Below are 56,548 nucleotides of genomic sequence, written 5' to 3'. Positions count from 1 at the left end.
TTGAGGATGACGACCTGAAGGGGCCGTTTTATCCCGGGTCGCCGTTTATCATGCGCGAATTGCTGCGCGAGCATGATGAAATGATCCTGATGGAATTGCATCCGCGCGAATATGACCTGCTGGAATACAGTGTCGAACGCGATCCGCGTATTCACCTGCACAAGCGCGACGGTTACGAGGGACTGGTTGGCATGATGCCGCCCGCCATCCGGCGCGGTCTGGTGCTGATGGATCCCAGTTACGACGTCAAACAGGATTATCAGAAGGCGGCAAGTTCGATCAAACGGGCCTGGGAACGGTGGGAAAACGGCATCTTCATGCTGTGGTATCCGATCCTTGAGGCCGGATTTGATTCCGAACTGCGTGAAAACTTTGCCCAGATCAAAGCCAAGGGTGGCGTGCTGTGTGCGGAGCTTTCGACCAATCAGGGCGGGGCAAAGGGGCGGATGCGCGGCACGGGTCTTCTGATCATCAATCCACCTTATGGATTTGATCAGGAGTTTGATGAAATCGGCCAATGGCTTTGCGATGCCGTCAAACTGCCCGGCCCGGCAACGCACCGGACCCATTGGCTGGTGCCGTCGCAATAGGTGCCTTTGGGCACGCAGACGCACGGATCAAATAAATAAAGGCCGCGGACATCGCTATGTCCGCGGCCTTTCTGCGTCGGGACGCAGTTTGACTTATATGCCGATGAAGGGCTGCAGCAGTTTGGGCAGCAGACGGTTGAACTTCATCGGAGCATCGGTCGCGATCAGGCAGATGCATTCCTCGGCGGTGTCGGCAATCGGCTGATGATCGACATCGTTGCCAAGATCGGCGACGTCACCGGCCCGGAACCGACCGATTTCATCGATATACGACCCTTTAAGCAGCAGGGTCATTTCATGGCCGTGATGCCCGTGATCGGGGATCGACACACCCGGTGCGATTTTCATCAGTCGCACGGTGCCTTTGCTTTCGATCGATTTCAGCTGGTAATGCTTCACACCCGGTGCCAGCGACTTCCACGGAATGTCTTCGAGCGAAAGAACATCATCAGGCAAAAGATTTGCCAGGGGCCGCGGGACGGATGGAATGGCGCTTCCGGTAATGCTTTCCCCGACGGCAACCCGACGTATGGACGGTATTTCGCTGAAAACGACATTCTCGTTGGCGGTTTCGCGTTCGATCATGGCCATGACATGGTCAAGCGCATGAGTATTCATGGACATGACGTTTGCCGTTTCCAGCGCCGCACCGCCAAGGGCCTCGAATTCCGCGACCTTTTCACGGCATTTCGGGCAAAGGGTCATGTGCGTTGCCACAAGCAATTCCATCGCCTGAGACATCCTGCCGCTGGCGTATTCCATCAATGTCTGATCTGTCGGGTGGTGTTTGATATTCATGCTACACCCTCCAATCCACCACGAAGTTTGGTTAAGGCCAACCGCAACCGCGATTTGACAGTGCCCAGCGGGATATCAAGCTTTTCGGCAATTTCGCTGTGCGAGAGATCTTCAAAAAACGACAATTCAACAACCACTTTCTGATCGGCGGGCAATTCTTCCATGGCGGATTTGACGAGAACGGCATGTTCATCCCGGTCGACGATTTCGTCGGCAAGCGGGCTATCGTCAATAATCAGCGTCGGATCGGAATCGTCCACTTCGATATGTTTGCGTTGCCGGAAACGATCAATACGAAGGTTTCTGGCGATTGTAAAAATCCATGTACTGGCGGCAGCCTTGTGCGGATCAAACAGATGCGCCTTGCGCCAGACCTGCATCATGGCTTCCTGCGCAAGTTCCTCGGCGTTTTCGGAATTGCCGCCAAACCGGAACATGTAGGCTTTGACGCGGGGGGCAAAGTGGGCAAACAGTTGCGCAAATGCCTCACGGTCCTGCGTCGCCGCAACCGCCACAATCCAGCTGGCACATTTCCTGGCCTCGTCGGGGTCAGCCGGACCGGGCCTTGATCTTGTCGTGCCGCTCATTTTCGTTTCTGGTCCCCTTCGGGGCCGCGCCATGATCGTGTTCATGAACAATCATACGCCAGCCGGAAATTTTTGGATCAAACGAATTTGTACGTTTTCCACCAATTACTTAAAATTATCCGCATTCGTTGTAACGCAGTGATCTGCAAATTGCTGACATTCGTAAATATATGTAACTTAGACATTGTAACTGCAAGCAGGCGCGCCACATATGACGCTTCGATCATCGGGGAAACTCAATATAGCTGTTGTTGGTTCGGGTATTTCCGGCCTGTCGGCAGCCTGGTTGCTCAGCCAGTCTCACAACGTCACGCTTTATGAAAAGGATGACCGTCCCGGCGGGCATTCCAATACCGTCGATGCGGGTCAAACACCGGTCGATACCGGTTTCATTGTTTATAACACCCGTTGTTACCCAAATCTTTGTGCCCTGTTTGATCATCTGAATGTCGAAACGGCTGCGACCGATATGTCCTTTGCCGCCTCGATGGACCGGGGCGGTCTGGAATATGGCGGATCTGATCTGGCATCTTTGATCGCACAGAAACGCAATATTTTCCGCCCGCGTTTCTGGCAGATGGTGCGCGATATCCTGCGTTTCTATCGCGAGGCACCGCTTGCGCTTGAAACCGGGCAGGCCGAAACGCAAAGTCTTGGCGATTATCTGTCGGCCCATCGTTATTCGAAATCCTTTATCAATGATCATCTGTTGCCGATGGGGGCTGCGATCTGGTCAACGCCGGTCGATACCATGATGGAATACCCATTGGCGGCGTTTGTCCGGTTCTGTCAGAATCACGGGCTTTTGCAGATCAAGGATCGGCCGCAATGGCGCACTGTTGTTGGTGGCTCGCGTCAGTATGTCGGCAGGATGATCAAGGAGATTTCCGGTGGTGTTATCCTTGATAGCGCCATTGCCCAGGTCGGGCCGAATGGCAAGGGTGGGGTGTTTGTTGAAAATCGTTATGGCGAACGGACAGACTACGATCACGTTGTTCTGGCCTGCCATGGTGATCAGGCCCTTGCGCTTCAGGCCAATCCGGCACGCGCGGTGCGCGAATTGCTGTCGGCGTTCCAGTATGAGCGCAATCTGGCGATCTTGCATGATGATGAAAGCCTGATGCCGCAAACGCGCAAGGTCTGGTCAAGCTGGAATTACCTTGCCGAAGAGCATGACGGCGAACAGAAAGTCTGTGTGACCTATTGGATGAACCGATTGCAGCATCTGGACGAAGGGCAGCCGCTTTTTGTTACCCTTAACCCGGCGCGCGCGCCGCGTGAGGGCAGCGTCATTCGATCCTTCCTGTATGATCATCCGGTTTTTGATGCGGCGGCAATGGACGCGCAGAAACGGCTCTGGTCGATTCAGGGAATGGATAACATCTGGTATTGCGGCAGCTATTTCGGCTATGGCTTCCACGAAGACGGCATTCAGTCGGGCCTTGCCGTGGCCGAGGCATTGGGTGGTGTGCGTCGCCCGTGGAATGTTGAAAATGAAAGCGGTCGTATTCATCTGGGCCCTGTTGATACAGTGCAAAAAGAAGTTGCCGCATGACAGGCACATGGACATCCGCCCTGTTTGAAGGATCGGTGATGCATCATCGCCTTCGCCCGCGTGATCACAAATTGCGCTATCGGGTGTTTTCCTTTTTGTTTGATCTTGATGAAATCGATGGCTTGGCCGGGTCGCTGAAACTGTTCAGCCGCAACCGGTTCAACCTGTTTTCATTCCATGACCGTGATCATGCCGATCGTGAACACGGAGATATCCGCAAACGTATCGAAGATATCCTGAACAAGCACGATCTTGGCGATTGTGCGCATCGGATCGAATTGCTGTGTTATCCGCGCATTCTGGGCTTCGTTTTCAATCCGCTGTCGGTTTATTTCTGCCATCGGTCGGACGGTTCGGTCGGAGCGGTCCTGTATGAGGTTTCCAATACTTTCGGCGACCGGCACAGCTATCTGATCCCGGTGGGCAGCGATGCGATTGATGAAAAAGGCGTGCTGCGGCAAAGCTGTGCCAAGGGATTTTACGTTTCGCCCTTTATCGATATGCAGGCCGATTATCATTTCCGCATTTGCATGCCGGGTGAAAAAGTCGCGGTTGCCATTCGTGAAACAGACAAGGACGGCGCATTTCTGAATGCGGCATTTGTCGGTGATCGAACCGCACTTTCTGACCGTAAGCTGTTTATGGCCTTTATTCGCTATCCGCTGATGACGCTTAAGGTGGTGGCGGGCATTCATTACGAGGCGCTTCATCTGTGGCGCAAAGGCATGAAGTTCCATAAACGTCCAACGCCGCCAGCACATGATGTGACTTATGTGTTTGCTGCCAATAGCCAGACGGCCGAAGCCGCAAAAAGGTAATCAGGAAATGCCGGAACGCAATCGATCCTCTTCGACAATAGTCCGCCCGTTTCGTGACAGGTTCCTGCCCGTCATCGGGGGCATGACCGGAAGTCGCAATCTGCTGAAAATCATGCTGAAACGCATTCTGGCACATTTGCATTACGGTCGATTGACGATTGTTTTGCCCGATGGGGACACGTTGCAGTTTACCGGGCAGGAGCAGACCGAAATCCGCGCGGTTCTTCATATTCATGACTGGAAGGCGATCCGCAGGCTTGCGACCGGTGGCGATGTTGCCTTTGCCGAGGCCTATATGGATGGGGCATGGACAAGCCCCGATCTGACCAATGTGATGCGGGTGGCGATGTTAAACGAAAATATCGTTCGCGCCCGACTTGCAGGCGGCATGATTTCCCGGCTGGTGGCCCGGATCGGGCATTTGCGAAATGCCAATACGGTCGAAGGATCAAAACGCAACATTGCCTATCACTACGACCTTGGAAACCGGTTCTATCAGGAATGGCTTGATCCGGGCATGACCTATTCATCCGGTCTTTATCGCCGCCAGGACATGACGCTTGAGGCCGCACAGGATGCGAAATACCGCCGGATTTGCGAACTTGCATCGCTGCAACCCGGCGAACGGGTTCTGGAAGTCGGCTGTGGCTGGGGCGGGTTTGCCGAAATGGCGGCAGGGCAGCATCGCTGCCATGTCACGGGGCTGACGCTTTCGCGCGAACAGCATGCGTTTGCGCATCATCGCCTTCTGACACTTGGCCTGTCGGATCGCACCAATATCGAGCTTCGCGATTATCGCCATCAGGACGGGCAGTTCGACAAGATCGTTTCAATCGAGATGTTCGAGGCGGTTGGTGAAGAACATTGGCCGATCTATTTCGATATGATCCGCAAGCGGTTGAAACCGGGCGGCAAGGCGGTTTTGCAAATCATCACCATCGATCATGACCGGTTCGAGGATTACCGCAAGGGTGCGGATTTCATCCAACGCTATATCTTCCCGGGCGGGATGCTGCCCTCGCCGGAGGCGCTTGGTACGGCGATTGCCAATGCCGGTCTTTCGCTTTGTCATTCGGAATTTTTCGGCAAATCCTATGCCCGCACACTGGCCGAATGGCAGCGCCGTTTCCAGCATGGCTGGGACAGCATCGCCGAGCAGGGATTTGATATCCGTTTCAAGCGGATGTGGGAATATTACCTGTCCTATTGCGAAACCGGATTTGATGAAGGATCGATTGATGTCGGGTTCTTTGTGATCGAACATCGCGAAAATGCCGCAACCTGATCGGGCCCGCAAAACGGCGTTTTATTATGCGCTGCCAGCAATGGCGGCGGCGGTGCCGACGATTCCCGCCTATGTCCTGTTACCCAGTTATTATGGCGATGATCTTGGCCTTGGGCTTGCCCTTACGGGGGCGATCCTTCTGGCGGTGCGGATCATTGATATGCTGACCGATCCGCTTGCCGGGTGGCTTTCGGATTATACGGGACGGCGCAAAATCTGGGTCGGGTTTGGTGCGGTGATTGCCGGGATCGGGATCTGGATGCTTTTTGTGCCGCCCGATCAGCCGAGCGGCTGGCATCTTTTTGTTTCGGCAAGCATCCTTTTCCTTGGCTGGACGCTGTTTCAGGTCCCCTATCTGGCATGGGGGGCAGACCTTTCGGGGGATTACCGGGAACGGACATTGATCACGTCCCTTCGAGAAGGGGCGGGGCTGATTGGTATTGTCATTGCCGGGGCGATCCCGGTTGTGATGATGAATGCGTCCCGGGCCGATGAAATCCGAACCCTTGCGATGATGACCATTGTCGCGGGGGCGGTTTTCGTTACGATTCTGATCATCAAGGTCCCAGATAGCGCAGCCCGCCCGGGGCGCGGCCGTACTGCCGATACCCAACAGGGGGGTGTTTCCCTTCGTGCCCGGTTTGCTCAGTCGCTTCGCAGTCTGCGCCAGAACCGGCTTTTTGTCCGGCTTTTGGCCGCATGGATGATCAATGGCCTTGCCGGTGGATTGCCCGCGGTCTGTTTCCCGCTTTTTGTGCGCTATTACCTGAAGCTTGATACGGATACGGAAAACACGCTGATCCTTTTGTATTTTGTTGCGGCCATTGCGGCCATTCCGTTTTGGGTGTTTCTGGCCGGTAAAATCAGCAAACACCGGGTCTGGTGCGTGGCGATGATCATGGCGGTGTCGGCATTTGCGTTCGTGCCGTTTCTGTCAGCCGGGGACTGGGCAGGGTTTGCGGTGATCTGTGTCTTTACCGGTGCGGCCTTGGGGGCGGATCTGGCGCTGCCACCCGCCATTCAGGCCGATGTCGATGACTGGGACCGGTACCGGTTTCATGCCAGCCGGACCGGTGTTCTGTTTGCGCTTTGGAACATGACCAACAAGCTTGCGATGGCGTTGGCGGCGGGAATTGCCCTGCCAATTCTGGGGGCTTTTGGCCTGACGGACGGGGGGGATGAAAATTCCGCGGCTTTGATCGCACTTGTCATGATCTATGCGGTGCTGCCCATCGTACTGAAAGCAGGAGCAATCGGGATGATGTGGCGTTTTCCATTGGATCGCGTGCATCAGGTTGCAATTCGTCGGCGTCTGGCTCGCCGCACCTTCTGATCCTTGTATCCTTTGCGGGAGAAAGCTGATGCTGCGATCTTTTACGGCGCTTGTGATGGTTTTGATACTTACCGGGTGTGGGTCAATGAAACCGCAGGATTTTGCGCAAAAAGAACCCCGCTTCGATGTGTTTGAATACTTCGAAGGCAATAGTCGGGCGTGGGGCATTTTTGAGGACCGGTTCGGCAAGCTGCGGCGCCAGTTCACGGTTGATATCACTGGAACCGTCAATGATGGTGTTCTGACGCTGGAAGAAGATTTTCTGTATGACGATGGTGAACAGGACCGCCGTGTATGGACGATCCGCAAGACCGGTGAGCACAGCCTGAGCGGAGAGGCCGATGACATCATCGGCACGGCCGCGGGCGTGCAGTATGGCAACGCGTTGAACTGGAACTACGACATGGACCTGAAGGTCGGTGACGGTAGCTGGCGGGTGACGTTTGACGACTGGATGTTCTTGCAGGGCGACGGGGTTCTTGTGAACCGGGCGCGTGTGCGTAAATGGGGGTTCGAGATCGGCGAGGTCACCCTGTTCTTTACGAAACAGCCATCCGCGCTGCGAGCCGCCGAATAAACCAGCCCAGCAGCGGAATGCGGGCATAAAAGGCCATGCCGGAATCCCAGTGATCGACATGGGATGAAATGCGCGTGCCGTCATCGGAAAACGTCACCGCCGACATGCCGGTGACATCCCAATTCCCCAGAACCGAAATCCTGGCCGTAAAGCGCCAGCGCAGAAAACCGAGATCATCATCAATCGCGTGATGGGTGACGATGAATTGCGGATTTTCGGTGTCGCGAAACATCTTGTCGAGATAGGCACAGACCCGATCCGGGCCATTGATGGTGTTGAACGGATCGGTAAAACTGTAATCCGGTGTGACGAGATGATGCAGGTTTTCAATGGTTTCCGGGCTTAGTTGCGCAAAATAATCGCCATAGGATTTCAGCGTTTCGAGCCTGGTTGCGTTCTGTTCATCCATTGGATTTTCCCATCACTTTGCGGATCAGTTTGAAGTAAAGCCGATAGGGCAGAATGCGGGCAAGTTTTAGCTGTCGGACAAAGGGCGGCGGGAAGGCGATTTCAAAACCGTTGCCGCCCGTCAGGCCGCGATAAACATAGTCGGCTGCCTGCGCGGGTGTTTGCAGATAGGGCATGTCGAAATCGTTTTTGTCGGTCAGGCGGGTTTTGACAAAGCCCGGGTTGATCACCCGAAGGCAGATACCCGTTTCCCCCAATTCGGCGCGCAGGGTTTCGCACAGATTGATCAGGGCGGCTTTGGTCGGGCCATAGGCCCCGGCCTTTGGCAACCCGCGATAACCGGCGACCGAGGCGACAACCGCGATCTCGCCCGAACCGCGTTTACGCATTTTCGGGATCAGGGTTTCAAGGCAATTGACCGTGCCGAAATAATTGACATCGAAATGGTCGCGGATGGTTTTGGCGGAAAATTCATCGACAGGCATCGGCGAATAAATCCCGGCGGCCAGAACCACGAGATCGGGCAGGCCAAACCGGTCTTCGATCAGGGCAATCGCATCGCGAACCGCATCGGGTTTGGTCACATCAAGCGGCACGGCATGGATGTTTTCCGACGATGCCGCCAGATCGGACAGCGCATCGGCGGAGCGTGCCGATGCGATAATCGTCGTGTTTGCGCCCGCATCGGATTTTGCGAATTTTTCGACAAGTGCCGCCCCGATCCCGGCGGAGGCACCGACGATCCAGATGGTTTTGAAATGTTTGATCATCCGAGGATATCCTTTTGTGCCGTGTCGGTCTGGCAGCTTGTGCAGCGATAGGTGATTTCAGAGCCATCGCGCGCCTTGAAGCGCAATCCAACCCACCGGCCATCGGCATCGTACCATGCATTGGTTTGCAATTGGCCATCATAGGTAAAGTGGGTGGCGTTGATCATCCCGTTACCAACGGCCAGGCGTTCGCGGCCTGTCTGGGATATGGTGACCGCGTTGGGGTTGCCGGTGAGCGTATTAAGAACCTGATCGGTTTGCAGAACACCGCAATGCCAGTGATCGGTCGGAAAAATACCGGACGGCAGGGATTTCTGACCATCGGGGCCATCAACGACAAGCTGATCGTTTTCGCGCCGGGCCGCGATGCTGGTTTGATCGCCATCATCATCGACCTTGACCGACAGGGTGGATAATTGACCCTCCTGCCAGATGCTTTCGGATCGATAGCGGAAGCTATAGGCGTTAAAGCCCAGAAACGAGATATCGATATTGCTTTGGGCGACGACCTGAAGACCGTCCTGACCGCGATTGAAGCGCACGATATGCTGCCCGACCGGGGCATCATTGCGGCGGATCTGAAACACCAGTTCATTGCCGTATCGCGCAATCGGATCGAAGTTGCGACAGGCCGCGTTACGATCAAGGCCGTTGGATTGTGCGGGGGTAAGGGCCGAAATCTCGCCGTTTTGCGCGAAGGCCGAACCGGCATTCTGGACTGCCAGAACGGCAAGCGTCGCAAGCAGATATTTAAGGGGTTTCGGGCGTGGCATGTGGTGGCGTACCCTGCTGTTGGCCCCGGCGATCAGGACGCGATCAAGCCGGATTTCGAAAACGGAATGCTGCTACTGTTACGCATGGAAATGCGGTTCAGATCAGGTTTGCCGTGCCCTGCCCATGTGCCGGGTGATTGCGGTGCGCCCGGCTTTGAGGTAAAGCAGGGCCAACAATGAAAGGCCGACCATGCCCCATCCGATAGCCGAAGACCTGATCGCAAGCGTTCTGCATCGCGATTCCAACGTCATCGTTCTGAACAAGCCGCCGGGATTGGCATCGCATGGCGGGCCGAAAACCTATTTCCATGTCGATGCGTATCTGCCCGACCTTAAATTCGGCATTCAGCCCGAACCGACCCTGGCGCACCGACTGGATCGCGATACGGCCGGGTGCCTGTTGCTGTGTCGGCATCCGAAATCATCGAAAAAGATCACCCGCCTGTTTACCGAAAAACTGATCGGGAAAACCTATTGGGCGGTGGTGCGTGGTGCGGTTGCCGATGATCATGGATTTATCGACGCGCCGATTGGCAAGACCAATGATGAAAGTGGCTGGCAGATGCTGGTTCATGAGGACGGGCAGCCATCAAAGACCGAATATCGGGTGCTGGGGCGTGGCAAGGACGAAGCGGGCGATGATATCACCTGGCTTGCCTTGACGCCCCATACGGGCCGCACGCACCAGCTGCGTGTGCATCTGGATCATATCGGGCATCCGGTGCTGGGCGATCCGTTTTATGGTCGGGGGGATGAACCGCCGATTTTTGGACAGCCGCCGACCCTGATGCTTTTGTCGCGCCAGATCGTGGTGCCGTTCCATGCCGACCGCGACCCGGTGGTGGTCGATGCACCGCCGCCCGAATTGATGCGGCCGGGGCTTTCGGCCTGTGGTTACGTCGGTGACTATGCCCCGCATGCGGCGTCAGTTGATGCTCAGTATGGCGGCGATGGCAGCGATGCTGAAGGCGGACAGGAGGGTTTCGAGGGTGATGATTGAGGCCATGGCCTCGGGATCACCATTCAGCTGCCGGGCGAGGATATAGGCGTTGCCCGCGCACGGCATCCCGGCATAAAGCACCCCCATCGCCAGAACCATGCCCTCCACCCCGGCGAGATGCAGTGCAATGCCGGTGATCAGCGGCAGGAGGGCGAGCTTGATCGTGGTTGAAAGGGCAATCGCGCCCAATGCCTGTTTGCTGAGGATAAATCGCAATCCGGCCCCGACCGACAGCAGGCTGAGCGGCAGGGCCGCGGTTTTGAAAAGGGCGGCGGTATTTTCAATCGGCAGTGGCACGTGAATGTTGCTGATATTCAGAACCGCCCCGGCCCCGGCGGCGATGATGATCGGGTTTTGCGCAAGGCCGAGCATGATGCGTTTGAAGCTGCCCTTGCCACCGGCAAAGGCATTCAGCACCACAACCGCCAGCATGTTGGTGGCAATCACCATCACCGCGATGAATACAATCGCCAGTGCCAAGCCTTCGCTGCCATAAAGCGCATCGGCGACGGCGAGCAGGACATAGCTGTTATAGCGGACCGATCCCTGAAAGATCGAGGTAAACAGCGGTGTGTTGCGGGTGATGAGCGGGCGCAGAAGCAGCAAAACCGCCGCAAGGAAAAGGGTCGCGCCCAAGGTGACCATGACGGCAGTGCCCGCATGCCCGGAACTGAAATCGGCACGGTAAATTTCAACGATCAGAAGAGATGGCAACAGCAGGTAATAGGTTAGCCGATCAATCCCGGCCCAGATGTCAGACCCGGTGATCAGATAACGTTTAAGTGCAGCGCCGACCAGAATGGCGGCAAAGATCGGAAAGATGGCAGCGATCAGGTCATAGGCGAGATTCATATAGAGAATGACCTAGAAATTGCTATGGTTGGCTTTGCTGGGTTGCTTGATAATGTAATTGCAAGTTTCGATGTTATGTCATTTTTTGCTGAAGCTCTGGGGGCTAATTTGCCGGACAGATTTATTTTTCGCCAAGTGTATTACAAAGATATTGAAGTATTTTTGGTTGACGGAGAGGTGCGCTCAAAAAATCATGAGCATCCTCAGCTGTGTCATCAAGCTTCCTATCAGAGCATAGTTGACCGAAGAGGGAGTCCGCTGTTCCAGATGCCTGATGGTGGCGTTGTTAATGATTATGTACCATTCTATTTTTCTCCAATTACATCATTCACTTTTACAATTTTTAGGGGGAACGTAGATTTGATGTCCCCCGAAGGCGATAATTTAGGACCTGCTTGCGAAGAAGATAGAGTATTTCTGGTTGCAAAGGTTGAAAATTTCCGTGATAGCGGGCTAGATTTCTGTTTTAGCGACTTCGCCTTAAACTCAAATGCTCCATTGCCAGTTCTATGTGGTGATTTGGATTCTTTGGAAGAACATGTTCATTGGGATATGTTTGACGAATATCCTTACAAGGGTAGAATCGAAGAGCTTGGGTACAATGGTGTTTGCCAATACTTCAAAAGCATGGACGATCCGCCAGAACGTATGACTCGAAGCCAAAAGCGCATGGCTGAATTCCTGGTTCGTTCCGCAGTCCCACTTGGCCTAATAGATTGCTTGATTGTCAAATCAGAGACGATAAGAGATAAGCTCGAGCAGATGATGGATGCCTCAGTTTGGGATATCCCAATATATGTAAAACCCGGATGCTACTACCAATGACCCTCTCATTCAAAAAAGGCGACATGTTTTCCGAGGCGGTGGATGCTCTCGTGAATACGGTCAACTGCGTCGGGGTGATGGGGAAAGGTGTCGCTCTTGAGTTTAAAAAGCGTTGGCCGGACAACTATAAAGAATATAAAAAAATATGTTCTGCAAAGGGCTTAAGGCCTGGCAAAGTTTTTGTTTATGATACAAAGCAACTTTTCCCGACAGATGGCCCCAGGTTTTTGGTCAATTTCCCGACCAAAGATCATTGGAGAGCTAAATCCAAGCTGGATTATGTCGAGAGCGGTTTGGATGCTCTCGTCGAGGCGATTGAGAATTATGGCATCAAATCTATCGCGATTCCGCCGCTGGGATGTGGAAACGGTGGGCTGGATTGGTCTGATGTAAAACCGTTAATCATTGAGAAGCTCGAAAATCTCTCGAATGTTGACGTTCGGGTGTTTTATCCAAAAGAAGCGGTTGATGAACCGGAGTATAGTCACTCCAAGTTTGCGATGACATTTGAGCGGGCAGTGCTTCTTAAAAGTCTGGGTGACTTGGAGCGCTATTTTGACGGATCATTTGATCGAATTTCGCTGCAAAAAATAGTGTATTTTTTGCAGGCTTTTGGTGTGAATTTTAACCTCAGATTTTCACGGGATTTCCACGGACCTTACTCAGAATCTTTGAAGAAGGCTTTTGTCGCGCTTGAGTATCATAAGATGATTGCCGGTTTTCAAACTGGCGATAGACAGGCACATGTAACGCCAAGCGGATATGCTGCTGCAGATGAGTATCTGAATTCCAGCGATGCAGCAGATCGTATTATTGATCGTTTAGGTAAACTGGTGCAGGGCTATGAGAGCCCTTACGGTCTGGAGCTTCTATCTTCGGTTCATTGGTTGGCACATCATGAGAATTGCTATCCGCTTGAGATGGTAATCAAAGAGATGAACAGCTGGAACGAGAACAAAAGAAACATCTTCAGCGATGAAACAATACGTGTGGCGTACGGTCGCTTGCAGGAAGATGGTTTACTGAACTGCGCGTAAATCACTAAACCTTGCGGTTCTGGTATTCGGCAAAAACCTGTTCGGGGGAATGGCCGCGATATTGTTCGCAGATTTCCTCGAATTTCGGGTTGCTGATCAGAAGGTCGGCGGTGCTGCGGTTGCACGCAATCGGCACTTCATACATGTTGGCCAGCCGGATCAGCGCACGCACATCGACATCGTGGGGCTGGGGCGTCATCGGGTCGGTGAAGAAAAACATCGCCTGCAATTCGCCATGCGCAATCATCGAGCCAAGCTGTTGATCACCGCCGAACGGGCCGCTTTTAAGGGCCACGATATCAAGATCGGGAAAGCGTTCCTGAAGCACGCGACCGGTGGTGCCGGTGGCGAAAATCCGGGTGCCGGAAAACTGTGATTTGTGGTTTTCCAGCCAATCGGCCATTTCGCGTTTGCGACGGTCGTGGGCGACAAGTCCGATCGAAAGCGTCATGGGTGGTTTCTCCTGCGTCTTGATCCGGGCGACCCCGGCGGGTGATCTTAGCGGACCGGTCCATCATAGGGCAATATGATGGCATAGTTTATTGAAAATAAACGAGAATTTTTGCCAGAACCGGATAACGAAAATTTTTGCAAAATGTTCTTGATTTGTTCTTTTATTTGTGGCATAAAGATAAAGTCAACAGGACAAATGGGTCCGGAGACATAACCCGCCAAGCGTGATTCGCTTTGGCGGGTTTTTGCGTTTCGGGGTCGGATTGTTTGTCAAAAGCAGGGGATGAAGTGATGAAAAAGCGACGATGTTAAGTGGTTAAGTAGCAGGCGATCACCGCCAAGCGCGGAAGATCCGTGTGGGGTAAAGTCATTACAGCAGGAGTGCGTCCGGGCATTGAAACGGCCCGGGAAACGGCGGCGTAAAGTTTGACAAACCGGAAAGACAGAACGGGAGAGGTGCGCCTGCCGGGAAGGGCGCGGGCCAGATTTGGGCCGATGCGGGGCCGGATGCGGATCGAGCCGACGATTGGGCAGATCAGCTGCGGAGCAGGGGGGGTGGGGCAGCGATGTCATCACGCCCGTGCCGGGATTGGCAGCGTTGGTCAACACGGGTGAGTTCCGTTCAGGCCGCAACATTTGGCGAAACTGGCGAGAGCGGAGCAAGCCGAGGCGAGGCGTTCGAGCCCAGCAGCAGAACCCGCCTTTCGTCACACCCGCGAAAGCGGGTGTCCATGTTTCAGCAGGTTGGGTGTGTCAGGTTGAGGTAGGGGCCGTCTATCGGTGGGTGGTGCGTTGCCGAGCGGTTGTCTGGATTCCCGTTTTCACGGGAATGACGGTTGGGGGAGTTCGCGAGGAACGGTTAGGGGGGGAGAGGGGGCAATCATGGAATGCCATGAGCAGGTCGGCATCAGCCCCCCTTGGTCTTTTTGGTATTGGTTTTTGGTTCGACGTGGCGGCTTGGTTCCATCCGGTCATGCAGGACGCGGATGATGTCGACCCTGCCGGGTTCGGTGGTGCGGTAGAAGATCACATGCACCGGATTGCCGACCGGGGTGGTGTTGCTTTCGGTGCGGCTGTGGCGGATATGGAAGCTGCGCATATCGGGGTGTAGTTCCGGGCGGGCGGCGGTGGCACCGCCTTCGGGGTTTTGGGCGATGCGGCGGAGGGCGGCCAGAAGCAGGGCGGCGTAACGGTTGCGTGCGTCCTGCCCGTGCCGGTGCGTACTTTCATCAAGAAGGGCGTTGATATCGGCTTTGGCCGATGCCGTAAGCCGGTATTGTGCTGCCACGGATCAGGCTCCGGCGGTTTTGCCAGTGGTTTTGTCAGTGGTTTTGTCAGTGGTTTTGTCAGTGGTTTTCTCGGGGGGAGCGAGCCAGCCTTCGAGGCTTGCGTCGTCCATATCCTCGTAATTGCCGTTTTCAAGATCGGCAATGCCGGTATCGATGCTTTTGCGCAGCAGTTCGAGCTTCAGCTCGTCCTCTTTCCAGCGTTGCTGCAAGCCGCGCACGGCGTCGCGCATCGCTTCGCTGGCATTCTGGTATTTTCCGGCCCTGACCATCTTTTCAACGAAAGCGTCCTGATCATCGGTCAGATTGACATTTCGGGTTGGCATGTCGGAGCTCCTTCTGATCGGCGAATTCTATCGCCATTGGCAAAGATTGCCAATGGGTGTTTGCGCTCGTGTCGCGCGGATGATGGACCGGGCCGCAGAAGTTTCCTTTTTCGTCTTTCGGTGGGGTTGGGGGTGCCGGGTTCGCGTAGGGGGCGTCTATCGGCGGGCCGGGCTTGCCGCACGGTTGTCTGGATTTCCGCCTGCGCGGGAATGACGTTGGGGAAGTTGCGGGGGACGGTTAAGAGGGCGGGCTGGCAAAGGGGGGGCGGGTTTAGGCGGTGGGGAGCCTGAAAGCCGCGTAAAACAAAACGGCCGCCCCATTGGAGCGGCCGTTTCACGGATCGGGTTGCCCTGATCTTATTACATATGGATCGCGCGTTTGTCGGCGTCCAGGGCGGCTTCCTTGACGGACTCGCCAAGGGCCGGGTGGGCGTGGCAGGTGCGCGCGATGTCTTCGGCAGAGGCGCCGTATTCCATCGCCAGCACAACCTCGGCAATCAGATCGCCAGCCGCCGGGCCGACAATATGTGCGCCGACGACGCGGTGGGTTTTCTTGTCTTCGAGGATTTTGACAAACCCCTCGGTGCTTTCCATTGCCTTGGCGCGACCGTTTGCCGTGAAGGGGAATTTGCCGACCTTGTAGTCGACGCCTTCTTCCTTGAGCTGCTCTTCGGTTTTGCCAACGGCGGCAACTTCGGGCCAGGTGTAGACAACACCCGGGACCTTGCCGTAATCGACATGGCCTTCTTCGCCTGCGAGCATTTCGGCCAGCGCAACACCGTCTTCCTCGGCCTTGTGGGCCAGCATCGGACCGATGATGGCATCCCCAATGGCAAAGATGCCCTGCACGTTGGTCTGGAAATGTTCGTCGGTTTTGACGCGACCGCGATCATCAAGTTCGACGCCGACCTTATCAAGGCCAAGGCCCTTGACGAACGGACGGCGGCCAATGGCGACCAGAACGACGTCGGCCTTGACTTCCTCGGCATCGCCGCCCTTGGACGGTTCAACCGTGAGCGTCACGCCAGACTTGCCGGTTTTCGCACCGGTGACCTTGTGGCCCAGTTTGAATTCAAGGCCCTGTTTGGCAAAGATGCGCTGGGTCTGTTTGACCAGTTCGCCGTCCATGCCCGGCAGGATGCGGTCGAGATATTCGATCACGGTAACTTCGGAACCAAGCCGACGCCAGACCGAACCGAGTTCGAGACCGATCACGCCCGCCCCGATGACAACCATCTTTTTCGGCACTTTCGGGAGCACCAGACCACCGGTCGAGGAGACGATGTTTTTCTCGTCAATCTCGACACCCGGCAGCGGGGTGACTTCCGAACCCGTGGCGATCACGATGTTCTTGGCGTTCAGGGTTTCTTCGCCGCCGTCCAGAAGGGCAACCTTGACCGAGGTGGGCGAAGTGATTTCGCCAGCACCCTTGACATAGGTGACCTTGTTCTTCTTGAACAGGAATTCAATGCCCTTGACATTGCTGTCAACGACCTTGTCCTTGCGGGCCATCATCTTTTCGAGATTGACCTTCGGCTTGGAGACTTCGATGCCATGGGTATCGAAATGCTCCGTCGCTTCCTCGAACAGGTGGGAGGAATGAAGCAGGGCCTTGGACGGGATGCAGCCCACATTGAGGCAGGTCCCGCCAAGGGTGCCGCGTTTTTCAACGCAGGCAACCTTGAGACCAAGCTGTGCGGCGCGGATGGCGCAAACATAACCGCCAGGACCGCCACCGATCACGACAACGTCGTAGTTCTCAGCCATGAGTTCTTTGATCCTTTTGTCTGATCAGATGTCGAGCAGGATGCGTTCCGGGTTCTCGATGCATTCCTTGACGCGTACCAGGAAGGAAACGGCTTCGCGGCCGTCAATGATACGGTGGTCATAGGACAGTGCCAGATACATCATCGGACGGATTTCGACCTTGCCGTCGATGGCGACCGGGCGCATCTGGGTTTTGTGCATGCCGAGGATACCGGACTGCGGCGCATTCAGGATCGGGGATGACAGAAGGGAGCCAAACACGCCACCATTCGAAATGGTGAACGAGCCGCCGGTCATTTCATCCATGCCCAGTTTGCCGTCACGTGCGCGTTTGCCGAAATCGACAATCGTGCTTTCGAGGTCGGCAAAACTTTTCTTTTCCGCCGAACGGATCACCGGAACAACCAGACCCTGCGGGGTACCAACGGCAACGCCGATATCGCAGTAGTTCTTGTAGATGAAGCTGTTGCCATCAATCTCGGCATTGACCGCCGGCCATTCATTAAGCGCGGTGGTGCAGGCCTTGATGAAGAAGGACATGAAGCCGAGCTTCACGCCGTGTTTCTTTTCAAAGCCGTCCTTGTACTGATTACGGCAGGCCAGAAGGTTGGTCATGTCCACTTCGTTATAAGTGGTCAGCATGGCCGCGGTGTTCTGGGCTTCTTTCAGGCGGCGCGCGATGGTCTGGCGCAGCTTGGACATCTTGACGCGTTCTTCGCCTTCGCGCAGTTCGCGTTCGGGCTTCGGTGCAGCAGGGGCGCTCGGCGCGGCAGCCGCCGCGCGCGGCGCCGATCCACCATTTTCGAGGAAGTTCAGAACGTCGCCCTTGGTCAGGCGGCCGTCTTTGCCCGATGCCGGAATTTTCGACGGGTCGAGATTTTTGTCTTCGACCAGTTTGCGAACGGCAGGCGGCAGCGGATGATCGGCATTGGCCGAGGTCGAAGCCGCCGGTGCGCTTGCTGCCGGGGCAGCAGCCGGTTTGGCTTCTTCTTTTTTCGGCTCTTCTTTCTTTGGCTCTTCCTTGGCTTCGGCTTTTTCTTCCTTGGCCGGAGCAGCGCCTTCGGCACCTTCCTTGATCATGGCGATCAGGGCGCCGACTTCGACTTCGTCACCTTCCTGGGCTACCAGTTCGGCAATCGCGCCGGCGACCGGTGCGTTGACTTCGACGGTGACCTTGTCGGTTTCAAGTTCGACAATCGGTTCATCGGCTGCAACTGCATCACCGACTTTTTTGTACCATTTCGCAATTGTTGCTTCGGTAACAGACTCGCCCAGCGTGGGAACTTTAACTTCAGTCGCCATTTTTTCCTCGACCGTTTTTTCAATCAGACAGTTTGGGCCTGCCCGAATACGAATGAATTCTGAATGTGCGGGTCGGACGGGCGGTTTCCCGCCCGTCCGATAAAGTTATTTTACGCTCAGCGCGGCATCGACCAGTTCGGCCTGTTCGCGCAGGTGAGCCTTGAGCAAGCCCGTTGCCGGGGACGCGGCAGCCTTGCGACCGACATAGATCGGGCGACCGGCCTTGTGTTTGATCTCGGACAGCACGCCTTCGATACGACGATCGACGAAGTACCACGAACCCATGTTTTCGGGTTCTTCCTGACACCAGACCACGTCGGCATTGGGATATTTGGCAAGTTCTTCTGCCAGTTCCTTGGCCGGCCACGGATAGAGCTGTTCGACGCGCACCAGGGCAACATCGTCAATCCCGCGGTTTTCGCGTTCAGCCAGCAGATCGTAATAGACCTTGCCCGCCGACAGGACGACGCGTTTGACCTTTTTGGCATCGGTCAGTTTGCCGGTTTCGCTGATCACTGATTTGAAGACGGTCCCCGGTCCGAATTCGGACAGCGGCGAGACCGCCTGTTTGTGACGCAGAAGCGATTTCGGCGTCATCAGGATCAGGGGCTTGCGGAACGAACGGCGGATCTGGCGGCGCAGGATGTGGTAATAGTTTGCAGGGGTCGTGACGTTGGCCACCTGCATGTTGTTTTCACCACAAAGCTGCAGATACCGTTCCAGACGGGCGGAACTGTGTTCCGGGCCCTGACCTTCGTAACCGTGCGGCAACAGCATCACCAGACCCGACATGCGCAGCCATTTGGCTTCGCCCGAGCTGATGAACTGGTCAATGATGACCTGTGCGCCGTTGGCAAAATCACCGAACTGGGCTTCCCACAGAACCAGCGAATGCGGTTCGGCAAGGGTGATGCCATATTCGAAGCCCAGAACACCGGCTTCGGACAGGGGCGAGTTGAGGACTTCAAGCTCGGCCTGGCCGGTACGGATGTTGTTGAGCGGGGTGTATTTTGCCTCGTTGGTCTGATCGACCAGTTTTGCGTGACGCTGCGAGAAGGTGCCGCGCTGGCAATCCTGACCGGACAGACGCACAGGTGTGCCTTCGCACATCAGGGTGCCGAATGCGAGGGCTTCGCCGGTTGCCCAGTCAATGCCTTCGCCGGTTTCGAACATCTTGGCCTTGGCCTTGAGCTGGCGCAGGATTTTCTTGTTGATGTCATAGTCGCTGGGCGGGGTCGAAAGCGCCCGGCCAACTTCCTGCAACAAGTCGTTTTCCACACCGGTCTGACCGGTCCAGTCCGCATCTTCGCCGTGCGAGGAGGCGAGGCCCGACCATTTGCCTTCGAGCCAGTCTGCCTTGTTCGGGCGATAGGCTTCGGAGGCCTTGAATTCGTCGTCAAGGTGGTTCTGGAATTTCTGATCCAGTTCCTTGACGCGTTCTTCGGTCAGAAGACCTTCCTTGATCAGCTTCTGGGCGTAGATGTCCTTGGTGGTCGGGTGTTTGCCGATCACGTCATACATCTTGGGCTGGGTGAAGGCCGGTTCGTCGCTTTCATTGTGGCCAAAGCGGCGATAGCAGAACATGTCGATGACAACGTCCTGTTTGAATTCCTGACGGAATTCGGTCGCGATGCGTGCGGCGTGAACCACGGCTTCGGGGTCGTCACCATTGACATGGATGATCGGCGCCTGAACGACCTTGGCAATATCCGAGCAGTAAGGCGAAGAACGCGAATCAGACGGCTTGGTGGTGAAACCGATCTGGTTGTTGACGACAAAGTGGATCGTACCGCCGGTACGATAGCCTTTGAGGTGCGACAGATCGAAGGTTTCAGCGACAAGACCCTGACCGGCAAAGGCCGCATCCCCGTGAAGGAGGATACCCATGACCTGTTCGCGTGCCGTGTCCTTGCGCTGTGCCTGTTTGGCGCGGACCTTACCCAGAACGACGGTGTTTACCGCTTCGAGGTGGGAGGGGTTCGCGGTCAGCGACAGGTGAACAACGTTGCCGTCAAATTCGCGGTCGGCGGACGTCCCAAGGTGATATTTGACGTCACCCGAGCCCATCACGTCGTCCGGCTTGGACGGGTTGCCCATGAATTCCGAGAAGATCGCCTGGAACGGTTTGTTGAGCACATTGGCCAGAACGTTCAGACGACCACGGTGCGGCATGCCGAACACGACCTCGCGGATGCCAAGCTGGCTGCCGCGTTTGAGGATCTGTTCAAGGGCCGGCATCAGGGCTTCGCCACCGTCGATGCCGAAACGCTTGGTGCCGACATATTTGGTGTGCAGATAGTTTTCGAAACCTTCGGCTTCGACCAGACGTTCAAGGATGGCTTCCTTGCCGCGTGCGGTAAACTGTGTCTGGTTGCCGATGCTTTCGACGCGCTGCTGAATCCAGGATTTCTGTTCAGGTTCCTGGATATGCATGAATTCGATGCCGATCGAGCCGCAATAGGTTTTGCGGGCCAACGATACGATCTGACGAACGGTCGCGGTTTCAAGGCCAAGAACATTGGCGATGTAGATCGGGCGATCCATGTCGGCTTCGGTGAAACCATAGGTTTTCGGATCGAGTTCCGGGTGCGGATCGCGCGGGGCAAGGCCCAGCGGATCAAGATTCGCTTCGAGATGGCCGCGCACGCGATAGGAGCGGATCAGCATCAGGGCGCGAATCGAATCATGTGCCGCGGCACGGATGGCGTCGGAGCTGACCGGCGCGGTCTGTTGTGCGGCGTGGGCCGCCGGTGCGTAACCGCCATTGGCGGGACGTTCGGCGTGACCCTGTGAGACGTCGTAACCTTCCATACCGCCAACAACCTTGGTTTCCCGCGGCTGCCAGCTGGGTCCCTGCATTTCGGCAAGGAGATCGGAGGCGTCGTCCTGCAACCCGTCAAAAAACTCGGCCCAGCTCTGATCAACCGCAGTTGGGTTGCTCTGATACCGGGCATAAAGTTCAGCGATGTAGGTTGCGTTCGACTCGTTCAGAATCGTGTCGATATCTTGAGGTTTCATTTGTGGTCTTGGAAGGCATGGTCCCGAAAGAGACCACGCCTCCCCCTGCCTTTCCTCTGACTACCCTGATTACCCGTTCAAAGCCTTGAGCATGGTCGAGCCAAGGCTTGCCGGGGAATCGGCAACAAGAATACCAGCGCTGCGCATTGCTTCCATTTTCGCATCCGCAGTGCCCTTACCGCCGGAGATGATCGCACCGGCATGGCCCATGCGTTTACCCGGAGGTGCGGTCACACCGGCAATGAAGCCGGCAACCGGCTTTTTGACTTTGGAAGCCTGCAGGAATTCGCATGCTTCTTCTTCGGCGGAACCACCGATTTCACCGATCATGATGATGCCCTGGGTTTCAGGGTCATTCAGGAACAGTTCAAGGCAATCGATGAAGTTGGTGCCGTTGACCGGATCACCACCGATACCGATACAGGTCGACTGACCGAGCCCTGCGGCCGTGGTCTGTGCGACTGCTTCGTAGGTCAGCGTACCGGAACGCGAAACGATACCGATTTTGCCGCGACGGTGAATGTGGCCCGGCATGATGCCGATCTTGCATTCGTCCGGCGTGATGACGCCCGGGCAGTTCGGACCGATCAGACGGGTGTTCGAACCCGAAAGGGCGCGCTTGACGCGGACCATGTCGGCAACCGGAATGCCTTCGGTGATGCAGACAGCCAGTTCGACCTTGGCGTCGATGGCTTCGAGAATTGCATCAGCCGCGAAGGGCGGCGGAACATAGATCACCGATGCATTGGCACCGGTCACATGGACCGCTTCGTCAACGGTGTTGAAGACCGGCAGGTCAAGGTGCTTGGTGCCGCCTTTACCCGGGGTTACGCCGCCAACCATTTTGGTGCCATAGGCAATTGCCTGTTCGCTGTGGAAGGTACCCTGCGAACCGGTGAAACCCTGGCAGATAACTTTGGTGTTTTTATCGACGAGAACAGCCATAGTTACGCGGCCTCCTTCACAGCTTTGACCACCTTTTCGGCGGCATCGGCAAGGTTATCGGCCGAAACAATCGGCAGACCCGATTCTTCGAGGATTTTCTTGCCAAGTTCGACATTCGTACCTTCGAGGCGAACGACCAGCGGAACGTTCAGGCTGACTTCGCGGGCTGCTGCCACAACGCCGTCTGCGATCACGTCACAGCGCATGATACCGCCAAAGATGTTGACCAGGATGCCTTCGACATTCGGGTCAGACAGGATCAGCTTGAAGGCCGTGGTCACGCGTTCCTTGGTGGCACCGCCGCCAACGTCAAGGAAGTTTGCCGGTGCGCCGCCATAAAGCTTGATGATGTCCATGGTTGCCATGGCAAGGCCTGCGCCGTTGACCATGCAGCCGATGGTGCCGTCGAGCTTGATGTAGTTGAGGCTGTGTTTTGCAGCTTCGAGTTCGGCCGGGTTTTCTTCGTCTTCGTCGCGCAGCTCTTCGATGTCGGGATGACGGAACAGCGCGTTGTCGTCGAAGTTCATTTTGCAATCGAGCGCGATGATGTCGCCATCACCGGTAACGACCAGCGGGTTGATTTCAACCATGGCGGCATCGGTTTCGAGGAAGCAGTTATACATGGCGGTCATGAATTTGACGGCCTTGGAAACCTGTTTGCCTTCGAGGCCCAGTGCGAATGCGAGTTTACGGCCATGGAAGCCCGAGAAACCGGCAGCCGGATCGATGTCAACGGTGACGATCTTTTCCGGGGTTGCTTCGGCAACTTCTTCGATGTCCATGCCGCCTTCGGTGGAGGCCATGAAGATCACGCGCGAAGTGGCACGGTCAACAAGCAGCGAAAGATAAAGTTCGCGTGCGATGTCGCAGCCTTCTTCGATATAGACGCGTTTGACTTCCTTGCCATCCGGGCCGGTCTGGTGGGTGACCAGGGTCGCGCCGAGCATCTGGCCGGCATTGGTGCCGACTTCCTCGACGCTTTTGACGACGCGAACGCCGCCCTTATCGCCAGCGGTTGCTTCCTTGAAGGTGCCTTTACCGCGGCCGCCTGCATGGATCTGTGATTTCACCACGTAAACCGGGCCAGCCAGGGACTGGGCCGCTTCGGTGGCTTCCGCAGCGGTGTATGCAACCTTGCCGTTCGGCACGGTCACACCGTATTTGCGAAGAATTTCTTTCGCCTGGTACTCATGAATATTCATGTTCGGTCGCTTTCTTGCCTTCCGTACGATTTCCTGTGGGTCAGAAATCGTGGTTTCAATGTCCCTGCTTCATAACGGGACGTTGTTGCGAGGCCCGCGTTCATTGACGTTATAATAACGACAATGAATGAAAAACGGGCCGGTCACTGACCAGCCCGCTTCGCGATCTTAGAGCATGCCCTTGGCAGCTTCGACGAGGCCGCGAACAGCGTTCACGGAATTGTCGAAGTTTGCCTTTTCGGACTCGTCGAGATTGATTTCGACGATGCGTTCAACACCGCCAGCGCCCAGAACGACCGGGACGCCGACATACAGGCCGTCAACGCCGTATTCGCCGCTAAGGTAAGCAGCAACCGGCATGACGCGTTTCTGGTCTTTCAGGTAGCTTTCGGCCATCGCGATTGCCGAAGCAGCCGGGGCGTAGAAAGCGGAACCGGTTTTCAGAAGAGCGACGATCTCAGCACCACCGTCACGGGTGCGCTGAACGATCTGGTCGATCTTTTCCTGGGTGGTCCAGCCCATTTTGATCAGGTCGGGAACCGGGATACCGGCAACGGTCGAATAACGGATCGACGGGACCATGGTATCGCCGTGACCGCCCAGAACGAAGGCGGTGACATCCTTGACCGATACATTGAATTCTTCGGCGAGGAAGTAACGGAAGCGGGCAGAGTCCAGAACGCCAGCCATGCCGACAACTTTTTTCGGATCGAAGCCGGTTGCCTGCTGCATCACCCAGACCATCGCATCAAGCGGGTTGGTGATGACGATGACGAATGCGTCCGGGGCATGTTCCTTGATGCCCTGACCAACCTGGGTCATGACCTTGGTATTGATGCCGATGAGGTCATCACGGCTCATACCGGGTTTGCGGGCCACACCGGCAGTCACGATAACGACATCAGCGCCTGCGATGTCCTTATAGTCACTGGTGCCCTTGAGGTCGGCATCAAACATGTCGACGGGGGAGGATTCAGCAATGTCGAGAGACTTGCCCTGTGGCATGCCATCAACGATGTCGAAAAGGACGACGTCGCCAAGCTCTTTCAGGCCGACGAGGTGGGCCAGAGTACCACCAATATTGCCGGCACCGACGAGCGCGATCTTGTTGCGGGCCATTCCGTTACCTTCTTCCCTATTGCGCTTCCGAGGCGTCGAAACTCAACTTGGGAGCGCGATTGAAAATTTAAACCTGCGAACGCGAAAGAATCGTTCGTAAACACCGAGTGTCGTAAACTGATTCGGCCGCTTTTACAAGGGGAAACGCCGCTGTTTTCACGAGGAAAACCGCCGGTTCCCGGTTTGTTGCAACTATTGTCTAAACGCTTAAAAACCAATCATGTTGCAGATGCGAATAAATGCAAATCGGCAGCAAAACCAAAGCCTGTTTGCGCCTTGGCGCTGCCTAAAGGAAAGGCAGGTCGCGCTTTTGCCGCGAATTGATGCGCATGATCTTATCTTTTGACGTCCAGCCTTGCAGGAAACGGCCATCTGCCATGCGGCAGGCGGTGCATGAGGAAATCGTGCTTCAGGCAGATTCTGCATTTTTGCAAAGACAAATGCACGCCAGGCGCAAGAATCGGCATGCCAACCCGCACCTGCTGGTGATTTTTTGTGCCATCATTGAACCCGTGTGGGTGGAGTCGTTTTTGAGGCGTTCAAATTCGCCCGGACCGCAGAGGCATCAGATGGGGCATCAGATGGGGCATCAGATGGGTCAGGTCAGATGCGGCATGTCGAGATATTCCTGGCTGCGCATTTCGGTCATGCGCGACACGGTGCGCTGAAATTCAAACGAATAATCGCCGTCGGTATAGATTTCCGACGGATCGCATTCAATCGCACAGATCAGCTTGGTTTTATGTTCATACATCGCATCAATCAGGGTTCCGAACCGTTTGGCCCAATCACGGCGCGAGTCCGGCAGTTTCGGGATCAGGTCGATGACGATGGTGTGGAAATGGGTGGCAATCGCGATGTAATCGCCCGGTCCGAGCGGCTTGGTGCAAAGTTCGTCAAAGGTGAAGCGCGCCACACCGGCCCCGGCGGCGGAAATTTCGATCTTGCGGCCCTTGTTGGTCAGGCTGTCGGGGGCGACGCGCGCACCTTCGGTGACGGTTGCGAACATCTCGTCAATTTTCGCTTTCGCATCGGGACCTGCCGGGAACAGGAAGACATCGGCCGCCGTCAGGTTGCGCATGCGGTAATCGGTGGGGCTGGCGAGTTCGAGCACATCAAGTTTCTGTTTGATCATGTCGATGAAGGGCAGGAAGTTCTGACGTTGCAGGCCGTCCTTGTAAAGATCATCGGGCATGCGGTTGGATGTGGTGACAATCACCACGCCATGATCAAAAAGCTGTTCGAACAGGCGGCCCAGAATCATCGCATCGGTGATGTCGGTGACCTGCATTTCATCAAAGCATAAAAGCCATGCATCATTGGCCAGATCCTTGGCAATCGGCGGGATCGGGTCGGCGTCGTCCTTTGATTTGGTTTTGCGGAAACGGTGCATGCGATCATGCACGTCCTGCATGAAATCGTGGAAATGCACCCGGCGTTTGCGATCCACGGCAACGGTTTCGTAAAACAGGTCCATCAGCATCGATTTGCCGCGTCCGACTTCGCCGTAAATATATAGCCCTCGCGGCGGTTCGGGTTCTTCGCGGCGGCGCGTCAGGCCAAACCGTTCGCGCCAGCCGCCCGACCCGGTGTGGGGTTCGTAATGGTTCAGCGCCTTGAACAGGCTTTGCAGTTTTTCGGCACAGAGTTCCTGCATGGGATCATGGGACAGTTCGCCCGCGGTGATTTTCGCGCGGTAACGTGAAAGCGGGCCGTCGGTCATCAGGGATCTCGTCATGCAGTGAAAAAGGAATAAGGAGGCAAAGTCATAGCGCCAAGCTGCTTTGCAATGCAACATGCTGATGTGACATAGGTGTTTATGCCGTGTTTTGGAATCAGATCAGGCGCATCTTTTTAAACAGCCAGATTTCAAACAGGACAATCCCGGCCAGAATGATCGACACGCCCAGAAAGCCAAACGGGCTTTCGGCGGCGGGAATTCCGCCGACATTGATGCCCAGAAGCCCGGTGACGAAACTGATTGGCAGGAACAGACCGGCGATCACGGTCAGCCAGTACATGGTGCGGTTCATGCGTTCGGTTTCCAGCGCCATCATGTTTTCATTGACGATCTGGATGCGTTCGCGAAGGGAGTCAAATTCTTCGACCAGGCGGATGGTTTTATCGGTCAGCGTGCGCGCACGGCGTTTATAGCGTTTATCGGTCCAGGCGGTTTTATGTTCGACATACTGGGCCAGCGCATCGCGTTGCGGGGAGAGATGGCGGCGCAGACGCAAAAGCTGATTGCGGACATCCGAACAGCGCCGACGCAGCGGCAGGGTTTTGTTTTCAGGCGTGCCTTCCTGATCGTCTTCGATGGTATCGACGTTTTCTTCAAGGCCAAGGACGACATTATCGACGCGAAATACCAGCCGTTCGGCGACGGTGAGGACGAAATCATCGGGATTGCGCGGCGCGTTATTCTGCGCAATTGCGGCCCGGATATCATCAAATGCCTTCAGCGACCGGTTTCGCAGCGTAATCACCAGATTGCCCGATACCCAGAAGCGGGCCGAAATCATATCGGCGGGATCATTTTCGGCGTTCAGATTGACGCCCCGCAAATTCATCGAATAGCCATGATCATAAAAGAATACCGATGGTCGGGTGCCCCGCGTGGACAGGTTATCGGCAATGGTGGGATCAAGCCCGACAATATCGATCAGCCAGCGCCGGACACCATCCGCCATCCAGTCGAGATGCACCCAGAGAAATTCGTGTTCACCGGTTTGGGGAAGACTGTTTTGGATATGGTGCCATTCAAGGGGCGTTCCGTTGCCGTCGCTATCGAGTTTGAACGCATTGATCAGGGCGGATGAAGGCATATGGGGCTCCGTCTGGTGCTTGAAGACAGGTTGGGGCCGGTCCGGGAACGAAACGGGACGTGATTCGTTATCGACGACAGTGTAACCTGTTTGCAAATCAGGAAAAACGGGTTTTGGGCATTCGCCCGCCAGAGGTCAGTATGGAATATCTATCATGACGACAGTTCGACCGATTGTAGTGTGGATTATGGCGACAATAATGTCCGCCATCCTGATCAGTGGCGGCGCATATGCGCAGGACAAGACACAGGAAAATCCCCAGAAGATCGAACTGGATCAAAGCCAGAAACTGATATCTGGCTGGAATGACGGTCTTGATGACATTGATGCGGCCCTGTCGGACGGCGAAGTCAGCGGGCGGTTGTTAAATGAAAGCCGGGCCCAGGTCGAAAAAATCACCGAGGGCAGTGCGACATTGCAGTCAAGTGCGGCGGAGCGTCTGAACCGCCTGAATGCGGCCCTTGGCAAACTGGGCGAACCGCCCGCCGAAGGCCAAAGCGAAGTCCCCGCGGTTGCCGCCGAACGATCCCGTCTTAACGATGCCATTGCCGAGATCAGCGGCGTGATCAAGCAGGTTGAGCTGGTTGATTTTCGTGCGACCGAGGTTTCCGACCATCTGGCGCGGATTTCGCGCGAACGGTTTACGCGGCGTATTCTGGGCCGGGTTGACGTGCCGTGGGACGGCGAAACCTGGGGCCAGGTATGGTCGGGCGCGATTGAACTGCCCGACATGGTGCGCAGCCGCTATGCCGATCTTGATCTTAAAGGCCAGATTGGCGACGAGCTGGCAGAGGTCGCGCCGGGGCTGGTGTTGCTGGCGTTTATCGTGATGGCCGCCCTGATCGGCGGCGAGGTCGCGGTGCTGCGCTGGTTGCCGGAAAGATGGCAGCATGTGCCAAAGGAAGACCGGGTTTCATTGATATCGGGGACGCGGTTCCTGTTTACGGCGATGGTGCCGGGTATCGCACTTGTCATTGCCTATCAGATCGTTAATCGACAGCCCGACCTTCTGGCCGGAAGCATGGGTGATTTCATCTATCAGTGCTTTGCGGCCCTTTTGTTCCTGCTGTTTGTCGGGGCGGCGATCCGCAGTATTTATTCCCCGTTCCTGCCGGGGATGCGGCGTGCGGGCACAACCGCGACGGGGGCGCGGGTTGTCGGGCTTTTATCGTTGCTGGCGGCGGTGATTTACGCATCCGATCTGGTGCTGCTGCAGGGTGCGACCACGCTTGGCACGTCGCTTGAAATCGCGCTGGTGCAAAGTGTTTCCAACGTTTTCCTGATTTCGGTCATTCTGTTTGTCTGTTCGCTTGGCGTGTTCTGGGAACATGGCGAACCGGACCGGCACGAATTATGGGCCAAGGTCGAAAGACGGTCGCGCCGCGGATTGCGGATCGTGGCGGTCCTGCTGCCGGTGCTGACGCTTCTGGGCTATGTGGCGCTCGCACGGTTCATCCTTGAAAACCTGATGACCGGGCTTGCGTTTATCACCAGTTACTGGCTGTTGCGCGGCTATGCGCGGGCGCTTGTGCATACCTATCTGGTGAAACCTGCGGCACCCGATGATGACGGGGCCAGTGATGCGGTGCATGGCACGCTTTATTTCTGGCTGCGTGTGACGATTGATGTCGTGATGTTTTCGGTTGCCGTGCCGCTGGCGGTGCTGATCTTTACCGACATTGCGTGGGCGGATTTGCTTGATGCCGCCGAAAAGGCGTTTATCGGGATACAGGTGGGCGGGATCAATTTCTCGCTCCGTGCCATTCTGATCGCGATTTTGCTGTTCCTTGCGGTTCTGGGCGTCATGCGGTTTTTCCAGCGGATGCTCAATACGCGCGTTCTGCCCAACACCAAGCTTGACGAAGGTTTGCAGCATTCGGTTTCGGCGATTTTTGGCTATGCCGGGATCTGCCTTGCGGTGTTGCTGGCGATTTCGGCGGCGGGGATGGATTTGTCCAACCTTGCGATCATTGCCGGTGCGATTTCGGTCGGTATCGGTTTTGGCATGCAAAGTATCGTCAGTAACTTTGTGTCGGGCCTGATCCTTCTGATCGAACGGCCGATCAAGGTGGGTGACTGGATCGTGGTCGGGGCCGATCAGGGGCTGGTCAAGGATATCCGGGTGCGCGCGACCGAGATCGAAACCTTTGACCGGTCATCGGTGGTGATCCCGAACTCCGAACTGATTTCGAACCGGGTGATGAACTGGACGCTGAAAGATCGCAGCGGGCGGGGGATCATCAAGATCGGGGTTTCGTATGGATCGGATGCCAACAGGGTGCGTGAAATCCTGCTTGAGATCGCCGATAAGCGCCGCGAGATTCTCAGCTATCCGGCCCCACAGGTGGTGTTTATCGATTTCGGGGCCAGCTCGCTTGATTTCGAATTGCGCTATTTCCTGCGCGATATCGGTGATGTCCTGTCGGTCGGCAGTGCGGTGCGGTTTGAGATCCTTGAACGGTTCCGGGCCGAGGGTGTTGAAATTCCGTTCCCGCAGCAGGATGTGCATTTCCGCGATATCGACAGACTGGCCGACGCCATCCGCGATGCCGGGCGGGGCAATGCCAAGCCGGTGATCGAGCCGAAGGATGATATCGCGGAGGCGAGTGCCGAAACAGGTGATGGCGAGGGCACCGACCCGGCCACACCGCCATCGACCGCCAAGGATGAAAACCGCGACAAGGATGCGGCTGCGCGCAGCATCCCCGATGCCGGGGGTGATGCGGACGGGGATGGGCCACGATGACGCGGGTGGCGGTTCAGGCGTGGTTTTAGGCGTGAATTGACATTTTGCAGTACTGCATATATGTTACATGTAACGTTATGGAGGGCTGTCATGCCAACCTCTGTCAATGAGCGCGTTCAGAAAAGACGCGATGCGATGCGGGCCGCTGGTTTGCGACCCGTTCAGATTTGGGTGCCGGATGCGCGCAAACCCGGCTTTGCGGCGGAGTGCCGACGCCAGTCGCGGATCGTTGCCCAGTCCGACCTGCATGATCTTGAGCTTCAGGGCTTTATGGATGCTGCCCTGATGGATCTGGATGACGAGGATGGTGCGTGAAGCGTGGTGATCTTGTGACTGTTGCCGTGCCGGGCGATTTCGGGAAACCGCGACCGGCACTTGTCGTTCAGGCGGATCATTTTCAGGAAATGGCAACCGTGACGGTTCTGCTTGTCACAAGCACGCTTGTTGATGCCCCGCTTATTCGTCTGACTATCGAACCGACCCCGGAAAACGGGCTTCTCAGCCGGTCGCAGATCATGGTCGACAAGATCATGACCGTGCGGCGTGACAAGCTGGGCGCGCCGTTTGGCCATGTCGATGAGGATATGACAATCGCGGTTAACCGCGCGATGGCGCTGTTTCTGGGCTTTGCCTGAGCCATTTCGGTGCTGCAGCAGGATGTGCCTTTGCGCGATATCGCGGATCAGATATCGAAAAGCGCAGCCGTGATCTTTTGGCCCATCGGGGCCATCAGGTGGCGGTCGCGTTGCGAGAGCCAGCGCATTTCGGCGATTTCGCGTGATGGGGTCAATGTGCCGGTGAAGCGGGCGGCGAAGCATTGCATGCGGACAATAACCCCAGATGGCTGGTTATGGCCGCGACCGGCATGGATGCCCAGTGGGCGGATGGATTTTTCGATCAGCATTACGCCGAGTTCTTCGCGGATTTCACGGATCAGGGCTTCGATGGCGGTTTCATCCGCATCAATCTTGCCACCGGGCAGGTAAAAACGATCCCGCCCGTGGCTTCTTACCGACAGGACTTTGCCGCCGTCGCGGAAAATCCAGTTGGCAGTTTCGACAAGTCTGGGGGCCGGTCTGATAGCGTTCATCGTGATCCGCTCCGGTCAGAGGATGGCAACATCCAGCCCGATATCGACCGCCGGGGCCGATTGGGTGATGCGCCCGACCGAAACATAATCAACACCCGTGGCGGCAATTGCACCAATGGTTTGCAGGTTCACACCACCCGATGCCTCGGTCTTGCAGCGACCGCCGACAATCGCGACGGCCTGACGCAGCATATCAGGGCCCATGTTATCAAGCAGGATGATGTCGGCACCGGCATCGGTGGCTTCACGGACCTGATCAAGCGTATCGCATTCGACTTCGATTTTCGGCAGGTTTGCCGCACGGGCGGATTTCACGCATTCGGTGATCGAGCCGACAACGCCGATATGGTTATCCTTGATCATCACCCCGTCATAAAGACCCATGCGATGGTTCTGCGCACCGCCCATGCGGGTGGCGTATTTTTCCATCTTGCGCCAGCCCGGAAGGGTTTTGCGGGTATCAAGCAATCTGGCGGTCGTATCGCCCATCGCCGCGACATAGCTGCGTGTGGTGGTGGCAATGCCAGACAGATGTTGCAGGGTATTAAGCGCTGTGCGTTCCGCGGTCAGGATGCCGCGTGCATTGCCTTCGACCACGGCCAGCACGTCCTTGGCTGCAATCGCATCGCCGTCCTCGCAATGCTTGGTGATTTTGGCATCGGGGACCAGTTTGCGGAAACATTCAAGGGCGATATCCAGACCGGCGACCACGATATCTTCGCGCGTTTCAAGGGCGACGCGCAGGCGCGCATCGGCGGGAATGACATTATCCGATGTGATGTCACCGGGGCCGATATCCTCGGCAAAGGCGCGGTCGATGAATTCGGAAATTTCAGCCTGGGTCAGGACGGTCATGGTGGGGCGCATCTTTTTGGGGGAGGGGGATGGAAAACAGCCCCGCGAAACGAGATTTCTGCGGGGCTGTTGATAAGGTCGAATTAGGCCGCGTTTTCTTTTTTCAGCGGAATGCCCTTTGACATTTCCAGCATCCGTTCAAGCGGCTTGACCGCCGCAACACGCAAATCTTCGGGCATGATGATCTGCGGGCCGTTATTGACCAGACACAGATAAAGTTTTTCAAGTGTGTTCAGTTCCATGAACGGGCAGTTGTTGCACGCGCACGATCCATCGGCACCGGGCACGGGAATGAATTCCTTGTGCGGGGCGGCTTTTTCCATCTGGTGGATGATGTGGGGTTCGGTCGCGATCAGGTATTTCTGATCCGGGCCGTTGATCACATATTCCAGAATGGCGCGGGTCGATCCGATGTGATCGGCATGTTTGAGAATGCCGTCATGGCATTCCGGGTGGGCCGCGATTTTGGCATCCGGGTTCTGGGTTTTAAGGCGGATCAGTTCGCGTTCGGAAAACTGTTCATGCACGATGCACGAGCCGTTCCACAGCGTCATGTCACGGCCGGTTTTTTTGGCCAGATACGTGCCAAGGTGACGGTCCGGTGCCCACAGGATCGGTTTATCAAGCGGGATCTGATCGATGATTTCAGCCGCGTTCGACGAGGTCACGATGATATCGGAGGCGGCCTTTACCTCGGCCGAGCAGTTGATATAGGTGACCGACACGTGATCGGGATGCTGTTCGCGGAATTTGCGGAAGGGTTCGGGCTGACACGAATCTTCGAGCGAGCAGCCGGCCTTTGAATCGGGCAGCAGCACGGTTTTGTTCGGGCTGAGGATTTTGGCGACCTCGGCCATGAAACGCACACCGCAGAACACGATGACATCGGCATCGGTTTCGGCGGCCTTGCGCGACAGATCAAGGCTGTCGCCGACAAAGTCGGCCAGGTCCTGAATTTCTCCGTCCTGATAATAATGGGCCAGAATGATCGCGTTTTTCTCTTTCTTGAGGCGGGCGATTTCCGCTTCAAGATCAAGGGTCGGATCAATCTGCATTTCAGACATTGCGCCGGGCGCGGCCTCGGCGATGGTGGCAATCTGGTTCATGGCGTCGTCTCATCTCGCCTGTTGCAAGCCGGAGATAAGCAGCGGGGTCCGGCATTGCAAGTTAATGACAGTTTGAAACCTCAATATCGCCATTGGGCCGGGATGGCAAGGAATTGGGGGATGACGATGATCTTTGTTGAAGGGCACTTCACCGCAATATAACCGCCCGGCCTATAATCGCGGGGGCCGCCGCGACCTGCTGCTACATATCTGCGTTGCAGAACGGGAAGTGTGCATTTGCCCGGGATGGGGGCATAACACGCGCAGCTGATGCAGATGAGAGTCTTTGATATGGATTGGGTCCCTATAGCCTTTGGTACGTTCAAGGGTGTCGCGTTGGGCACGGGCATGTTCTTTGCCATCAAGTGGCATTACGATCAGGGAAAGAAGATCGGCAGGCGGAAGGTGCTGATTGCGACTGCCAAGATGACGGCAATCTTCGTGCTGGCGGTTCTGGTCCTTGGGCTCGTTACCTTCGGGCTTGGCGATATGCTTGGTCTGGATCTGAGTTACTGACAGCATCACCTGTCCGGTCCGAACAATGGCCCCGTCTGACGGTGATGGGGAATGCCAGATACAGAACCGGATAAATAAATCGCAAAAGACTATCGGGGAACTGCGCGCCGGATCATTTTCGGGCGATGGTTTTCTGTGCCGATTCCATGATGACGTAAAAATAAAAATAAGTTCGTTGTAAAATATGGAAATCGATTCATATAAGTAAAAATCGGCGGGATATTTTCGCGATTTACCAGAATCGCAAATTTTATTTGTTCAAAAACGCATCGGATATTTTTGGGGCGTTGATTTTTTGAAGAATAAAATCCGCTTCCGCGTGCCTGCATACACCTGAAATAAACTGCGGTTATTTGGCGACGGGATTGATTCCTGTCGTTTTTCTTAACCAATGCGCATCTGCGCGCTAGGAGCTATTTTGACAAACCGTACCACATCGAAAATCCTGAATTTCGCGCGGCCGTTCAGTCTGCGCGGTCTGGCAGAAGTACTGCCAGCCGGGGCCTATAAGGTGATTACCGAAGAATCGCTTCCGGAAAATGTGACCTATCCGACCTATCAGTGGGTTTCGACCAAGATGCACCTGCATGCCAATGCGGACCGTGGGGGCGACATCCGCATGATGAATGTTGATCCGCGTGATCTTGAAGTCGCCCATCTGCGCGATCAGAAAATGATGGATTCCCGCCCGCGGGTGGCGTTTTCAGCGCACAAATCCAACAACCGCGCGAAACGCGTCTTCTGATTCTGGTCCCCGGTCAGGAAAGCCTGACCGGCATACCGGTCAAATTTCACACTGAAAATTAGTAATATGTTCGTTCGGCATTGATTGCGGTCTGTCGCTAGTAATCCATGTGATCGTTGCTGGTTCTCTAAATTAGATTTATATTTTCAACCTGCAATTACAGGTGGCGGGGCGAATTATGGTTAGGCGGAGCAGAGGAAACAAGCTTGAGCGATGGGAAATCGCGCTTGTTAAGGCAATGCTAGAGCGTGGAGGGTATAACGACCAAGATATTCTGGCATACTTTACCCGACCTACTCGCTCCATTAACCACCGTGTAATTGCAGAGATCAGGACTGAGGCTAAACACAAGCGAGCAAGGGCTTCGTCAGTCGAACGATTAGATGAGTTTTTGGCTTCTTGGCCAGATATTGATCAGGGTACCGGGCTCAGTCTCAGAGGAGATGAGTTGCTGATTAAAGCAAGGGAGGCCATGATTGCTGCTGTTCATATCTTTAATAGTGCAGGCCTAACGTTTAGGTCTGAATTGTTCATCGTAACAGCAATTATCAGCTGGACATACTTGATGCACGCTTGGTTGAAGAAGGAGGGGATAGATTACCGATATCAAGATAACAACGGAGCTATCAAGAAAACTAAAAATGGAGAAGATTGCTATTGGGAGCTTGGCAAATGCCTAAAGCATCAACGTACCCCTTTAGAACCTGCCGTTATCAAAAACCTAGAGTTCTTGATAGAAATTAGACACGAAATAGAACACCGAGCGACTCAGCAAATTGACGATCTTATAAGTGCAAAGTTGCAAGCTTGTTGCTTGAACTTTAACGAAGCAATAAAGCGGTTGTTTGGTGTGCGATACAGTCTGGAGAAGCGGTTACCGATAGCGCTCCAATTTGTATCCTTTAGCGATGATCAGCGAGACTTATTGAAGAAAGCTGGCGATCTTCCCCAGCATATTCAAACCACGATGAACACATTTTATAACGCAATGACTGAAGACGAGCTTGCAAACCCAAGTTTCGCTTATCGAGTTGCTTTTGTGCCCAAGATCGGGAAGAGCGCGTCTAGTTCCGATATGGCTGTTGAGTTTGTGAGGGCTGACTCTGAAGAAGCCAAAGAAATAAATAGAATATTACTTAAAGAGATTGATAAGCGACGCTACACAGCAACTCAAATCGTTAGTGCGATAAATAATAGCGGCTACCCGAATTTCAAAATGCATCATCACACGCTTTTATGGCAGAGCCTTGACGCTAAACAGCCGGGGCTCGGTTACGGTAAGCCGGGAGATTATGCAAGAACTTGGGTCTGGTTTGACAGGTGGCTTGAACGAGTAAAAGAGCACTGTGATGAGAACCGAGACAGGTATATTTAGCGAGACATAAAAAGCTTATCAGCTTCTTCTGTTTATATAGAAAACCCGTAATATTCCCATTCCGCCGCACTGACCTTCAGCGCCATATGTTCGTATTCGGCCTGCTTTATTTTGGTGAAGGCGGTGTGGAAGCGTTCGCCCAGCGTGCGTTTGTTGAAATCGGAGGCACCGAAGCGGTCAATGGCGTCCAGCCAGTGGCGCGGCAGGTCGTTGGGGCCTTTGTCATGGCCGATTTCATCGGTACTTGGCTGGCCGGGATCGATTTTGTTTTCGATGCCGTCAAGGGCGGCCCCAAGGGTGACGGCGGCGACCAGATAGGGGTTGGCGTCAACGCCCGCGATGCGGTGTTCGAAATGCCGGGTTTTGCCCGGTGTGCCTGGCACACGAAGCGCCACGGTGCGGTTTTCAACACCCCAGTCATCGGATGCTGGGGAATACATGGCGGATGCAAATCTGCGCCATGAATTCATGAAGGGGGCGAGGATCAGCATGGTGTCGCCAATCGTGCCACGAATGCCGCCGATGGCGTTGAGCATCAGCGGGCTCAAGCTCCCGTCCGGCTGATCGGCAAACAGGTTATTGCCGTTTTCGTCTGCCAGCGAGAGGTGCAGGTGCATGCCCGAACCGGCTTCGGCACCAAACGGTTTGGGCATGAAGACGGCTTCCATCCCGAAACGGCGCGCGCAGGTGCGGATCAGGCGTTTGGCGATGATGACGTCATCAGCAGCCCGCATCAGATCGCGATAGCGGATCGTCATTTCATACTGGCCCGGCCCATATTCGGAAATCAGGGTTTCAAGCGTCAGATCAAGATGCTTGGCACCTTCATAGACCGCATCAAAAAGCGGCGACATTTCATCGATTTCATCGACCGACATGGTGTTGCGAAGGGGTGACCGGCGTTTGGTCATTGCGTAGGATGCCGGGTGATAAAGGCCGCCCGCGTCCGCATCGCGATCCACCAGATAAAATTCCAGTTCGAACGCGCCCATTGGGGCAAAGCCAAGGGCATTGGCGCGTTTGACCTGATTTAAGAACACATTGCGCGGATCAACATCGTGCGGGGTTGCGTCCTCGTTATACATACTGATCAGAAGCTGCCCCCGGCCCATGTGGGGCAGATAGCCCAGCGTGCCCGGCACTGGCCAGCAACGACCATCGCCGCCGCCGCCGGTCTGCACCAGACCGCAATCATCAACATCCTCGCCCGTGACGTCCTGCCCGAAGATCGAGGTCGGAAGGCCGCGCCCCGATTTATAGATGCCTTCAAGCTCGTGACGGCGGATCATCTTGCCGCGTCCGATGCCGTGAAAATCGGTCAGGATGATGTCGATGGCCTCGACATCGGGGTATTTGGCAAGGAATGCCGCGGCCTCGGACATATTGGAGCCGCTGGGGGATGAGGGGGCAGGGGCGTTGGTGCTGGACACGGGTGGTATTCCTGATGGGGGGCGGTTTTGGTTTTAGCCCTGATAACGGCGGAAGAAATAGCGATCCTGCGGGACGCCTTCGGGGAGCGGTTCGGCGATGGTGCCGGGTACGTCGATTTTCTGATCGGATGCGACAATCGCGCCCTTGATCAGGGACGGCGGCAGGGTTTTGCCGATGAAGGATGCGATTTTGGCGTTGAGCGCCTCGTCCCCCGTCCCGACATCGGAATGGACCAGTGCGACCTTGCCAGCAAAGCGTTCAACCGCCATTGGCAGGGTTTCGAAAATGTCGCCCAGAAACAGGTGATCGTCATCGGGGATGCATTTCGGGTGGGCAGCGATCTGGCGGTCAAAGACAAAGATTTCGCGATCCGGCATGATTTCACGCAAATGATCGAAGGTGCGGCCATTGCCAAGCCCGATTTCAAGAACAATACCGTCATGGTCCTTGATCATTTCGGCGGCGGCATTCAGGCAGTCGCGCTGGGCCTGCAGGCGGCGGATGACGCTGTTAAGGCGGGACATTTATTCTTGTTCTCCGGGCGGTGAGGGTGAAATCGCGATATCATCCGAAAGCGGCCCGGTGCAAGGTGGTTAACCCGCACCGGGTGGCTTTGAACGGGCGTGTCAGCCCTTGAAAATCGTGGCGTCAAAGGCCGGGACGCGGGCGCGGAAGGCATCGAGCCATGTGACGAGGGCGGCGTAAGTTTCGCGCCATTTGCCATCAAAGCGCAGATCAAGATAACCGAGCGCACAGGCAACCGCGACATGGCCGATGGTCAGGTCGCCTGCCAGGGACGGCGGGCTGGCTTCGAGCTGATCAAGGGCGCGTTTGACCTTGTCAGACTGATAGGACAGCCAGTCGGCATGGCGTTTTTCTTCGGGGCGCATGCGGTTTTCGTAGACCTGCAGGATTGCGGCATCGACGATGCCATCGCCCAGCGCCTGAAGGGTCAATGCTTCCCACCGGGCGTCGCCTTCGGTCGGATGCAGGGTGACGCCATCGACCTGCGCGTCGAGATATTCGCAGATCACGCGGCTATCGAAAATCTTGCGGCCATCATCAAGGATCAGGATCGGGATTTTGCCAAGCGGGTTTTGTGCGCGCAGGCTGTCAGCCGGATCGTTGGTGTTGGCCAGTTCGATGGTCAATTGATCGTAAATGCCAAGAATTTTGGCGACAATTTTGACCTTGCGGCCAAAGGGGGACGGGTCGCTGGAGCGCAGGATCATTGGGGTGCCTCGATATAATTCAACAGTTTGAACGCAGTGTAAGGGGGAAATGCCGTTTCGAAGAACCCCAAATTTCGCGATTGTGGAAATCTGGCCGGGAAAGGTTATGTCAGCCCCGGCGGTCATCAGGGGAATTGCCGGGTTCTGTAGCGGTTTCTGTGCCGGTTTCGCCAAGGCGGGCAAGGTGCAGTTCACGCGCCAGGCGGATGGAGGGCCGCAGGGCAAAACACACCGACCCGATGATGAAAAGCCACGTTCCGGTGTGCATCAGATCATCATAAAGGAACATGATGCTGCCGATGACGAACAGAACCGCGGCCAGCCAGTCGACGGTGGTATAGGCGATTTCATAGGCGCTATAGACCTGCCGGTGGCGTGAGGATGCGTCAAAACGGCGGCTTTGGAAAAGCTTCATGCGAGGCTCCCGTTTTGGGGTGGGTTGTTTTTCCGTAACGCATGATGGCGGCAAACGTTCTTGAATATGTGGCCTATCGCCGAGCGCGGGGGTGGGTGCCGTGATAGACGGCCATCAGGCGTTCGGTATCGACCGAGGTATAGCGTTGGGTGGTCGAGAGCGAGGCGTGGCCGAGCAGATCCTGAATGGTGCGCAGATCACCACCACCGGCCAGAAGATGGGTGGCAAAGGAATGGCGCATGGCATGCGGGGTGGCGGTATCGGGCAGGTTCAGGAGGCCGCGGATTTTGCGCATTTCGCGTTGGGCGACCTGTGCGACCAGCCGCCCGCCACGTGCGCCGACAAAAAGCGGTTCATTGCCGTTCGGCGCATAGGGGCAGGTGTGGACATAATCATCAATCGCATCGCGGACGATTTGCAGGACCGGGACAAGGCGCTGTTTGTTGCCCTTGCCGGTGATGACCATCGAATCGCCCGTCGGGCGTTGATTGGCATTAAGGTCGAGTGCCTCGGATATACGCAACCCGCAGCCATAAAGCAGGGTAAAAAGCGCGAGGTTGCGTTTGGCAAGCCACGGTTCATCCTGCCACGCGCCGGCATTATCAAGGACGGCCATCGCATCGGCGGGGCTAAGCGGTTTGGGGACCGATTGCGGCAGTTTCGGATTGCGGATCGAATTGACCGCCGCGTTCTGGCCGCGCCCGGTGCGATCCAGAAAGCGATAGAAATTGCGCAGCGACGATAGCGCACGCGCAGTCGAGCTTTTGGCCATGCCATCCATGCTGCGTCGTGCAAGCCAGCTTCGGAAATCGCGCGGGTTTAATTGCAGAAGAACGGCGATATCGGGTGTGTCACCCTTATGTCCCCGGACAAAACCAAGGAAGGCATAGAGATCGGCAAGATAATTTTCGGTGGTGTGGTTTGATGCGCGCCGTTCGGCGGAAAGCCATTGCCGCCAGTCGGCAATGGCATCGCGCACATCTTCGGGCAGGGTCAGGGCCATAAGCCCCTTATTCATTGCGCCGGTGTCAGCCATCGGCGCACACCAAATTCGATCACGGAGGCGAGGAACATGATCAGGTCATGGGCCTGTGCCGGGCTGAAATAATCGGGTTCGGCGACGCCAAACGCCACCAGCCCGACCGGATCGCCATAAAAGGGTGCGACGCGGACAATGGCGGCGGAGCGGATATTATCGGCCTGCGGGCCAAAAATCGCCTCGTCCCCGGCATTGTCGGGCAGAAGCCAGACATCGTTTTCCTCGCCCAGAACCTGATCAACCGCACCAGCCGTCAGACGGCGGACACGGCCGCCGCAACGGGGCACCGGGGCATCTTCGCTTTCTTCAAAGCACAATGCGATGGCGTCAAGATCAAGCAGTTCGGGCACAAGGTCCTGCAGGGCTTCGACGAAGACATCAAAGCCGCGTGCATTGAGCAGGGCCAGAACCGCACGGTGGATGCGGCTTTGGGTTTCGAGGTTGGATTTGGAGATATTGATCAGTTCGCTTGTGGCGCCGCGCAGCTTTTCGCGTTCATCACGCAGGCGGGTGACGACATATTGCTGCATGTCGGCAATGCCTGAGCCCAGTTCGCGCACCGGCATGTCGAGGCTGTCAAGCAGGTCCGGCCGGTTGGCAAAAAAGTCGGGATGTTCGGCGAGGTAGGCCGCGACGTCGTCGGCGCGCAATGCTGTCTTTTCCATCTGATCCGGTAATTTGCAGTGAAACGAAAAACCCGGCAGCCACAATGCGGGCTGCCGGGTTAAATGCGTGTTAAGGACCGGTAATAAACCTGATCCTTGGCCTGATTTGTCGGTCTTAGAGGATCGACTGGCCGGTTTTTGCCCAATCGGCGACAAAGGTTTCAAGGCCCTTGTCGGTCAGCGGGTGTTTGAACAGCTGGCCAAGAACCTGCGGCGGGATGGTGACGACGTCGGCACCCAGACGGGCCGAATCGACAACATGCTGCGGGCCGCGTGCGGACGCGACGAGGATTTCGGTCTGCCAGTTCGGGTAGTTGTTATAAACTTCGGCGATGTCGGCAATCAGCTGCATGCCATCGGACGAAATATCGTCAAGGCGGCCAACGAACGGCGACACATAGGTCGCACCGGCCTTGGCGGCCAGAATGGCCTGACCGACCGAGAAGCAAAGGGTGACGTTGGTCTGGATGCCTTCGTCGGTGAAGGTGCGGCAGGCTTTGAGCCCATCCGGGGTCAGCGGCAGCTTGACGACGACATTGTCGGCGATTTTCGCAAGTTTGCGGCCTTCGGCAACCATGGTTTCATAGTCGGTCGCGGCAACTTCGGCGCTGACCGGGCCGTCAACCACGTCACAGATTTCCTTGATCAGATCAAGGAACGAACGGCCGGTTTTGGCAACCAGCGACGGGTTGGTGGTCACGCCATCAACGAGGCCGGATTTGGCGATTTCACGGATTGCGTCGATGTCGGCGGTGTCGATGAAAAACTTCATTGGATTTCCTGCTCAGGAGCTTTTGAAGATCGTTGTTCGATGATGCGGTTAGCTGATAGGGTCCGGTTCCATTCAAATGTCGGTACCAGACGCCCAGTGCTGTGGGACCGTTTTCTTTTGTGCCACAAGCCGGTTATGCATAATCATGCGACCAACCCAGAGGCATCCTGACGGGGTTTATAATATATGAGCGCCGCAAAGGCCATATCGGGAAATCTGTTTGGTGATGATCCGGCCTTTCAGGTGACGGGTGAAACGATCAGTGTTCTGCCGCCGCTGCCCTTGGCGGGCCCGTATGATTATCTTGTCCCCGAGGGGCTGAGCGTTCAGCCCGGTGACTTTGTTGAAATTCCACTGGGCCGTCAGACCCAGCGCGGCGTCGTCTGGGGTAAGGCCAAGGGCGACGTCGATCCGGCCAAGCTGCGCGAAATTTATGGCGTTTTGCAGGCACCGCCGATGGCCGATGTGACGCGAAAGTTCGTCGATTGGGTGTCGGCCTATACCATGGCGCCGCAGGGGGCGGTGTTGCGCATGGCGATGAGCGTTTCTGATGCGCTGGAGCCGCCCAAGCCGATTTTCAGATTTACCCTTGCCGATCCGGCAGAAGGGGAAGGCGATGGCGAAAGCAGCCTTCGCATGACACCGCCGCGCAAGCGGGTGATGGCGTTTCTGCGTGACCATCCGCCGATGGAACAGGCCGATATCATGCGCGAAACCGGTGCCGGGGCCAGCGTGATCAAGGGGCTGGTCGAAGCAGGCGTGGTGCGGCGTTTGATGGTCACCCCGCCATCGCCGTTTGACGACCCCGACCTTGATATTGCGCGCCCGCATCTGTCGGAGGCACAGGAACGCGCGGCGGACATGCTGTGTGCCAAGGTGGCGGGGGATGGGTTTTCGGTCACGTTGCTGGATGGCGTGACCGGGTCGGGCAAGACCGAAGTTTATTTCGAGGCAATCCGAACCGCGTTGGAAAGCGGGAAGCAGGTGGTGGTCCTGTTGCCGGAAATCGCCCTTTCGGCGCAATGGTTGCAGCGGTTCCGCGACCGATTCGGCGTTGAGCCGGCGCTTTGGCATTCCGAAGTCGGGCAGGCGCGGCGACGCGATACATGGCGGGCGGTGGCCGATGGATCGGCAAAGCTTGTGGTCGGGGCAAGGTCCGCGCTGTTTCTGCCCTATGCCAATCTGGGCCTGATCGTGGTGGATGAAGAACACGAACATGCCTTCAAGCAGGAAGACGGCGTGATTTATCATGCGCGTGACATGGCGGTTGCGCGCGCGCATCTGGGCGGGATACCGGCGATTCTGGCGTCCGCCACCCCGTCGCTTGAGACCCTGGCGAATGTGGAAGCCGGTCGGTATGAGCGGGTCGAGCTTTCGGAACGCCACGGCATGGCGGTTTTGCCAAGTGTCGAGATTGTCGATATCCGGCAGGACAGGCCGGAACGGCAACGCTGGATCACGCCGACCTTGAAAAAGCGGCTGGCGGAGACATTTGCCGCCGGGGAGCAGGCGATGCTGTTCTTAAACCGGCGGGGTTATGCGCCGCTGACGCTTTGCCGGGCGTGCGGGCACCGGTTCCAGTGCCCGAATTGTACGGCGTGGCTGGTGGAACACCGGGCATGGGGCAAATTGCAATGCCATCATTGCGGCTATCAGGCCAAGGCCCCCGATAGCTGCCCGGCCTGTGGGGCGGAGGAAAAGCTTGCGGCGTGCGGGCCGGGGGTGGAGCGGCTTTATGAGGAAGCGGTCGAGACATTCCCGCAAATCCGCATCGAGGTCGCGACATCGGACAATATCGCCGGGCCAAAGGCGGCGGCGGAGCTTGTCAATCGGGTGCATAATCACGAGGTTGACCTTCTGATCGGCACACAGATTTTGGCCAAGGGCTATCATTTCCCGATGCTGACCCTTGTGGGGGTGGTCGATGCCGATCTTGGCCTTGCGGGTGGGGATCTGCGCGCGGCCGAACGCAGTTATCAGTTGATGACCCAGGTGGCGGGGCGGGCCGGACGCGGGGATCGACCCGGCACGGTGTTGCTGCAAACCGCCGACCCGTCCAACCGGGTGATCAAGGCGATTGCCGCGGGCGATCGAGATGCGTTTAACGAGGTTGAATTATCCCAGCGCATGACGCATGGCATGCCGCCGCATGGAAGGTTGGCGGCCCTGATCATTTCGGGGAAAAAGGAAAGCGAGGTCGATGAAGCCGCATGGCGGATTGGCCGGGCGGCACCGCGCGGTGATGGCATTGTCGTTCTGGGACCGGCCCCGGCCCCGTTATCGTTGCTGCGCGGGCGATATCGCCGCCGTTTCCTGATCCGGGCGGATAAACAGGTGCGGTTGCAGGCGATGATCCATGACTGGTTATCAAAGGTGAAAACACCGGGCAGTGTCCGGGTACAGATCGATATTGATCCTTACAGCTTTATGTAGGGTCAGTTCTGATATTGGGACTGCCACCAGTCGAGCCCGTCCGGGCCGAGGTAATTCTGAAAGATGGTGGCGAGGCGGCCATCATTGCGCATTTCGCGGATGATCTGGTCATAGCGTTTGAGAAATGCGTCCTTGTCCGGGTAATCCGACGCCTTTGAAAACACGTTATAATAGGGCGCGCGGCGAAGCGGCGGATAGATGAAGGCGATCTGTTCGCGTTGCCCGTTGCGCAGGGTTTCGTAAAGCGTGCTGAGGTAATTGACCGGCACGACATCAAAACGGTTTTCCAGCAGCATCGGGATCAGCAGATCGTTTTTGGCGACGATTTCGATATCAAGCCCCGATTGCCAGAAGGTATCGGTATAGGAATATTCCGCCGCCGCCCCGACGCGGTGGCGCGCCAGATCGGAAAAATCATTAAACGTGATCCGGTCGCGGTCTTCAATCCGCACGGCAAAGCGCCAATCGAGCAGAAGATGGGCTTCGTCGGGATAGTGCAGATACTGGCTGCGTTCGGCGTTTTGCGACAGGGTCAGGATGATGTCGCTGCTGCCGGTCTGGGCATTGTGCAAAAGGCGGCGGCCATTATCGACAAGCTGAAAGCGGTAATCGGTGATGCCCATATCGTTGAGCACTTCGGTCATGATGTCGATATCAATGCCACGCGGATCACGGTCGACCATCCATTTCAGCGGGGCTTCGGACAGGCCTTCGATGATCAGGGTGCGGGCATTTGCGGCCAAAGGAAAAGCAATAACGCACAATGCTGCGGTCAGGGCGCACAAATTCTGTAGGCGATGTCGGAGCAACCTCGCCATATGCACGAACTTCCGGCATCGTGCCATATATTGTCTCCCGTCATGCTTGCGGGTTATGGATAGCCCAGATTTTTAAATTCCATGGATAAGATTTGATGACGAATGTTAAAAATTCAACAAGCGTGAGCGAAAGCCAGCAAAGCATATGTGACTGGGCCGAAAAGATTTTTGGCCCGGTTGCCGATCCCCGTGCGCTTGTCACGCGTGCGATGACGGAGATGAAGGAACTTGATGAGGCGGTTGTTGACCGCGATCTTTCGGAAATCGGGCGCGAAGCGGCGGATGTGATGATTTTGCTGTATCGGCTGGTCGATCAGTTCGGTCTTGACCTTGATCACGAAGTGCAGGCGAAAATGGCGATCAACCGGGCGCGGCAATGGTCGGCCAAGGGCGATGGCACCGGGTCGCATATCTAGGGTCCTGACCCTGATTGGCGGATCGGGCCACCGGTAGGGTGACCCGACGCGATGATATCAGTTGGCGCTGTAGACCTTGCTGGACTTGCTGGTGAGCCAGGCCGGGATGGATTGCTTTTTGGTGCCGACGGTGGCGCTGTTGAAATTGTCAGCTTCGAGATAGACGTGGGTCGGGCTGATGCCCTCGGCACTCATCCAGCTATCGGAGGGCACGTCTTCGGCCGGGGTTTCGGACAGCGGGGCGGTCATGGCATCGCAGGCGATTTTGTAAACCGTGGTTTTACCGCCGAATGCATTGAAGCGGCTATCAGCCATGGCCCTGTAATCCGCCGATGTCAGATCGACAAAAACGGAAATTGCGGTTCCGGCCTGATCCTGATCATCGTAATAGGCGCGCGAGGCGGATGGCACGAAGGGGCTGGCGGTGCCGGTTTCGACAAAACGGAAATAGCCGGTGCTACACGCGAAGGCGTTGATCGGAAGCAGCAGGGCAAGGCCTGCAATCAGCAGGCCGGCCAGAGGGGACATCGAGGGCAGTTTCATTTGAACCTCCTTGGGGATGACATGGGTGTCCGGAATTGACGCCGGGAAGGTTCGAATGTGATGTCGATTACACTTTTTGATCGGAAAAAACGGTTATCGATCAGGGGTTGTACGGACGGCATCGTCGAAAAAATCGGGGATTCGTTCCTTAAAGGTGATTTCCCAAAGACAGAATCCGCCGATGGCGGGAGAGGCGGCATTATAAAATAGTTGTAAAAAGCCTCGAAACGCGAGCGATCCGGGGCTGTTTTGCCCCAACTTCAGTAAAGAATGAAAAAGACCGCCCAAATGGCGTTGCGCGGGGGTTGCCCCTGTCATGGACATGTGATACCAAACGCTCGCTTCTCGGCGGGAACACCTTCCGAGAGACCATTTTTTTATACGTATCCGAGTCGTTCTCATAACCAGAATTGAGGGCTTTCACCGGTGTCCCAAAATACTGCCGCGACCGGGCTTCAAGGGCGTTACGCCACAGCATTATTCGAATTGGCCCAGTCGGCCGATGCGCTTGATGCTGTCAAAAGCGATCTTGAATTGCTCGACCAGGCCATCGTCGAAAGCGATGACCTGCGGAATGTGCTCCGTAGTCCCGTGATTTCCCGGGATGTGCAGGCCAAGGCAATGGCGGCCCTTCTGGACAAGCTTGGCGTTTCCGAGTTGACCAAGAAGACCGTTGGCGTTCTGTGTCAGAAACGCCGCCTTTTCGTTCTGCCGGATGTTATCAGTTCCTACCTTTCCATGCTCTCAGCTTTCAAAGGCGAAGTGACCGCACAGGTGACCTCGGCTTCCGAGCTGAAGAAAGAGCAAATCGAAGCCGTTACCGGCGCTCTTAAAGAAGTTGTCGGTGCCACTGTCAAAGTGGACCTGAATGTCGATCCGGCGGTTCTTGGCGGCCTTGTCGTCAAGGTCGGTTCCCGGGTTTTTGATGCCTCGCTTCGTACCAAATTGCAGAAGCTCGAGCTCGCTATGAAAGGGGTTGCGTGATGGAAATCCGCGCCGCGGAAATCTCCGCTATTCTTAAGGATCAGATCGCCAATTTTGGCGCTGAAGCCGAAGTTGCCGAAGTCGGTCAGGTTCTGTCTGTCGGTGACGGTATCGCCCGTGTTCATGGTCTTGACAATGTTCAGGCCGGTGAACTGGTCGACTTCCCGGGTGGCATCAAGGGCATGGCCCTGAACCTTGAGGAAGACAATGTCGGTATCGTTATTTTCGGTTCTGACCGTACCATCAAGGAAGGCGACCAGGTCAAGCGTACCGGTGCCATCGTTGACGTGCCGGTTGGCAAGGAGCTGTTGGGCCGCGTTGTTGACGCGCTTGGCAACCCGATCGACGGTAAAGGTGAACTGGGTGCGAAAGAACGTCGCCTTGCCGACGTCAAGGCACCGGGCATCATCCCGCGCAAATCGGTTCATGAGCCGGTCCAGACCGGTATCAAGTCGATTGACTCGCTGATCCCGATTGGCCGTGGCCAGCGCGAGCTGATCATTGGTGACCGTCAGACCGGTAAAACCGCGATCATCATCGACACCATCCTGAACCAGAAGCCGGTGAACGATGCAGCGAAATCCGACAGCGACAAGATGTTCTGCATCTATGTTGCGGTTGGTCAGAAACGTTCGACCGTTGCACAGGTTGTCAAGGTTCTTGAAGAACGTGGTGCGATGGAAAACACCATCGTTGTTGCAGCGACCGCCTCTGATCCGGCGCCGATGCAGTTCCTGGCACCGTTCGTTGCCTGCGCAATGGGTGAATATTTCCGCGACAATGGCATGCATGCCACCATCTTCTATGATGATCTGTCGAAACAGGCTGTTGCCTATCGCCAGATGTCGCTGCTTCTTCGCCGCCCGCCGGGACGTGAAGCTTTCCCGGGCGACGTTTTCTATCTGCACTCCCGTCTGCTGGAACGTGCTGCGAAAATGAATGACGAAAACGGCGCTGGCTCTCTGACCGCTCTGCCGGTTATCGAAACCCAGGGTAACGACGTTTCGGCGTTTATTCCGACCAACGTGATTTCGATCACCGACGGTCAGATCTTCCTTGAAACCGACCTGTTCTATAAGGGTGTTCGCCCGGCTGTGAACGTTGGTCTGTCGGTTTCGCGTGTGGGTTCGTCCGCGCAGATCAAGGCAATGAAACAGGTTGCCGGTTCGATCAAGCTGGAACTTGCCCAGTATCGTGAAATGGAAGCTTTCGCACAGTTCGCATCGGATCTTGATCCGGCGACCCAGAAACTGCTGGCACGTGGCGCACGTCTGACGGAACTGCTCAAGCAGCCGCAGTATTCGCCGCTTAAAGTGGAAGAACAGGTTGTTGTGATCTATGCCGGTGTGAAGGGTTACCTTGACGGCGTGGAAGTTGGCAAAATTCGTGCTTTCGAAGAACAGTTCCTGAACGATATCCGTTCGACCGGTTCTGACATTCTTGATGCGATCCGCACCGAGAAGGTTCTTTCGGAAGCCACCGAAACGAAGCTCAAAGCGTTCCTCGACAAGTTCGCGAAAACCTTCGCGTAAGTCTGAAATTTAGGCGAAGGAGGAAACGCAATGGCTAGTTTGAAGGATCTGCGCTCGCGCATTGCCAGCGTCAAATCGACGAAGAAAATTACTTCGGCGATGAAGATGGTGGCGGCCTCCAAGCTCCGCCGTTCGCAGGATGCAGCAGAAGCAGCCCGTCCCTATGCGGATCGCATGGGGACGATGCTGGGACGGCTTGCAGCCGCGGTTGGTGGCGCACAGGGGGCACCGAAGCTTCTGGCAGGTACCGGCAAGGATGATGTGCATCTGCTCGTCGTCTTTACCGCGGACCGTGGCCTTTGCGGTGGTTTCAACGCATCGATCATCAAAGCGACCCGTATCAAGGTCCGCGCCCTTCGCGCGGCTGGCAAAACGGTGAAGCTGATCTGTGTTGGCCGCAAGGGTGCCGATGCGCTCAAGCGTGAATTTGGTGACGCGATTGTCGCCCGGTATACTGGCGTCGAAGGCAAGAAGGGGATTGATTTCTCTGCTGCTACCGACGTTGCTGACAAAGTTCTGGCGCTGTACGAAGAAGGCGAATTTGACGTCTGCTCGATCTTCTATAACAAGTTCGTGTCAGCAATTTCGCAGGTCGTCACCGAACAGCAGCTGGTGCCGTTCGCGGTGCCGGAAGCCGACGGGCAGGAAGAAGCTACCGGTTCTTCTGCGGTTTATGAATATGAACCGTCCGAAGAAGCCATTCTGGCTGATCTGCTGCCGCGTAATGTCGGGGTCCAGATTTTCGGTGCGATGCTGGAAAGCAGTGCATCCGAGCACGGTGCGCGTATGTCCGCGATGGATAACGCAACCCGCAATGCCGGCGATATGATCGACCGACTGAGCATCCAGTACAACCGCTCACGTCAGGCCCAGATCACCAACGAACTGATTGAAATCATTTCCGGCGCCGAGGCTTTGTAAGCGGGTCGCAGGAACTAACGGATAGTTTTGTCCGAGCAGGAGACAATACCTATGGCGAACAAGAAGGCGGGGAAAATTTCCCAGGTTATGGGCGCCGTCGTCGACGTTAAATTCGACGGCGATCTGCCTCCCATTCTGAACGCGCTGCATGTTGACAACAACGGCCAGCGTCTGGTTCTTGAAGTTGCACAGCACCTTGGTGAGAATGCCGTCCGTACCATCGCGATGGACACCACCGAAGGTCTGCGTCGCGGTCAGGAAGTCATTGATACCGGTGACGCGATCCTGGTTCCGGTTGGTCCGGAAACCCTTGGTCGTATCCTGAACGTCATCGGCGAGCCGGTCGACGAACGTGGTCCGGTCAACGCGAAAATGACCTCTCCGATCCACCGTGAAGCACCGTCTTTCACCGATCAGTCAACCGACACCGAAATCCTGGTTACCGGCATCAAGGTCATCGACCTGATCGCGCCGTACACCAAGGGTGGTAAAATCGGTCTGTTCGGTGGCGCGGGCGTGGGTAAAACCGTTCTCATCATGGAACTGATCAACAACGTGGCAAAAGGCCACGGCGGTTATTCGGTTTTCGCAGGTGTTGGTGAACGTACCCGTGAAGGTAACGACCTCTATCACGAGATGATGGATTCGGGCGTTATCAACCCGGAAGGTGCATCCAAAGCCGCACTGGTTTATGGCCAGATGAACGAACCCCCGGGAGCACGTGCACGTGTCGCCCTGACCGGTCTGACGATTGCGGAATATTTCCGTGATGAAGAAGGCCAGGACGTTCTGTTCTTCGTCGATAACATCTTCCGCTTTACCCAGGCGGGTTCGGAAGTGTCGGCACTTCTGGGTCGTATCCCGTCTGCCGTGGGTTATCAGCCCACACTGGCAACCGACATGGGTGCGCTTCAGGAACGTATTACCTCGACCAAAAAAGGTTCCATTACCTCGGTCCAGGCCATTTACGTCCCTGCCGATGACTTGACCGACCCGGCACCGGCAACCTCGTTTGCCCACCTTGATGCGACCACGACGCTCAACCGTCAGATTGCCGAGCTTGGCATCTATCCGGCTGTTGATCCGCTCGACAGTACCTCGCGTGCGCTTGATCCGGGCGTTATCGGCAAGGAACACTACGAGACCGCCCGTGAAGTGCAGCGTATCCTTCAGACCTATAAGGGTCTTCAGGACATCATCGCAATTCTCGGCATGGACGAGCTTTCGGAAGAAGACAAACTGGTCGTGGCCCGTGCCCGTAAGATCCAGCGTTTCCTTTCGCAGCCGTTCCACGTTGCAGAAGTCTTTACCGGTACTCCGGGCGTGTTCGTTCAGCTCGAAGACACCATCAAGGCATTCAAGGCCATCTGTGCTGGTGAATATGACCACATGCCTGAACAGGCATTCTACATGGTCGGCACCATCGAAGAAGCCATCGAGAAAGCCAAGAAGATGGCCGAAGCTGCCTAAGGCAGCTTCGGTCCCCCTTCCCATACGGGAGAGAGGACTGTCATGACTGATACGACTGTATTGGAACTTGTTTCGCCGTCTGCCCTGCTCAAATCCGAGCCGGTCGAGATGGTCGTTGTTCCGGGCACGGACGGGAATTTTGGCGTGCTGCCGAAGCATTCGCCGATGATCTCGACCATTCGCCCCGGTGTCATCGACATCTATGCAGGTGGCAAGGTTTCCGAACGTATCTTCGTTGCCGGTGGCGTCGCCGAGGTTAACCCCGAGCGTTGCACCATTCTGGCCGAAGAAGCGGTTCCGGTTTCCGATATCAAGGCCGATGAAGCCCAGGCACGTCTTGAGACCGCGCAGGCGGACCTGAAGGCGGCAACCACGGCGCATGACAAGGCGAATGCCGAGCGTGCGCTTGAGGTTGCCCGTGCGCAGATTGCCGCACTGTCCAACTGATCATCGATCTTCGACTTTGTTAAAAAGGCCGCTGTTGTGCAGACAGCGGCCTTTCTGCTTTTGGCATGTCAGAAGGGCTGATCGCGGCAGCGTGATGGGGGTAGCCGTAACCGGCGGCGGGATCAGGGGGACGGGATCAGGGGGACGGGGTCAGGGCAAGACCGAGCCAGAAAGATTCGATCATCTTCATCAGTTCGATGAATTCCGTGACATCGACCGGTTTGCGCAGATAGCAGTTCGCCCCCGCCGCATAGCACAGATCCACATCATGTTCGGCCCCCGACGTGGTCAGCACGATCACAGGGATCGAGGCGGATGACGGATCATTCCGGATTTCGCGCAGCATTTCGCGGCCATCCTTGCGGGGCATGTTCAGGTCCAGCAGGATCAGGCGGGGTCTTGGCGCATTGCGATAGGGGCCATCCTGTTGCAGGAACTGGCGCGCGGTCATCGCATCCTTGACATGATGCAGCGTAACCGGGTGGGTGAATTCACGGAGCGCTTCCTGAACCAATCGGGCGTCGCCCGGATTGTCTTCTATCAGCAGCAAATTGCTTACGGCCCCGCTTGCACCGGCGATCATGCGACGTCCTTATTCTTTTGGATGGGGAATGTCGGAAACTCCCCCTTTTGATAGATGAGAATTATAGTCAATCTTTTAGGGGAATTGAAGAAAAAGACAGAATAAATTCAATCTTGTAGGCGAAAAGTTTGAAATTTCTGAATCCGGTTCACTTTTTCAACGGGTCAAATTTGAGGAAACAGAACGCCAAATCAATAGGATACAGGCGAAAGTTTGATCAAAATACTATCCTTGCGTATTATCTGGCTGACTGCATTCGTATGGGTGTAAACAGAAAAAACGCACCGCGATTTTTCACGGTGCGTTCGATTCTGGGTGATGAATGATGGTGGCCGTTTGGGGCCGGTCATGCCGCACGGGGCGGCACGTGGTCAATTCGCAGGGATGCCCAGTTCATCGGCCAACCCGGCAAAGCGGGTCAGAAGATCGGTGTCATCGGAAAATACCTGTCGGGCGTTGTCATAGGCCTGCTTTGCCTGCTCGGGTTGGCCGATCACCATATAGGCGCGGATCAGACGGGCCCAGCCTTCGGGGTTTTCCGGGTTTTCCGCCAGTTTATCGGCGAGCTGCGACACCATGCCAAGGATCATTTCCTGACGTTCTTCGGGCGACATTTCGGCGGCTGCTTCCATGTCTTCGCGCGAGGGTCCCCCGGGCCCGGCAGGGGCGTTTGAGGCCATTGGCGGGGTGATCTTGATCCGGCCTGTAATGTCGATCCCCTGGGCGAGGGCGGCTTCGTCGATCCGGGCCAGCACCATCGGAAGCCATCCGGCATCGGACGGCGCACCATTCACCAGCACGATCCAGCGATCAATCGCGGCAGCGACATTGCCGTTCTGCGCATCGGCAAGACCGAGGAAATACTGGATGCGGGGATCCTTGCTGCCGGATTGGGCGGCTTCTTCGAGTGCGCCGCGGGCGATTGTGTTGACCTGGCCGTTATTCGCCCGGATGACGCTTTCGGCATACATCGCCAGATAATCACCATTGCGACCGGATTGCTTGACCGCTTCGAGGAAGGCGGTCTGGGCTTCTTCGGCGCGCCCAAGCGCCATCAGACTGGCGCCAAGCAGTTCCCAGCCCTTGAGGTCATCAGGATTTTCAAGCAGGCGGTTTGACAGGTCCTGTACGGCGCGGTTCAGCGCGTCATTGCGGCTGGCGTCATTTTCGCTGGCCTGCCGGGCGGCCATGATTTCGTCAGTACGGCTGGCAATGGGGCGATCACGAAGGTCGGGGCGGCCAAGATCCAGATAAAGGCCGATACCGCCGACAAACAGAAGCAGGGTAAAGATCGCAACAGCCGGGCGCAGGCGGGAGATGCGCGTTGCGGCTTCGCCGGATTGCTGGCGGGTGCTGATGCGCTGATCGGTGGCAAGGATGCGGCGCTGGACTTCGGTGCGGGCGGCGTCGGCCTGTTCGCCGGTCAGAACGCCGCGTTCGATGTCGCGGCCGATTTCGGCAAGCTGGTCGCGGTAAACCGCAAGATCGCGTTGCAGTTCGTCTTCGTCCATGTCGGCAAGGTGATCATCACCCGCATCGGCACTGGCGGAACGCGCATTTCGCAAGATCGGCCAGAGGACGTAACCCGCCACCAGAGCCGTCAAGGCGCCAAGAACAATCCAGATGGTCATTGAGAATCCTATTCGGCGGGTACGGTGTGAACCGTTTTGGTGGAGCGGGCAGGGGCACCGACGCGATAACGACGATCCGAGAGCGACATCAGACCACCCAGCACCATGATGATGCCACCGGCCCACATCCACGGGATCATCGGTTTGACATAGAAGCGCGTCACCCATTTGCCGCTGGCGTCTTCATCGCCGATGACAGCATAGATATCGCCGGTGAAACCGGACCGGATTCCGGCCTCGGTCGTGGGCATGCCTTCGACGGTGTAGACGCGCTTTTCCGGGGTGAGCGTTATGGTGCGTTCGCCCGGGGTTGCGATGGTGATGGTGGCCTCGCGGGCGAAGAAGTTCGGCCCCTGATATTCGCGAAGGCTGCTGAGCGTGAAGGTATGGCCCGAAACAACCGTGCTTTCACCGATGGCAAGCGATTGAACCGATTCTTCGGTCCATGCCTGTGATCCGGTGATCCCGGCAATGACAATCGCCATCCCGGCATGAGCCAGCATGGTGCCGTGTGCCGAGCGTGGCAGATTGCGCATCCGGCGGAAGCTGGTCGAGAGCGGTTCGCGGAAAAGCTTGATCCGTCCGGCCCATTCCAGCATCGTTCCAACAAACAGCCAGATCGCCAGCCCCATGCCAAACAGGGCAAAGGCCGGACCACCGGCAAGCCAGTAGGTGACGATCAGAACGAGGATCACGGCGGCAATGGCGATTTTGAGCTTGCCCAGAACCGCAAACAGATCGGCACGTTTCCACGGCATCATCGGCCCGAATGCCATGGCAATGATCAGGGGCGTCATGATCGGAACGAAGGTGGAATTGAAGAACGGCGCGCCGACCGAAATCTTTTCACCGGTCAGGGTTTCAAGCAGCAGCGGATAAAGGGTGCCGAGCAGCACCATGGCCGCGGCAATCGAGAGCAGCACGTTGTTGAAAACAAGTGCGCCTTCGCGCGAGATCGGCTGAAACAGACCGCCGCCCTTCAGGGTTGGCGCGCGCCACGCATAAAGGGCCAGCGACCCGCCCACCGTCAGACACAGCAGGAACAGGATAAACACCCCGCGCGTCGGATCGGTGGCAAAGGCATGAACCGATGTCAGCGCGCCCGACCGCACAAGGAAGGTGCCGAGCAGCGAGAAGGAAAAGGCAAGGATCGACAGGAAGATCGTCCAGCTTTTGAGCGCGTCACGTTTTTCAACGACAATCGCCGAATGCAAAAGCGCGGTTCCGGCCAGCCACGGCATGAAGGATGCGTTTTCAACCGGGTCCCAGAACCACCAGCCACCCCAGCCAAGTTCGTAATAGGCCCACCAGGAGCCAAGCCCGATCCCGGCGGTCAGGAACATCCATGCGGCCAGCGTCCAGGGACGGACCCAGCGCGCCCATGCCGGATCAACCCGGCCTTCGATGAGTGCGGCGACGGCAAAGGCAAAGGCCACCGAGAAACCGACATAGCCGAGATAAAGGAACGGCGGATGAATGGCGATGCCGGGGTCCTGAAGCAGCGGGTTCATGCCTTCGCCGTTGAGCGGCGGATTAATCACGCGTTCGAACGGGTTAGACGTCAGAAGGATGAACAGCAGGAAGCCAAGCGCAATCAAGCCCATGACGCCAACGACGCGCGCCAGAAGGCTTGGCGGCAGGTTCTGGCCAAAGCCCGCGACGGCAGCCGAAAACAGGGTCAGGATCATCACCCAGAGCAGCATCGAGCCTTCGTGGTTGGCCCAGACGCCAGTGATTTTATAGATCAGCGGTTTGGAGGTGTGGCTGTTGGCGACCACATTGACGACCGAGAAATCGGATGTGACATAGGCATATGTCAGGGCGGCAAAGCTTGTACCGACAAGGGCAAAGCAGGCAATCGCCAGACGTGGCGCAATTTTCAGAAGTGCGACATCACGCCGCGATGCGGCCAGAAACGGGATGGTCGACTGTGCCAATGCCACCACGAGTGACAGCACCAGGGCATAATGTCCGATTTCAACAATCATAAGTGGGCCTGTTGTTTGCTCTTATCCGCCTGCGGGGCTGATATAGTCGCTCCGGTCTGGTTTGAAAACCTTGCGGAATATCAAATATGCGCTATTTGCTGCACAGGCGAAGGTCAAAGTATGGCAATAGTCATTACATATTACGCCAATTCACGATATAAAACCGCAATCAGCGAGCGGAAATTGAAGACCAAGGGTCTGTAGAACATGAGTCAATGTCCTGTCATTGACATCGCGCAAAGGGAAATATGGGCACGTCGGGCAACCACGGCCTCTATTGTCATTGCTGCGACGCTGATTGCCATCAAGGCCGCCGGTTGGTTCATGACCGATTCCGTCAGCCTTCTGTCTTCGATGATTGATAGCATGCTTGATGTCGGGACGTCTGTGATCAACTTCATGGCGGTCCGAAGCGCATGGCGCCCGGCCGATCACGATCACCGTTTTGGCCATGGCAAGGCCGAACCGCTGGCGGGGCTTTTCCAGTCTGCCTTCATGATCGGGGCGGCCATTCTGGTTCTGGCGGAGGCCGGATCGCGGCTTGCGGAACCGCAGCCGATCCGGTTTGCGGTTGAAGGCGTGTGGATCATGTCGATCTCGCTTGTCATGACCGTCGGCCTTGTGTTGCTGCAACGAAAAGCGGTGCGGATGTCCGGGTCGTTGGCGGTTGACGCCGATTCGATGCATTACACCAGCGACATCCTGTCCAATCTGGCGGTGATTGTTGCCCTTGTTGCCGGTTTTTCCGGTCTGAACTGGGCCGATCCGGCGATTGGCGGCATGGTGGCGCTTTTCCTGCTTTATTCCGCGGTCAAGGTCGGGCGCAATTCGGTTTCGGTCCTGATGGATCAGGAATTGCCGGAATCAGACAGCCAGAGGATCATCGAACTGACGATGAAAAACGCGTCCGTGATCGGCATTCACCGTCTGCGCACCCGGTCATCGGGCGTGCATCGCTTTGCCGAGATCGAACTGATCATGGATGGCGGGATGCTGATGCGGGAATCGCACACCATCTGCCATCAGGTGATGGACAGCATCCGGGCGGAATATCCCGATCTGGATATCACGATCCATCCCGAACCGCCCGAAGACATCCATCTCGACGAGTTTAGCGGTTATACCGAAGACCCGGAATTCTGGCATACGGGCCGGGCGCGCAAGGCCGGTCAGGACAGTATTCCGGCGTCAAATGGCGAGCTGGCGACGGGTCGCTAGGTTTCGGGTGTTTTCCACCAATTGACATTACCCGCATAACTTGTAACCCTGCAATCGATCACCTGGGGAGCCCCGACAAGGGGCTGAGAAACTGCTGGCTTTGCAGCGCAGTGACCCTTTGAACCT

General features: G+C 56.4%; 55 protein-coding genes and 1 riboswitch (2 of these 56 cut by a window edge). Of the genes, 23 read left to right on the top strand and 32 right to left on the bottom strand.

The window, feature by feature from the left end; translation table 11 throughout:
- Window positions 1–590 carry the 3' portion of a 23S rRNA (adenine(2030)-N(6))-methyltransferase RlmJ gene (locus ABIE64_RS14830; RefSeq protein ID WP_354377817.1) on the top strand. It extends 298 nt beyond the left edge of the window, so 590 of the gene's 888 nt are visible here — the last part of the coding sequence; the start codon falls outside the window, past its left edge; its stop codon occupies window positions 588–590.
- A 93-nt stretch (window positions 591–683) separates the two neighbouring features.
- Here the strand turns inward: ABIE64_RS14830 and ABIE64_RS14825 are convergent, their stop codons facing one another.
- Both ABIE64_RS14825 and ABIE64_RS14820 read right to left on the bottom strand, forming a co-directional pair.
- Window positions 684–1,388 (bottom strand): ChrR family anti-sigma-E factor, encoded by a 705-nt coding sequence (locus ABIE64_RS14825; RefSeq protein WP_063093623.1) that lies wholly within the window; start codon window positions 1,386–1,388, stop codon window positions 684–686.
- Window positions 1,385–1,975, bottom strand: a complete 591-nt coding sequence (locus tag ABIE64_RS14820; RefSeq protein ID WP_074624797.1) for a sigma-70 family RNA polymerase sigma factor — start codon at window positions 1,973–1,975, stop codon at window positions 1,385–1,387. The genes ABIE64_RS14825 and ABIE64_RS14820 overlap by 4 nt, the downstream gene beginning before the upstream one ends.
- A 211-nt stretch (window positions 1,976–2,186) precedes the next feature.
- Here ABIE64_RS14820 and ABIE64_RS14815 point away from each other — a divergent pair, with 211 nt between their 5' ends.
- Genes ABIE64_RS14815 through ABIE64_RS14795 form a run of 5 tightly spaced genes read left to right on the top strand, consistent with a single transcriptional unit; the run spans window position 2,187 to window position 7,543 of the window.
- Window positions 2,187–3,530, top strand: a complete 1,344-nt coding sequence (locus ABIE64_RS14815) for an NAD(P)/FAD-dependent oxidoreductase (protein ID WP_354377816.1) — start codon at window positions 2,187–2,189, stop codon at window positions 3,528–3,530.
- On the top strand, window positions 3,527–4,348 hold the full coding sequence (locus ABIE64_RS14810) for a DUF1365 domain-containing protein (protein WP_354377815.1): 822 nt from the start codon (window positions 3,527–3,529) through the stop codon (window positions 4,346–4,348). Before ABIE64_RS14815 ends, ABIE64_RS14810 begins: the two co-directional genes overlap by 4 nt.
- Window positions 4,349–4,355: 7 nt before the next feature.
- Window positions 4,356–5,633, top strand: coding sequence for an SAM-dependent methyltransferase (locus tag ABIE64_RS14805; RefSeq protein ID WP_037990414.1), 1,278 nt, complete (start codon window positions 4,356–4,358; stop codon window positions 5,631–5,633).
- Entirely contained in the window at window positions 5,620–6,966 is a 1,347-nt protein-coding gene (locus ABIE64_RS14800) for an MFS transporter (protein WP_354377814.1), read from the top strand. Before ABIE64_RS14805 ends, ABIE64_RS14800 begins: the two co-directional genes overlap by 14 nt.
- 28 nt (window positions 6,967–6,994) lie before the next feature.
- A complete protein-coding gene (locus tag ABIE64_RS14795; RefSeq protein WP_007089219.1) occupies window positions 6,995–7,543 on the top strand; it encodes a DUF3833 domain-containing protein in 549 nt (182 codons plus the stop codon).
- On the opposite strand, the gene ABIE64_RS14790 is transcribed toward ABIE64_RS14795, so the two are convergent.
- Genes ABIE64_RS14790 through ABIE64_RS14780 form a run of 3 tightly spaced genes read right to left on the bottom strand, consistent with a single transcriptional unit; the run spans window position 7,506 to window position 9,494 of the window.
- Window positions 7,506–7,952, bottom strand: a complete 447-nt coding sequence (locus ABIE64_RS14790) for a nuclear transport factor 2 family protein (RefSeq protein WP_007089218.1) — start codon at window positions 7,950–7,952, stop codon at window positions 7,506–7,508. The two genes, ABIE64_RS14795 and ABIE64_RS14790, sit on opposite strands and share 38 nt — an antisense overlap.
- Window positions 7,945–8,721 carry an SDR family NAD(P)-dependent oxidoreductase gene (locus ABIE64_RS14785; protein WP_354377813.1) on the bottom strand — a complete coding sequence of 259 codons (777 nt, stop codon included), beginning with the start codon at window positions 8,719–8,721 and terminating at the stop codon, window positions 7,945–7,947. Before ABIE64_RS14785 ends, ABIE64_RS14790 begins: the two co-directional genes overlap by 8 nt.
- Window positions 8,718–9,494, bottom strand: coding sequence for a DUF6134 family protein (locus ABIE64_RS14780; RefSeq protein ID WP_354377812.1), 777 nt, complete (start codon window positions 9,492–9,494; stop codon window positions 8,718–8,720). The genes ABIE64_RS14785 and ABIE64_RS14780 overlap by 4 nt, the downstream gene beginning before the upstream one ends.
- Window positions 9,495–9,684: 190 nt before the next feature.
- Here ABIE64_RS14780 and ABIE64_RS14775 point away from each other — a divergent pair, with 190 nt between their 5' ends.
- Window positions 9,685–10,494 carry an RluA family pseudouridine synthase gene (locus tag ABIE64_RS14775; RefSeq protein ID WP_037990425.1) on the top strand — a complete coding sequence of 270 codons (810 nt, stop codon included), beginning with the start codon at window positions 9,685–9,687 and terminating at the stop codon, window positions 10,492–10,494.
- Here ABIE64_RS14775 and ABIE64_RS14770 read toward each other — a convergent pair.
- Window positions 10,420–11,346 (bottom strand): AEC family transporter, encoded by a 927-nt coding sequence (locus ABIE64_RS14770; RefSeq protein WP_354377811.1) that lies wholly within the window; start codon window positions 11,344–11,346, stop codon window positions 10,420–10,422. The two genes, ABIE64_RS14775 and ABIE64_RS14770, sit on opposite strands and share 75 nt — an antisense overlap.
- 24 nt (window positions 11,347–11,370) lie before the next feature.
- On the opposite strand from ABIE64_RS14770, the gene ABIE64_RS14765 reads away from it, so the two are divergent.
- Window positions 11,371–12,171: a DUF4433 domain-containing protein gene (locus ABIE64_RS14765; RefSeq protein ID WP_354377810.1), complete on the top strand. Its 801-nt coding sequence runs from the start codon at window positions 11,371–11,373 to the stop codon at window positions 12,169–12,171.
- Window positions 12,168–13,208 (top strand): type II toxin-antitoxin system antitoxin DNA ADP-ribosyl glycohydrolase DarG, encoded by a 1,041-nt coding sequence (darG, locus tag ABIE64_RS14760; RefSeq protein ID WP_007089212.1) that lies wholly within the window; start codon window positions 12,168–12,170, stop codon window positions 13,206–13,208. The genes ABIE64_RS14765 and darG overlap by 4 nt, the downstream gene beginning before the upstream one ends.
- Before the next feature lie 4 nt (window positions 13,209–13,212).
- On the opposite strand, the gene ABIE64_RS14755 is transcribed toward darG, so the two are convergent.
- The 11 genes from ABIE64_RS14755 to ABIE64_RS14705 all read right to left on the bottom strand — a co-directional run bounded on the left by ABIE64_RS14755 (window position 13,213) and on the right by ABIE64_RS14705 (window position 27,451).
- Window positions 13,213–13,659, bottom strand: a complete 447-nt coding sequence (locus ABIE64_RS14755) for a methylglyoxal synthase (protein WP_354377809.1) — start codon at window positions 13,657–13,659, stop codon at window positions 13,213–13,215.
- A 909-nt stretch (window positions 13,660–14,568) separates the two neighbouring features.
- Window positions 14,569–14,949: a type II toxin-antitoxin system RelE/ParE family toxin gene (locus ABIE64_RS14750; RefSeq protein WP_354377808.1), complete on the bottom strand. Its 381-nt coding sequence runs from the start codon at window positions 14,947–14,949 to the stop codon at window positions 14,569–14,571.
- A 3-nt stretch (window positions 14,950–14,952) separates the two neighbouring features.
- On the bottom strand, window positions 14,953–15,273 hold the full coding sequence (locus tag ABIE64_RS14745) for a type II toxin-antitoxin system ParD family antitoxin (RefSeq protein ID WP_354377807.1): 321 nt from the start codon (window positions 15,271–15,273) through the stop codon (window positions 14,953–14,955).
- Between the two features lie 360 nt (window positions 15,274–15,633).
- Complete coding sequence (lpdA, locus tag ABIE64_RS14740) at window positions 15,634–17,040, bottom strand: dihydrolipoyl dehydrogenase (protein WP_007089208.1); 1,407 nt, start codon at window positions 17,038–17,040, stop codon at window positions 15,634–15,636.
- A gap of 24 nt (window positions 17,041–17,064) precedes the next feature.
- Complete coding sequence (odhB, locus tag ABIE64_RS14735) at window positions 17,065–18,342, bottom strand: 2-oxoglutarate dehydrogenase complex dihydrolipoyllysine-residue succinyltransferase (RefSeq protein WP_354377806.1); 1,278 nt, start codon at window positions 18,340–18,342, stop codon at window positions 17,065–17,067.
- 105 nt (window positions 18,343–18,447) lie between these two features.
- Window positions 18,448–21,360, bottom strand: coding sequence for a 2-oxoglutarate dehydrogenase E1 component (locus ABIE64_RS14730; protein WP_354377805.1), 2,913 nt, complete (start codon window positions 21,358–21,360; stop codon window positions 18,448–18,450).
- 69 nt (window positions 21,361–21,429) lie between these two features.
- Complete coding sequence (sucD, locus tag ABIE64_RS14725) at window positions 21,430–22,305, bottom strand: succinate--CoA ligase subunit alpha (protein WP_085642343.1); 876 nt, start codon at window positions 22,303–22,305, stop codon at window positions 21,430–21,432.
- A 2-nt stretch (window positions 22,306–22,307) separates the two neighbouring features.
- Window positions 22,308–23,537, bottom strand: a complete 1,230-nt coding sequence (gene sucC, locus ABIE64_RS14720; protein ID WP_223305232.1) for an ADP-forming succinate--CoA ligase subunit beta — start codon at window positions 23,535–23,537, stop codon at window positions 22,308–22,310.
- 138 nt (window positions 23,538–23,675) lie between these two features.
- Complete coding sequence (mdh, locus tag ABIE64_RS14715) at window positions 23,676–24,626, bottom strand: malate dehydrogenase (protein WP_007089203.1); 951 nt, start codon at window positions 24,624–24,626, stop codon at window positions 23,676–23,678.
- Window positions 24,627–25,224: 598 nt separating this feature from the next.
- Window positions 25,225–26,349 (bottom strand): cell division protein ZapE, encoded by a 1,125-nt coding sequence (zapE, locus tag ABIE64_RS14710; RefSeq protein ID WP_354377804.1) that lies wholly within the window; start codon window positions 26,347–26,349, stop codon window positions 25,225–25,227.
- A gap of 112 nt (window positions 26,350–26,461) precedes the next feature.
- Window positions 26,462–27,451 (bottom strand): zinc transporter ZntB, encoded by a 990-nt coding sequence (locus tag ABIE64_RS14705; RefSeq protein ID WP_354377803.1) that lies wholly within the window; start codon window positions 27,449–27,451, stop codon window positions 26,462–26,464.
- Window positions 27,452–27,605: 154 nt separating this feature from the next.
- On the opposite strand from ABIE64_RS14705, the gene ABIE64_RS14700 reads away from it, so the two are divergent.
- From ABIE64_RS14700 to ABIE64_RS14690, 3 genes are all read left to right on the top strand, one after another.
- Complete coding sequence (locus ABIE64_RS14700; protein WP_354377802.1) at window positions 27,606–30,197, top strand: mechanosensitive ion channel domain-containing protein; 2,592 nt, start codon at window positions 27,606–27,608, stop codon at window positions 30,195–30,197.
- Between the two features lie 90 nt (window positions 30,198–30,287).
- Entirely contained in the window at window positions 30,288–30,512 is a 225-nt protein-coding gene (locus ABIE64_RS14695; RefSeq protein ID WP_341363095.1) for an antitoxin MazE family protein, read from the top strand.
- The gene (locus tag ABIE64_RS14690; protein ID WP_341363096.1) at window positions 30,509–30,832 is read left to right on the top strand and encodes a type II toxin-antitoxin system PemK/MazF family toxin; all 324 of its coding nucleotides are present in this window, start codon (window positions 30,509–30,511) and stop codon (window positions 30,830–30,832) included. Before ABIE64_RS14695 ends, ABIE64_RS14690 begins: the two co-directional genes overlap by 4 nt.
- 47 nt (window positions 30,833–30,879) lie before the next feature.
- Here the strand turns inward: ABIE64_RS14690 and ABIE64_RS14685 are convergent, their stop codons facing one another.
- From ABIE64_RS14685 to nadA, 3 genes are all read right to left on the bottom strand, one after another.
- Window positions 30,880–31,287, bottom strand: coding sequence for an NUDIX hydrolase (locus ABIE64_RS14685; RefSeq protein ID WP_354377801.1), 408 nt, complete (start codon window positions 31,285–31,287; stop codon window positions 30,880–30,882).
- A 15-nt stretch (window positions 31,288–31,302) separates the two neighbouring features.
- Window positions 31,303–32,154: a carboxylating nicotinate-nucleotide diphosphorylase gene (gene nadC, locus ABIE64_RS14680; RefSeq protein ID WP_503012852.1), complete on the bottom strand. Its 852-nt coding sequence runs from the start codon at window positions 32,152–32,154 to the stop codon at window positions 31,303–31,305.
- 71 nt (window positions 32,155–32,225) lie between these two features.
- Window positions 32,226–33,248, bottom strand: coding sequence for a quinolinate synthase NadA (gene nadA, locus ABIE64_RS14675; RefSeq protein ID WP_007089196.1), 1,023 nt, complete (start codon window positions 33,246–33,248; stop codon window positions 32,226–32,228).
- Between the two features lie 291 nt (window positions 33,249–33,539).
- Here nadA and ABIE64_RS14670 point away from each other — a divergent pair, with 291 nt between their 5' ends.
- The 3 genes from ABIE64_RS14670 (at window position 33,540) to ABIE64_RS14660 (ending at window position 35,884) form a co-directional block, all read left to right on the top strand.
- Window positions 33,540–33,764, top strand: a complete 225-nt coding sequence (locus tag ABIE64_RS14670) for a hypothetical protein (RefSeq protein WP_354377799.1) — start codon at window positions 33,540–33,542, stop codon at window positions 33,762–33,764.
- Between the two features lie 418 nt (window positions 33,765–34,182).
- On the top strand, window positions 34,183–34,509 hold the full coding sequence (locus ABIE64_RS14665; RefSeq protein ID WP_354377798.1) for a hypothetical protein: 327 nt from the start codon (window positions 34,183–34,185) through the stop codon (window positions 34,507–34,509).
- Between the two features lie 178 nt (window positions 34,510–34,687).
- On the top strand, window positions 34,688–35,884 hold the full coding sequence (locus ABIE64_RS14660) for a DUF3644 domain-containing protein (RefSeq protein WP_354377797.1): 1,197 nt from the start codon (window positions 34,688–34,690) through the stop codon (window positions 35,882–35,884).
- Window positions 35,885–35,916: 32 nt separating this feature from the next.
- On the opposite strand, the gene ABIE64_RS14655 is transcribed toward ABIE64_RS14660, so the two are convergent.
- The 7 genes from ABIE64_RS14655 to fsa form a co-directional block, all read right to left on the bottom strand.
- On the bottom strand, window positions 35,917–37,314 hold the full coding sequence (locus tag ABIE64_RS14655) for a glutamine synthetase family protein (protein WP_354377796.1): 1,398 nt from the start codon (window positions 37,312–37,314) through the stop codon (window positions 35,917–35,919).
- 33 nt (window positions 37,315–37,347) lie between these two features.
- Complete coding sequence (locus ABIE64_RS14650) at window positions 37,348–37,839, bottom strand: class I SAM-dependent methyltransferase (protein ID WP_037990466.1); 492 nt, start codon at window positions 37,837–37,839, stop codon at window positions 37,348–37,350.
- A 102-nt stretch (window positions 37,840–37,941) separates the two neighbouring features.
- Window positions 37,942–38,547 carry a glutathione S-transferase gene (locus ABIE64_RS14645; protein ID WP_063093649.1) on the bottom strand — a complete coding sequence of 202 codons (606 nt, stop codon included), beginning with the start codon at window positions 38,545–38,547 and terminating at the stop codon, window positions 37,942–37,944.
- Window positions 38,548–38,656: 109 nt separating this feature from the next.
- Window positions 38,657–38,962, bottom strand: coding sequence for a YrhK family protein (locus ABIE64_RS14640; RefSeq protein ID WP_114093805.1), 306 nt, complete (start codon window positions 38,960–38,962; stop codon window positions 38,657–38,659).
- Window positions 38,963–39,035: 73 nt separating this feature from the next.
- Window positions 39,036–39,998, bottom strand: a complete 963-nt coding sequence (locus ABIE64_RS14635) for a tyrosine recombinase XerC (RefSeq protein ID WP_354377795.1) — start codon at window positions 39,996–39,998, stop codon at window positions 39,036–39,038.
- The gene (locus ABIE64_RS14630; protein WP_007089187.1) at window positions 39,977–40,666 is read right to left on the bottom strand and encodes a DUF484 family protein; all 690 of its coding nucleotides are present in this window, start codon (window positions 40,664–40,666) and stop codon (window positions 39,977–39,979) included. Before ABIE64_RS14630 ends, ABIE64_RS14635 begins: the two co-directional genes overlap by 22 nt.
- 115 nt (window positions 40,667–40,781) lie before the next feature.
- Complete coding sequence (fsa, locus tag ABIE64_RS14625) at window positions 40,782–41,438, bottom strand: fructose-6-phosphate aldolase (RefSeq protein WP_037990470.1); 657 nt, start codon at window positions 41,436–41,438, stop codon at window positions 40,782–40,784.
- Between the two features lie 186 nt (window positions 41,439–41,624).
- Between fsa and ABIE64_RS14620 the strand changes: the two genes are divergently transcribed.
- Window positions 41,625–43,871, top strand: coding sequence for a primosomal protein N' (locus ABIE64_RS14620; RefSeq protein ID WP_354377794.1), 2,247 nt, complete (start codon window positions 41,625–41,627; stop codon window positions 43,869–43,871).
- A 2-nt stretch (window positions 43,872–43,873) separates the two neighbouring features.
- On the opposite strand, the gene ABIE64_RS14615 is transcribed toward ABIE64_RS14620, so the two are convergent.
- Entirely contained in the window at window positions 43,874–44,689 is an 816-nt protein-coding gene (locus ABIE64_RS14615) for a substrate-binding periplasmic protein (RefSeq protein WP_354377793.1), read from the bottom strand.
- 95 nt (window positions 44,690–44,784) lie between these two features.
- On the opposite strand from ABIE64_RS14615, the gene ABIE64_RS14610 reads away from it, so the two are divergent.
- Window positions 44,785–45,105, top strand: a complete 321-nt coding sequence (locus tag ABIE64_RS14610) for a pyrophosphohydrolase domain-containing protein (protein WP_007089183.1) — start codon at window positions 44,785–44,787, stop codon at window positions 45,103–45,105.
- A gap of 57 nt (window positions 45,106–45,162) precedes the next feature.
- Here ABIE64_RS14610 and ABIE64_RS14605 read toward each other — a convergent pair whose 3' ends face one another.
- A complete protein-coding gene (locus tag ABIE64_RS14605) occupies window positions 45,163–45,648 on the bottom strand; it encodes a hypothetical protein (RefSeq protein WP_354377792.1) in 486 nt (161 codons plus the stop codon).
- Between the two features lie 426 nt (window positions 45,649–46,074).
- Between ABIE64_RS14605 and ABIE64_RS14600 the strand changes: the two genes are divergently transcribed.
- From ABIE64_RS14600 to atpC, 5 genes are read left to right on the top strand one after another with little or no spacing between them, the layout of a single operon-like run.
- Window positions 46,075–46,632 carry a F0F1 ATP synthase subunit delta gene (locus ABIE64_RS14600; RefSeq protein WP_007089181.1) on the top strand — a complete coding sequence of 186 codons (558 nt, stop codon included), beginning with the start codon at window positions 46,075–46,077 and terminating at the stop codon, window positions 46,630–46,632.
- On the top strand, window positions 46,632–48,164 hold the full coding sequence (gene atpA / locus ABIE64_RS14595; protein ID WP_007089180.1) for a F0F1 ATP synthase subunit alpha: 1,533 nt from the start codon (window positions 46,632–46,634) through the stop codon (window positions 48,162–48,164). The genes ABIE64_RS14600 and atpA overlap by 1 nt, the downstream gene beginning before the upstream one ends.
- Before the next feature lie 30 nt (window positions 48,165–48,194).
- Window positions 48,195–49,085: a F0F1 ATP synthase subunit gamma gene (locus ABIE64_RS14590; RefSeq protein ID WP_007089179.1), complete on the top strand. Its 891-nt coding sequence runs from the start codon at window positions 48,195–48,197 to the stop codon at window positions 49,083–49,085.
- 51 nt (window positions 49,086–49,136) lie between these two features.
- Window positions 49,137–50,555 carry a F0F1 ATP synthase subunit beta gene (gene atpD, locus ABIE64_RS14585; RefSeq protein WP_007089178.1) on the top strand — a complete coding sequence of 473 codons (1,419 nt, stop codon included), beginning with the start codon at window positions 49,137–49,139 and terminating at the stop codon, window positions 50,553–50,555.
- A 42-nt stretch (window positions 50,556–50,597) separates the two neighbouring features.
- On the top strand, window positions 50,598–51,002 hold the full coding sequence (atpC, locus tag ABIE64_RS14580; protein WP_007089177.1) for an ATP synthase F1 subunit epsilon: 405 nt from the start codon (window positions 50,598–50,600) through the stop codon (window positions 51,000–51,002).
- A gap of 136 nt (window positions 51,003–51,138) precedes the next feature.
- Here the strand turns inward: atpC and ABIE64_RS14575 are convergent, their stop codons facing one another.
- The 3 genes from ABIE64_RS14575 to ABIE64_RS14565 form a co-directional block, all read right to left on the bottom strand.
- Complete coding sequence (locus ABIE64_RS14575; protein WP_007089176.1) at window positions 51,139–51,585, bottom strand: response regulator; 447 nt, start codon at window positions 51,583–51,585, stop codon at window positions 51,139–51,141.
- 371 nt (window positions 51,586–51,956) lie between these two features.
- Window positions 51,957–53,216 (bottom strand): c-type cytochrome biogenesis protein CcmI, encoded by a 1,260-nt coding sequence (ccmI, locus tag ABIE64_RS14570; RefSeq protein ID WP_354377791.1) that lies wholly within the window; start codon window positions 53,214–53,216, stop codon window positions 51,957–51,959.
- Window positions 53,217–53,224: 8 nt separating this feature from the next.
- Window positions 53,225–55,204: a heme lyase CcmF/NrfE family subunit gene (locus tag ABIE64_RS14565; protein WP_037990475.1), complete on the bottom strand. Its 1,980-nt coding sequence runs from the start codon at window positions 55,202–55,204 to the stop codon at window positions 53,225–53,227.
- 207 nt (window positions 55,205–55,411) lie between these two features.
- On the opposite strand from ABIE64_RS14565, the gene ABIE64_RS14560 reads away from it, so the two are divergent.
- Complete coding sequence (locus tag ABIE64_RS14560) at window positions 55,412–56,422, top strand: cation diffusion facilitator family transporter (protein ID WP_007089173.1); 1,011 nt, start codon at window positions 55,412–55,414, stop codon at window positions 56,420–56,422.
- A gap of 53 nt (window positions 56,423–56,475) precedes the next feature.
- A riboswitch (TPP riboswitch) is annotated at window positions 56,476–56,548 on the top strand (it continues 43 nt past the right edge of the window).

Source organism: Thalassospira sp. MBR-102 (genome assembly GCF_040549275.1).
Classification (GTDB): Bacteria; Pseudomonadota; Alphaproteobacteria; order Rhodospirillales; family Thalassospiraceae; genus Thalassospira; species Thalassospira xiamenensis.
This window is presented reverse-complemented; position numbering and strand designations above follow the sequence as displayed.

Coding starts and splice junctions, on each gene's coding strand:
- ABIE64_RS14825 (WP_063093623.1), bottom strand. CDS start 1,388: ATGAATATCAAACACCACCCGACAGATCAGACATTGATGGAATACGCC.
- ABIE64_RS14820 (WP_074624797.1), bottom strand. CDS start 1,975: ATGAGCGGCACGACAAGATCAAGGCCCGGTCCGGCTGACCCCGACGAG.
- ABIE64_RS14815 (WP_354377816.1), top strand. CDS start 2,187: ATGACGCTTCGATCATCGGGGAAACTCAATATAGCTGTTGTTGGTTCG.
- ABIE64_RS14810 (WP_354377815.1), top strand. CDS start 3,527: ATGACAGGCACATGGACATCCGCCCTGTTTGAAGGATCGGTGATGCAT.
- ABIE64_RS14805 (WP_037990414.1), top strand. CDS start 4,356: ATGCCGGAACGCAATCGATCCTCTTCGACAATAGTCCGCCCGTTTCGT.
- ABIE64_RS14800 (WP_354377814.1), top strand. CDS start 5,620: ATGCCGCAACCTGATCGGGCCCGCAAAACGGCGTTTTATTATGCGCTG.
- ABIE64_RS14795 (WP_007089219.1), top strand. CDS start 6,995: ATGCTGCGATCTTTTACGGCGCTTGTGATGGTTTTGATACTTACCGGG.
- ABIE64_RS14790 (WP_007089218.1), bottom strand. CDS start 7,952: ATGGATGAACAGAACGCAACCAGGCTCGAAACGCTGAAATCCTATGGC.
- ABIE64_RS14785 (WP_354377813.1), bottom strand. CDS start 8,721: ATGATCAAACATTTCAAAACCATCTGGATCGTCGGTGCCTCCGCCGGG.
- ABIE64_RS14780 (WP_354377812.1), bottom strand. CDS start 9,494: ATGCCACGCCCGAAACCCCTTAAATATCTGCTTGCGACGCTTGCCGTT.
- ABIE64_RS14775 (WP_037990425.1), top strand. CDS start 9,685: ATGCCCCATCCGATAGCCGAAGACCTGATCGCAAGCGTTCTGCATCGC.
- ABIE64_RS14770 (WP_354377811.1), bottom strand. CDS start 11,346: ATGAATCTCGCCTATGACCTGATCGCTGCCATCTTTCCGATCTTTGCC.
- ABIE64_RS14765 (WP_354377810.1), top strand. CDS start 11,371: ATGGTTGGCTTTGCTGGGTTGCTTGATAATGTAATTGCAAGTTTCGAT.
- darG (WP_007089212.1), top strand. CDS start 12,168: ATGACCCTCTCATTCAAAAAAGGCGACATGTTTTCCGAGGCGGTGGAT.
- ABIE64_RS14755 (WP_354377809.1), bottom strand. CDS start 13,659: ATGACGCTTTCGATCGGACTTGTCGCCCACGACCGTCGCAAACGCGAA.
- ABIE64_RS14745 (WP_354377807.1), bottom strand. CDS start 15,273: ATGCCAACCCGAAATGTCAATCTGACCGATGATCAGGACGCTTTCGTT.
- lpdA (WP_007089208.1), bottom strand. CDS start 17,040: ATGGCTGAGAACTACGACGTTGTCGTGATCGGTGGCGGTCCTGGCGGT.
- odhB (WP_354377806.1), bottom strand. CDS start 18,342: ATGGCGACTGAAGTTAAAGTTCCCACGCTGGGCGAGTCTGTTACCGAA.
- ABIE64_RS14730 (WP_354377805.1), bottom strand. CDS start 21,360: ATGAAACCTCAAGATATCGACACGATTCTGAACGAGTCGAACGCAACC.
- sucD (WP_085642343.1), bottom strand. CDS start 22,305: ATGGCTGTTCTCGTCGATAAAAACACCAAAGTTATCTGCCAGGGTTTC.
- mdh (WP_007089203.1), bottom strand. CDS start 24,626: ATGGCCCGCAACAAGATCGCGCTCGTCGGTGCCGGCAATATTGGTGGT.
- zapE (WP_354377804.1), bottom strand. CDS start 26,349: ATGACCGACGGCCCGCTTTCACGTTACCGCGCGAAAATCACCGCGGGC.
- ABIE64_RS14705 (WP_354377803.1), bottom strand. CDS start 27,451: ATGCCTTCATCCGCCCTGATCAATGCGTTCAAACTCGATAGCGACGGC.
- ABIE64_RS14700 (WP_354377802.1), top strand. CDS start 27,606: ATGACGACAGTTCGACCGATTGTAGTGTGGATTATGGCGACAATAATG.
- ABIE64_RS14695 (WP_341363095.1), top strand. CDS start 30,288: ATGCCAACCTCTGTCAATGAGCGCGTTCAGAAAAGACGCGATGCGATG.
- ABIE64_RS14685 (WP_354377801.1), bottom strand. CDS start 31,287: ATGAACGCTATCAGACCGGCCCCCAGACTTGTCGAAACTGCCAACTGG.
- nadC (WP_503012852.1), bottom strand. CDS start 32,154: ATGCGCCCCACCATGACCGTCCTGACCCAGGCTGAAATTTCCGAATTC.
- nadA (WP_007089196.1), bottom strand. CDS start 33,248: ATGAACCAGATTGCCACCATCGCCGAGGCCGCGCCCGGCGCAATGTCT.
- ABIE64_RS14670 (WP_354377799.1), top strand. CDS start 33,540: ATGGATTGGGTCCCTATAGCCTTTGGTACGTTCAAGGGTGTCGCGTTG.
- ABIE64_RS14660 (WP_354377797.1), top strand. CDS start 34,688: ATGGTTAGGCGGAGCAGAGGAAACAAGCTTGAGCGATGGGAAATCGCG.
- ABIE64_RS14650 (WP_037990466.1), bottom strand. CDS start 37,839: ATGTCCCGCCTTAACAGCGTCATCCGCCGCCTGCAGGCCCAGCGCGAC.
- ABIE64_RS14645 (WP_063093649.1), bottom strand. CDS start 38,547: ATGATCCTGCGCTCCAGCGACCCGTCCCCCTTTGGCCGCAAGGTCAAA.
- ABIE64_RS14640 (WP_114093805.1), bottom strand. CDS start 38,962: ATGAAGCTTTTCCAAAGCCGCCGTTTTGACGCATCCTCACGCCACCGG.
- ABIE64_RS14635 (WP_354377795.1), bottom strand. CDS start 39,998: ATGGCTGACACCGGCGCAATGAATAAGGGGCTTATGGCCCTGACCCTG.
- ABIE64_RS14630 (WP_007089187.1), bottom strand. CDS start 40,666: ATGGAAAAGACAGCATTGCGCGCCGACGACGTCGCGGCCTACCTCGCC.
- fsa (WP_037990470.1), bottom strand. CDS start 41,438: ATGAAGTTTTTCATCGACACCGCCGACATCGACGCAATCCGTGAAATC.
- ABIE64_RS14620 (WP_354377794.1), top strand. CDS start 41,625: ATGAGCGCCGCAAAGGCCATATCGGGAAATCTGTTTGGTGATGATCCG.
- ABIE64_RS14615 (WP_354377793.1), bottom strand. CDS start 44,689: ATGGCGAGGTTGCTCCGACATCGCCTACAGAATTTGTGCGCCCTGACC.
- ABIE64_RS14610 (WP_007089183.1), top strand. CDS start 44,785: ATGACGAATGTTAAAAATTCAACAAGCGTGAGCGAAAGCCAGCAAAGC.
- ABIE64_RS14605 (WP_354377792.1), bottom strand. CDS start 45,648: ATGAAACTGCCCTCGATGTCCCCTCTGGCCGGCCTGCTGATTGCAGGC.
- atpA (WP_007089180.1), top strand. CDS start 46,632: ATGGAAATCCGCGCCGCGGAAATCTCCGCTATTCTTAAGGATCAGATC.
- ABIE64_RS14590 (WP_007089179.1), top strand. CDS start 48,195: ATGGCTAGTTTGAAGGATCTGCGCTCGCGCATTGCCAGCGTCAAATCG.
- atpD (WP_007089178.1), top strand. CDS start 49,137: ATGGCGAACAAGAAGGCGGGGAAAATTTCCCAGGTTATGGGCGCCGTC.
- atpC (WP_007089177.1), top strand. CDS start 50,598: ATGACTGATACGACTGTATTGGAACTTGTTTCGCCGTCTGCCCTGCTC.
- ABIE64_RS14575 (WP_007089176.1), bottom strand. CDS start 51,585: ATGATCGCCGGTGCAAGCGGGGCCGTAAGCAATTTGCTGCTGATAGAA.
- ccmI (WP_354377791.1), bottom strand. CDS start 53,216: ATGACCATCTGGATTGTTCTTGGCGCCTTGACGGCTCTGGTGGCGGGT.
- ABIE64_RS14565 (WP_037990475.1), bottom strand. CDS start 55,204: ATGATTGTTGAAATCGGACATTATGCCCTGGTGCTGTCACTCGTGGTG.
- ABIE64_RS14560 (WP_007089173.1), top strand. CDS start 55,412: ATGAGTCAATGTCCTGTCATTGACATCGCGCAAAGGGAAATATGGGCA.